Source organism: Ruegeria sp. C8 (genome assembly GCF_056537565.1).
Genome location: NZ_JBQFRV010000007.1, coordinates 1 through 57256, shown reverse-complemented (window position 1 = coordinate 57256; position 57256 = coordinate 1). Strand labels below are relative to the sequence as shown.

The 57256-nt window shown below is 60.0% G+C and carries 51 protein-coding genes and 2 pseudogenes (1 of these 53 cut by a window edge); 21 read left to right on the top strand and 32 right to left on the bottom strand.

All coding sequences use genetic code 11. The features are described from left to right. The 5 genes from ACR0KL_RS11030 to ACR0KL_RS11010 all read right to left on the bottom strand — a co-directional run. Positions 1 to 81, bottom strand: partial view of a GHMP family kinase ATP-binding protein gene (locus tag ACR0KL_RS11030; protein WP_170675906.1) — the beginning only. It extends 1050 nt beyond the left edge of the window; the window shows 81 of its 1131 coding nt (coding positions 1-81); it begins with the start codon at positions 79 to 81; the stop codon falls past the left edge of the window. Continuing rightward, positions 65 to 1231 carry a hydroxymethylglutaryl-CoA synthase gene (locus tag ACR0KL_RS11025; RefSeq protein WP_480777026.1) on the bottom strand — a complete coding sequence of 389 codons (1167 nt, stop codon included), beginning with the start codon at positions 1229 to 1231 and terminating at the stop codon, positions 65 to 67. Before ACR0KL_RS11025 ends, ACR0KL_RS11030 begins: the two co-directional genes overlap by 17 nt. Beyond that, positions 1225 to 2295 (bottom strand): type 2 isopentenyl-diphosphate Delta-isomerase, encoded by a 1071-nt coding sequence (gene fni, locus ACR0KL_RS11020; protein WP_170675907.1) that lies wholly within the window; start codon positions 2293 to 2295, stop codon positions 1225 to 1227. The genes ACR0KL_RS11025 and fni overlap by 7 nt, the downstream gene beginning before the upstream one ends. Further along, positions 2292 to 3326 (bottom strand): hydroxymethylglutaryl-CoA reductase, encoded by a 1035-nt coding sequence (locus ACR0KL_RS11015; RefSeq protein WP_170675908.1) that lies wholly within the window; start codon positions 3324 to 3326, stop codon positions 2292 to 2294. Before ACR0KL_RS11015 ends, fni begins: the two co-directional genes overlap by 4 nt. A 182-nt stretch (positions 3327 to 3508) precedes the next feature. Next, a complete protein-coding gene (locus tag ACR0KL_RS11010) occupies positions 3509 to 4267 on the bottom strand; it encodes an NAD(P)-binding domain-containing protein (RefSeq protein ID WP_170675909.1) in 759 nt (252 codons plus the stop codon). Between the two features lie 156 nt (positions 4268 to 4423). On the opposite strand from ACR0KL_RS11010, the gene ACR0KL_RS11005 reads away from it, so the two are divergent. From ACR0KL_RS11005 to ACR0KL_RS10970, 8 genes are all read left to right on the top strand, one after another. After that, on the top strand, positions 4424 to 5344 hold the full coding sequence (locus ACR0KL_RS11005; RefSeq protein ID WP_480777025.1) for a LysR family transcriptional regulator: 921 nt from the start codon (positions 4424 to 4426) through the stop codon (positions 5342 to 5344). 79 nt (positions 5345 to 5423) lie between these two features. Then, on the top strand, positions 5424 to 7508 hold the full coding sequence (locus ACR0KL_RS11000) for a hydantoinase/oxoprolinase family protein (protein WP_480777024.1): 2085 nt from the start codon (positions 5424 to 5426) through the stop codon (positions 7506 to 7508). Further along, positions 7508 to 9217, top strand: a complete 1710-nt coding sequence (locus tag ACR0KL_RS10995) for a hydantoinase B/oxoprolinase family protein (protein WP_480777023.1) — start codon at positions 7508 to 7510, stop codon at positions 9215 to 9217. The genes ACR0KL_RS11000 and ACR0KL_RS10995 overlap by 1 nt, the downstream gene beginning before the upstream one ends. Then, on the top strand, positions 9214 to 10425 hold the full coding sequence (locus ACR0KL_RS10990; RefSeq protein WP_170675913.1) for an NAD(P)/FAD-dependent oxidoreductase: 1212 nt from the start codon (positions 9214 to 9216) through the stop codon (positions 10423 to 10425). The genes ACR0KL_RS10995 and ACR0KL_RS10990 overlap by 4 nt, the downstream gene beginning before the upstream one ends. Then, positions 10425 to 11198 carry an HpcH/HpaI aldolase family protein gene (locus ACR0KL_RS10985; protein WP_170675914.1) on the top strand — a complete coding sequence of 258 codons (774 nt, stop codon included), beginning with the start codon at positions 10425 to 10427 and terminating at the stop codon, positions 11196 to 11198. Before ACR0KL_RS10990 ends, ACR0KL_RS10985 begins: the two co-directional genes overlap by 1 nt. Further along, entirely contained in the window at positions 11195 to 12409 is a 1215-nt protein-coding gene (locus ACR0KL_RS10980; protein WP_480777022.1) for a pyridoxal phosphate-dependent aminotransferase, read from the top strand. The genes ACR0KL_RS10985 and ACR0KL_RS10980 overlap by 4 nt, the downstream gene beginning before the upstream one ends. Beyond that, on the top strand, positions 12406 to 13245 hold the full coding sequence (locus ACR0KL_RS10975; protein ID WP_170675916.1) for an NAD-dependent epimerase/dehydratase family protein: 840 nt from the start codon (positions 12406 to 12408) through the stop codon (positions 13243 to 13245). Before ACR0KL_RS10980 ends, ACR0KL_RS10975 begins: the two co-directional genes overlap by 4 nt. A 72-nt stretch (positions 13246 to 13317) precedes the next feature. Then, on the top strand, positions 13318 to 15360 hold the full coding sequence (locus tag ACR0KL_RS10970) for an NADH:flavin oxidoreductase (RefSeq protein WP_170675917.1): 2043 nt from the start codon (positions 13318 to 13320) through the stop codon (positions 15358 to 15360). 67 nt (positions 15361 to 15427) lie between these two features. On the opposite strand, the pseudogene ACR0KL_RS10965 reads toward ACR0KL_RS10970, so the two are convergent. The 5 genes and pseudogenes from ACR0KL_RS10965 to ACR0KL_RS10945 all read right to left on the bottom strand — a co-directional run. After that, positions 15428 to 15903, bottom strand: a pseudogene (locus tag ACR0KL_RS10965) (trimethylamine methyltransferase family protein); the annotation flags it as partial. Then, complete coding sequence (locus ACR0KL_RS10960) at positions 15891 to 16694, bottom strand: SDR family oxidoreductase (protein ID WP_170675919.1); 804 nt, start codon at positions 16692 to 16694, stop codon at positions 15891 to 15893. The gene ACR0KL_RS10960 and the pseudogene ACR0KL_RS10965, both read right to left, overlap by 13 nt. A gap of 3 nt (positions 16695 to 16697) precedes the next feature. Next, the gene (locus tag ACR0KL_RS10955; protein ID WP_170675920.1) at positions 16698 to 17486 is read right to left on the bottom strand and encodes an SDR family oxidoreductase; all 789 of its coding nucleotides are present in this window, start codon (positions 17484 to 17486) and stop codon (positions 16698 to 16700) included. Beyond that, a complete protein-coding gene (locus ACR0KL_RS10950) occupies positions 17486 to 18547 on the bottom strand; it encodes an LLM class flavin-dependent oxidoreductase (protein ID WP_170549175.1) in 1062 nt (353 codons plus the stop codon). Before ACR0KL_RS10950 ends, ACR0KL_RS10955 begins: the two co-directional genes overlap by 1 nt. 104 nt (positions 18548 to 18651) lie before the next feature. Next, complete coding sequence (locus tag ACR0KL_RS10945) at positions 18652 to 19626, bottom strand: LysR substrate-binding domain-containing protein (RefSeq protein WP_170675921.1); 975 nt, start codon at positions 19624 to 19626, stop codon at positions 18652 to 18654. Positions 19627 to 19729: 103 nt separating this feature from the next. On the opposite strand from ACR0KL_RS10945, the gene ACR0KL_RS10940 reads away from it, so the two are divergent. Continuing rightward, positions 19730 to 20224, top strand: coding sequence for a flavin reductase family protein (locus ACR0KL_RS10940; RefSeq protein ID WP_480777021.1), 495 nt, complete (start codon positions 19730 to 19732; stop codon positions 20222 to 20224). A 79-nt stretch (positions 20225 to 20303) separates the two neighbouring features. Here ACR0KL_RS10940 and ACR0KL_RS10935 read toward each other — a convergent pair whose 3' ends face one another. The 6 genes from ACR0KL_RS10935 to ACR0KL_RS10910 form a co-directional block, all read right to left on the bottom strand. Next, positions 20304 to 21311, bottom strand: coding sequence for an Ldh family oxidoreductase (locus tag ACR0KL_RS10935; protein WP_170675923.1), 1008 nt, complete (start codon positions 21309 to 21311; stop codon positions 20304 to 20306). 50 nt (positions 21312 to 21361) lie between these two features. After that, positions 21362 to 22012 carry a DUF3726 domain-containing protein gene (locus tag ACR0KL_RS10930; protein ID WP_480777020.1) on the bottom strand — a complete coding sequence of 217 codons (651 nt, stop codon included), beginning with the start codon at positions 22010 to 22012 and terminating at the stop codon, positions 21362 to 21364. Further along, positions 22009 to 23700 (bottom strand): hypothetical protein, encoded by a 1692-nt coding sequence (locus ACR0KL_RS10925; RefSeq protein WP_480777019.1) that lies wholly within the window; start codon positions 23698 to 23700, stop codon positions 22009 to 22011. The genes ACR0KL_RS10930 and ACR0KL_RS10925 overlap by 4 nt, the downstream gene beginning before the upstream one ends. A gap of 95 nt (positions 23701 to 23795) precedes the next feature. Then, a complete protein-coding gene (locus tag ACR0KL_RS10920; protein WP_170675925.1) occupies positions 23796 to 25343 on the bottom strand; it encodes a BCCT family transporter in 1548 nt (515 codons plus the stop codon). 75 nt (positions 25344 to 25418) lie between these two features. Further along, the gene (locus ACR0KL_RS10915) at positions 25419 to 26393 is read right to left on the bottom strand and encodes a membrane dipeptidase (RefSeq protein WP_170675926.1); all 975 of its coding nucleotides are present in this window, start codon (positions 26391 to 26393) and stop codon (positions 25419 to 25421) included. Then, entirely contained in the window at positions 26393 to 27841 is a 1449-nt protein-coding gene (locus tag ACR0KL_RS10910) for an aldehyde dehydrogenase family protein (RefSeq protein WP_170675927.1), read from the bottom strand. Before ACR0KL_RS10910 ends, ACR0KL_RS10915 begins: the two co-directional genes overlap by 1 nt. A gap of 107 nt (positions 27842 to 27948) precedes the next feature. Between ACR0KL_RS10910 and ACR0KL_RS10905 the strand changes: the two genes are divergently transcribed. Then, complete coding sequence (locus ACR0KL_RS10905; RefSeq protein ID WP_170675928.1) at positions 27949 to 28845, top strand: LysR substrate-binding domain-containing protein; 897 nt, start codon at positions 27949 to 27951, stop codon at positions 28843 to 28845. Further along, positions 28842 to 29849, top strand: coding sequence for a helix-turn-helix domain-containing protein (locus ACR0KL_RS10900; RefSeq protein WP_170675929.1), 1008 nt, complete (start codon positions 28842 to 28844; stop codon positions 29847 to 29849). Before ACR0KL_RS10905 ends, ACR0KL_RS10900 begins: the two co-directional genes overlap by 4 nt. Before the next feature lie 3 nt (positions 29850 to 29852). On the opposite strand, the gene ACR0KL_RS10895 is transcribed toward ACR0KL_RS10900, so the two are convergent. From ACR0KL_RS10895 to ACR0KL_RS10880, 4 genes are read right to left on the bottom strand one after another with little or no spacing between them, the layout of a single operon-like run. Further along, a complete protein-coding gene (locus ACR0KL_RS10895; RefSeq protein ID WP_170675930.1) occupies positions 29853 to 30416 on the bottom strand; it encodes an aminomethyltransferase family protein in 564 nt (187 codons plus the stop codon). After that, the gene (locus ACR0KL_RS10890; protein WP_480777018.1) at positions 30409 to 33363 is read right to left on the bottom strand and encodes a sarcosine oxidase subunit alpha family protein; all 2955 of its coding nucleotides are present in this window, start codon (positions 33361 to 33363) and stop codon (positions 30409 to 30411) included. The genes ACR0KL_RS10895 and ACR0KL_RS10890 overlap by 8 nt, the downstream gene beginning before the upstream one ends. After that, positions 33360 to 33650 (bottom strand): sarcosine oxidase subunit delta, encoded by a 291-nt coding sequence (locus ACR0KL_RS10885; RefSeq protein ID WP_170549138.1) that lies wholly within the window; start codon positions 33648 to 33650, stop codon positions 33360 to 33362. The genes ACR0KL_RS10890 and ACR0KL_RS10885 overlap by 4 nt, the downstream gene beginning before the upstream one ends. Positions 33651 to 33663: 13 nt before the next feature. Further along, positions 33664 to 34914, bottom strand: a complete 1251-nt coding sequence (locus ACR0KL_RS10880; protein ID WP_170675932.1) for a sarcosine oxidase subunit beta family protein — start codon at positions 34912 to 34914, stop codon at positions 33664 to 33666. Between the two features lie 256 nt (positions 34915 to 35170). On the opposite strand from ACR0KL_RS10880, the gene glmS reads away from it, so the two are divergent. Genes glmS through ACR0KL_RS10855 form a run of 5 tightly spaced genes read left to right on the top strand, consistent with a single transcriptional unit; the run spans position 35171 to position 40411 of the window. Further along, positions 35171 to 35662, top strand: coding sequence for a methylaspartate mutase subunit S (gene glmS / locus ACR0KL_RS10875; protein ID WP_480777017.1), 492 nt, complete (start codon positions 35171 to 35173; stop codon positions 35660 to 35662). A gap of 17 nt (positions 35663 to 35679) precedes the next feature. Then, positions 35680 to 37146, top strand: a complete 1467-nt coding sequence (locus ACR0KL_RS10870) for a methylaspartate mutase subunit E (RefSeq protein WP_170675934.1) — start codon at positions 35680 to 35682, stop codon at positions 37144 to 37146. Between the two features lie 15 nt (positions 37147 to 37161). Next, entirely contained in the window at positions 37162 to 38409 is a 1248-nt protein-coding gene (locus ACR0KL_RS10865) for a methylaspartate ammonia-lyase (protein ID WP_480777016.1), read from the top strand. Beyond that, positions 38406 to 39563, top strand: a complete 1158-nt coding sequence (locus ACR0KL_RS10860) for a CaiB/BaiF CoA transferase family protein (RefSeq protein WP_480777015.1) — start codon at positions 38406 to 38408, stop codon at positions 39561 to 39563. Before ACR0KL_RS10865 ends, ACR0KL_RS10860 begins: the two co-directional genes overlap by 4 nt. After that, the gene (locus ACR0KL_RS10855) at positions 39560 to 40411 is read left to right on the top strand and encodes an HpcH/HpaI aldolase/citrate lyase family protein (RefSeq protein ID WP_170675937.1); all 852 of its coding nucleotides are present in this window, start codon (positions 39560 to 39562) and stop codon (positions 40409 to 40411) included. Before ACR0KL_RS10860 ends, ACR0KL_RS10855 begins: the two co-directional genes overlap by 4 nt. On the opposite strand, the gene ACR0KL_RS10850 is transcribed toward ACR0KL_RS10855, so the two are convergent. From ACR0KL_RS10850 to ACR0KL_RS10825, 6 genes are all read right to left on the bottom strand, one after another. Then, positions 40386 to 41330: a LysR family transcriptional regulator gene (locus ACR0KL_RS10850; RefSeq protein WP_170675938.1), complete on the bottom strand. Its 945-nt coding sequence runs from the start codon at positions 41328 to 41330 to the stop codon at positions 40386 to 40388. The two genes, ACR0KL_RS10855 and ACR0KL_RS10850, sit on opposite strands and share 26 nt — an antisense overlap. A 15-nt stretch (positions 41331 to 41345) precedes the next feature. Then, on the bottom strand, positions 41346 to 42941 hold the full coding sequence (locus ACR0KL_RS10845; protein ID WP_170675939.1) for a FumA C-terminus/TtdB family hydratase beta subunit: 1596 nt from the start codon (positions 42939 to 42941) through the stop codon (positions 41346 to 41348). A 268-nt stretch (positions 42942 to 43209) separates the two neighbouring features. After that, on the bottom strand, positions 43210 to 45417 hold the full coding sequence (locus ACR0KL_RS10840) for a hybrid sensor histidine kinase/response regulator (RefSeq protein WP_480777014.1): 2208 nt from the start codon (positions 45415 to 45417) through the stop codon (positions 43210 to 43212). Between the two features lie 3 nt (positions 45418 to 45420). Next, positions 45421 to 46590, bottom strand: coding sequence for an FIST N-terminal domain-containing protein (locus ACR0KL_RS10835; RefSeq protein ID WP_170675941.1), 1170 nt, complete (start codon positions 46588 to 46590; stop codon positions 45421 to 45423). Between the two features lie 52 nt (positions 46591 to 46642). After that, on the bottom strand, positions 46643 to 47320 hold the full coding sequence (locus ACR0KL_RS10830; protein WP_170378656.1) for a response regulator: 678 nt from the start codon (positions 47318 to 47320) through the stop codon (positions 46643 to 46645). A 140-nt stretch (positions 47321 to 47460) separates the two neighbouring features. Beyond that, complete coding sequence (locus tag ACR0KL_RS10825) at positions 47461 to 49227, bottom strand: PQQ-dependent methanol/ethanol family dehydrogenase (protein WP_170658879.1); 1767 nt, start codon at positions 49225 to 49227, stop codon at positions 47461 to 47463. A 176-nt stretch (positions 49228 to 49403) separates the two neighbouring features. Between ACR0KL_RS10825 and ACR0KL_RS10820 the strand changes: the two genes are divergently transcribed. After that, the gene (locus ACR0KL_RS10820; RefSeq protein WP_480777013.1) at positions 49404 to 49958 is read left to right on the top strand and encodes a hypothetical protein; all 555 of its coding nucleotides are present in this window, start codon (positions 49404 to 49406) and stop codon (positions 49956 to 49958) included. Positions 49959 to 50045: 87 nt separating this feature from the next. Here ACR0KL_RS10820 and ACR0KL_RS10815 read toward each other — a convergent pair whose 3' ends face one another. The 6 genes from ACR0KL_RS10815 to ACR0KL_RS10790 all read right to left on the bottom strand — a co-directional run bounded on the left by ACR0KL_RS10815 (position 50046) and on the right by ACR0KL_RS10790 (position 54771). After that, positions 50046 to 50585 (bottom strand): sel1 repeat family protein, encoded by a 540-nt coding sequence (locus ACR0KL_RS10815; RefSeq protein ID WP_170675943.1) that lies wholly within the window; start codon positions 50583 to 50585, stop codon positions 50046 to 50048. 75 nt (positions 50586 to 50660) lie between these two features. Beyond that, positions 50661 to 51452, bottom strand: a complete 792-nt coding sequence (locus ACR0KL_RS10810; RefSeq protein WP_480777012.1) for an ABC transporter permease — start codon at positions 51450 to 51452, stop codon at positions 50661 to 50663. Beyond that, complete coding sequence (locus ACR0KL_RS10805; RefSeq protein WP_170675945.1) at positions 51449 to 52168, bottom strand: ABC transporter ATP-binding protein; 720 nt, start codon at positions 52166 to 52168, stop codon at positions 51449 to 51451. The genes ACR0KL_RS10810 and ACR0KL_RS10805 overlap by 4 nt, the downstream gene beginning before the upstream one ends. Then, the gene (locus ACR0KL_RS10800; RefSeq protein ID WP_170675946.1) at positions 52165 to 52614 is read right to left on the bottom strand and encodes a cupredoxin domain-containing protein; all 450 of its coding nucleotides are present in this window, start codon (positions 52612 to 52614) and stop codon (positions 52165 to 52167) included. Before ACR0KL_RS10800 ends, ACR0KL_RS10805 begins: the two co-directional genes overlap by 4 nt. A 22-nt stretch (positions 52615 to 52636) precedes the next feature. After that, on the bottom strand, positions 52637 to 53599 hold the full coding sequence (locus ACR0KL_RS10795) for a YVTN family beta-propeller repeat protein (RefSeq protein WP_170675947.1): 963 nt from the start codon (positions 53597 to 53599) through the stop codon (positions 52637 to 52639). 5 nt (positions 53600 to 53604) lie between these two features. After that, positions 53605 to 54771 (bottom strand): ABC transporter substrate-binding protein, encoded by a 1167-nt coding sequence (locus ACR0KL_RS10790; RefSeq protein WP_170675948.1) that lies wholly within the window; start codon positions 54769 to 54771, stop codon positions 53605 to 53607. A gap of 156 nt (positions 54772 to 54927) precedes the next feature. Here ACR0KL_RS10790 and pedF point away from each other — a divergent pair, with 156 nt between their 5' ends. The 4 genes and pseudogenes from pedF to ACR0KL_RS10770 all read left to right on the top strand — a co-directional run. Then, entirely contained in the window at positions 54928 to 55608 is a 681-nt protein-coding gene (gene pedF, locus ACR0KL_RS10785; RefSeq protein WP_170675949.1) for a cytochrome c-550 PedF, read from the top strand. 18 nt (positions 55609 to 55626) lie between these two features. Beyond that, positions 55627 to 56523 (top strand): transporter substrate-binding domain-containing protein, encoded by an 897-nt coding sequence (locus tag ACR0KL_RS10780; RefSeq protein WP_170675950.1) that lies wholly within the window; start codon positions 55627 to 55629, stop codon positions 56521 to 56523. Between the two features lie 69 nt (positions 56524 to 56592). Continuing rightward, a complete protein-coding gene (locus ACR0KL_RS10775) occupies positions 56593 to 57132 on the top strand; it encodes an SRPBCC family protein (protein WP_170378677.1) in 540 nt (179 codons plus the stop codon). A gap of 27 nt (positions 57133 to 57159) precedes the next feature. Beyond that, positions 57160 to 57256: pseudogene (locus ACR0KL_RS10770) on the top strand ((2Fe-2S)-binding protein); the annotation flags it as partial.

Genomic DNA, 57256 nt, shown 5'->3' with positions numbered 1-57256 from the left:
GCCGTACAGAACCGAATGCTCTCCGGACAGGATCAGCTTACCGGGCGCGTGGGCCCAGACTTTATCATGCGGTGCGGTCAACGTAGATGCGCTTGTTGTCGTCAATGCTTGCCAGTCTGTAGCGCCCTTTTGCCTCATCGGGCATGGGCGTATCTGTCCCGTCCTCGCCATTCATCGGGTGCCAAAGGGCAACATATTCATTATATGAGACGGCGGTCCGGTCCTTTAGGATTTCCCGGTGGCGGGGAGCAAACAGATGATCGCGGTAGCCTTCGACCACCTTGGCATCAAAGAACTCACCGGTCGCGCCGGACCCGTAGGAAAACAGTCCCAAGGACTTGCCAGCCAGATCGCTATCGATGTTCTCCAGCGTGGACAGGATCGCAAGGTACATCGACGCGGTATAGCTGTTCCCGACCTGGCGATTGTAGATCATCCCCGGCAAAGCGGCCTGCATATCAGCCTCGGCTTTTGCCTCTTTCGCCAGACGCAGATGCGCCTTTTCGCCCATACGCGAGAATGGCAGGTGATAGCAGAACTGCGCAAACCCATCGTAGGGCAAGCCGCCATTTGCCTGATAATCGCGCCAGGACTCCACCAGCGCCCCGAGATAACGCAGCGCCGAGTACTTACCGTCAACCAAGGGTGTGCGCCGGTGGTTGGGGCGCCAAAAATCCATGATGTCTTCGGTAAAAAGGCCCGAGACAGTGCCGATCTCCAACAGTGTCGGATTGGCCGTGACCAGCATCGCAACGGCTGAGGCCCCCTGCGTCGCCTCGCCCGAGCTGTCCAGATCATAGCGCGCGATATCCGAGGCGATCACAAGCACCTTACGATCCGGCTTGCGTGCCACATGAGCGCAGGCCATTTGCAGGGCGGCGGTGGCAGAATAGCAGGCCTGCTTCAGTTCCACATTGCGCAGGTTCGACGGCAACCCGAGAAGCCGCTGCACATAGATACCCGCCGATTTCGATTGGTCGATCCCTGTTTCCGTTGCAAACAAGATGGTGTCGATCCCGTCGGCACCGTGTTGATCAATGATCGGCTTCGCGGCCTCGGCGGCCATGGTCACAACGTCTTCATCATGCCCCGGCATGGCAATCTTTTCCTGCCCGATCCCGCGTGAGAACTTGGCCGGGTCGATGCCGTGATGCTGGGCCAGAGTGTCCAGCGAAATATAGCGATGAGGCGTATAAAAGCTCATCGCGCTGATACCAGTAGAGATTACCAAAACTTTGACCTTGATCGGATCAGTGAGACATTTGCCTTCAGCTGAGATACATCGGCGCAGCCCAAAAGAAACATCGCCGTAGTAAATTCGCGACGTAACTTTTCGATTTGCCGGATGACCCGTGCGCTCGATTCCTGCGCTGCGGCCAAAAACGGCGCGGCCATTCCGCACAGATCTGCGCCCAGAATGATAGATTTGGCCATGTCCACACCGTCTCGTAAACCGCCGCTGGCGATGAGTGTTGTTGGATCGGTCTTTTTGACCAAGACGTCCCGAGTTTCAAGCAGACTTTCGACCGTCGTCAGGCCCCAATCCTGAAAAACCAGCCCCAGATCGTCCTGCTCGTCCGCGCGGCGGTGATATTCGATCCGGCTCCAGGACGTGCCACCGCGACCGGCCACATCGAAATGGCGAATGCCAGCGGCATATGCCAGCTCGACATCGGGGCCGGACAGCCCGGCACCGACCTCTTTGATCAGCACGGGCAGCGGCATGTTCGAAACGAGATCAGAGATCTTGCCAGACAGGTTGGAAAAGTCGCGATCCCCCTCGACCTGCACAGCCTCTTGCAGCGGGTTGAGGTGCAAATAAAGCCCGTCAGCCTCAAGCGCTTGAACCGCCTGAAGGCAGTGGTCTGCATCTAGCCCCGCGTTCAACTGCACCGCGCCGATATTGCCGATCAACGGTATGCTTGGCGCGGCGTCACGCAGTTGAAAACTGCCCCTCGAGGCAGGATCGGCGAATAACACACGTTGTGAGCCAACGGACATCGCCACCCCGGTTGCCTCGGCCGCCTCAGCAAGGTTGCGATTGATCCTTGCGATCTCATCACCGGTTCCACCCGTCATCGACGAAATCAGCAGCGGAAAGCTGAGCGGTTTGTCCAGAAACTGGGTGCTGGTGTCGACCGCATCCAGATCCAGCTCAGGCAAGGCGCGATGGGTCAGAGATATCGCGTCAAACCCGCTGCGCCCGCGTTCGACACTGGGGTCTTCCAGAACGGCGCGCAGATGGTCCAGTTTGCGCCCGGCCACGCTGCGGTCGGCAGGTTTGGGCTTGGTCATCGTTCCAGTTCCATATGGGTGCGCACCAGCTCTCCGGGATTGGTTTGTGCGGCCATCAAGGACAGCTCACCGCACAGCACAGCCCCGGCACAGATGCCAGCCAAGCGACGGGCGTTTTCACCCGCCTCGCGTTCCTCTTTGCAGCCCATCAGGCGCAGGCTTTCTTCGACCTGATCATTGCCTTTTCCCGCCCCAACCGAACCGACGATCAGGTTCGGCAAGGTACATGAGAAATACAGGTCTTCACCCCGCGCTTCGCAATGAACGATACCTTGGCTACCCTCAATGATATTCGCGGCGTCCTGACCGGTGGCCAAATAGAAGGCCAGCAGAATGTTTGCGAAATGCGCATTGGCGCTGCGCAGAGATCCCGCAAGGTTTCCGCCAATCAGGTTCTTTTCGAGATTGAGCGCAACCATCTGCTCGGGTGTGGTGCGCAGCATGCGCCGCAGAAGCCGGCCCGGGATTTCCACTTCGGCAATGACGTATTTGCCCCGCCCCAAAAGCCCGTTCGCAGCGGATGCCTTTTTGTCGGTACACAGGTTGCCCGAGATCGACGCGTAGGCCAAATGCGGCTGGTCATCCAAGACCCAATTCAGCACCGCCTCGGCCGCCTTGGTCACCATATTGTGACCCGAGGCATCCCCGGTGGAACACTCAATCCGAATAAACAGCAAGTTCCCAGCGATCTGGCGATTCAGCTTGATCAGGCGGGCAAAGCGGCTGGTCGAGGAGATGATCTCGGCCACCTTGTCGGTCTGCGCCTCGATCCGTTTCCAGGCTTGATGCGCAGAGGCGGCATCCTGCGCACGTACGGCGATGGAACGTGTCATCCGCTCATCAACCAGGGTGACCTGAATGCCGCCTGCGTGCCGTGAAACACCCGCACCGCGCGCGGTGGAGGGCCATAAGGGTGTCTCGAACGTCGCCAGAGGGACGCTGACCTCACCGGACACCAGATCCCCCCTGAACAGAATCGGCCCGACCCATTGGGTTGGAAGCGGGGTCACGAACGTAGATTTGGCGCGCACCTGGTTACCCTTTTCAGTTTCGGTCGACAAAAGCGTCTGATCCGATGAGGGGTATCACCAGACCAAAGGGCCAATGTCAAACCGCGAAGGCTAAACATAGCGGTCGTCGCGGCGATCCCAACGGGTAAACTCATCCCCCATCAGCGATATGATGTCATCGCGCGCACTTACAGTCTGGACAATCAGCCCTCGGACAGGCGGGCCGACAGAACCTCGATCCCTTGGACCAGATCGTCATAGGTGTTGCGATCGGCCATGTACTCTCGCAATTGCTGGTTCAGCCCGCCCGGCGTGTTTAGGGACTCGACCAGATCGGTCATCGCGTTCTCGGTCTCCATCGGCGCGGCCATGATCGACCCTCCGATCAACAGACGCAGGAATTTCTCGGCCTCATGGGCGCTGCCGGTCTTATGGCCCAGCCAGTCAATCCCAACGGCCAGCGATTTCGCTACAACCGATAGCAGGGCTTGAGCGGCCAGAAACTCGTTGAAATCACTCTCGGACTTCATGGTGATCACAGTGTTTGAACCGCCATAGAGGGCCTCAACCGTTGGCGACGCGGGAAAGACCAGAACCGGAGACCCGCCCGAGGCAATGGACGGGAACGGGATCATCAACGTCTCGAACGTGGCCGGTGCAACGAGGGCCTGAACCTGTTCCGGCGAGATACCAACCATGAACGAGACAACCCGCTGGCCTTCGCGAAACCGCAGCGCGGACAGCATCGCCTCGGCTTGCTCGGCGGTCGATCCGACAAAGACCACGTCACTGGCATCCAAAACACCCTGATTGTCAGCCACAGTCACATTGTCGAAGCGGGCCGACAGCTCGGATGAGTTGGCCCGGCTTCTTTCGCTGATAACAATGTCATGCCCATCGCTGACCAAACCTTCGGCGCAGGCCCGCGCAATTGTTCCAAACCCCAGATAGCCAAGCCTCATGTTTGCCTCCTGTTTTCCGACAAGTGGTCGAGTCGCCCCGTTGATCGCCCTATTCGCCGCCGCAGGCAAACCAATTCTCTACCGACCAGACATCAAACGGACGGGCTCTTGCCCTGAACGATTGACGATCAGTTTCTCTGATGCTCAAAAGTTTGAATGATAAAGAACCAAGTCACGCTCAAACAGCTCGAAGCCTTTACCTTCGTGGTCGATATGGGAACCTTCCGCGCCGCGGCCAACGTGCTTGCGACGACGCAGCCCAATATCTCGTCACGCATCGCCACGCTGGAAGAGGCATTAGGCACAAAGCTGCTGCATCGCGATGCAGGGTCCGTGCGTCTGACAGCGAAGGGAGAGGCGCTGTTGGAGAAAACCAGAACGGTTCTCCGCGCAACCGAAGCCCTGCTGGAAGAGGCCGATCGACAAGATCTGATTCAGGAGCGGCTGCGTCTTGGCGTCACCGAATTGGTCGCCTGCACATGGCTGCAGGACTTTCTGCGTTGCCTAAAACAGCACTATCCCAATCTGAGCGTCGAGCTTGTGGTGGACCTGTCCGGCACGATTGATGAAAAGCTGCTGGAGGGGCAGCTTGATCTTGCCGTGCAGAACGGGCCGTTCAAAACAGACCTGGACGGAACGCGGGAGCTGACCGGCGAAGACTATGTGTGGGTGGCCAATACGACACTCGCCACGGCCTTGCCCGAAGGGCGCAGCGTTGACCGGTTTTTCGCATTCTCCGTTCTGACCCATGCTCGCCACACAATTGCAGGGCACAGCCTGCACGCCATGGCGCAGGAACGCGGGCTAGACGCGCAGAAAATCGTGCATTCGAACGCTTTGTCCGCCTGCGTTCCGATGGTATCGGAAGGCCTTGGGATCGCGTTGCTGCCGCGCCCGCTGGTCCAGCGCGAGATCGACGCGGGCGCCCTGCTGGAACTTCAATCCGACTGGACAGCCGAGCCGCTGCGGTTTTTCGCCCGCTACGATCCAAAGCGGGCCGCACGTTTTGTGGAACACGCGGCGGAAATCGCCGCTCAGCTCAGGCCACACACGATAAAAAAATTTGATCAGGAGTAGAAATTAAAGCAATTTGATTTTTCGTCCCGAGCTGGGTTTTAGTCGCGTTTGACAGGTACTCTTTCAAGCGGGCACGGGCATGGCTTCACATTCTATCCGACTGGGCGTTGATATCGGCGGCACCTTTACCGATGTGGTTCTGGAAAAGGATGGACAGACATTTTCAACAAAAGTGCTTACAACCTATGCCGCGCCGGAAGACGCGATCATCGACGGGATGCAGCAGGTCTGTGCCAAGGCCGGGATCACTCCGGGTCAGATTGACCAGATCATTCACGGCACCACGCTGGCGACCAACGCGCTGATCGAACGCCGGGGGGCGAAAACGGCGCTGATCACAACGGAAGGGTTCCGCGATGTGATCGAAATGCGCACCGAAAGCCGGTTCGAGCAGTACGACCTGAACCTCAAACTGCCTGACCCGCTGCTGCCACGCCACATGCGCTTTACCGTTCCCGGCCGCGTCGATGCACGAGGCCAAGTTCTGGTTGATCTGACCCGCACCGATGTCGAAGCCGTGGTGTACAAGATTGCGCAAGCCGGGTTTGAGTCGGTGGCGGTGGGTCTGATTCACTCCTACCTCAACCCAACGCATGAGCATATGGTGCGCGAGGTTCTGGCCGAGAAACTGCCTGACGTTTCGGTTTCGATCTCGTCCGAAGTTTCGCCTCAGATGCGCGAGTATGAGCGGTTCAACACGGTAGTCGCCAACGCCTATATCAAGCCGCTGATGGCCTCATACCTGGGTCGGCTCGAGGATCAATTGCGCGCTCAAGGCGTGAAATGCCGGATCTTCCTGATGCATTCGGGTGGCGGCATCATCTCAATCCAGAATGCGGCGGAGTTCCCGGTGCGGCTGGTCGAAAGCGGCCCCGCTGGAGGTGCGGTTTTTGCGGCGCATATCGCGGCGCGCTACGGTTTGGACAAAGTGCTGAGCTTTGACATGGGCGGCACCACGGCCAAGATCTGCCTGATCAAGAACCAGACGCCCAAAACCAGCCGCGTGTTTGAGGTCGCGCGGACCTATCGGTTCAAGAAAGGCTCGGGCATGCCGATTTCGATCCCGGTGATCGACATGGTAGAGATCGGCGCGGGCGGCGGCAGCCTGGCTCATGTGGACGGGATGCGCCAGATCCGCGTGGGTCCGGAAAGCGCCGGATCCGAGCCAGGCCCGGCCTGCTACGGGCGCGGTGGCACGCGCCCCGGTGTGACGGACGCTGATCTGGTTCTCGGTAAGCTGGACCCGAACAACTTCGCCGGTGGCTCGATCGTTTTGCACCCTGACAACTCCAAATCTGCGCTGGCCAACCACATTGGCAGTACGCTGGACATGGACCCGATTGAGGCCGCCTTTGGCGTGGCCGAGGTGGTGGACGAAAACATGGCCAACGCCGCACGCGTTCACGCCGTCGAGAATGGCGAAGACCTGAGCGAGTACACTATGATCGCCTTTGGGGGCGCGGCCCCTTTGCACGCCGGGCGTCTTTGTGAAAAGCTTGGGGTCGAACGCCTGCTGGTTCCGCCGGGGGCCGGGGTCGGCTCGGCCATCGGTTTCCTGCGCGCGCCTTTCAGTTTCGAGGCCAATCGCTCGGTCTATATGAAGCTCAGCGATTTCGACGCGGGACGGATCAGACAGCTTTTGTCCGACCTGAGGGACGAAACAACGGGTTTCGTGCGGACATGCGATGCGGTCAGCCCGATCCGGACCAATTTCAAAGCTTATATGCGCTATTCCGGTCAGGGCTGGGAGATCCCGATCGAACTGACCGAAGAACAGGCGAAGAATCCCGACGCCGCCACCTATCAGGCCCGGTTCGAGGAAGGCTATACCAAGCTTTTTGGCCGCCCGGTCGCGGGCATGGACATCGAGATCACCGTCTGGTCCGTCAACGCAAGCACCCCGCCCGAAGAGGTCACGCCGATTGCCGTCACAGACGCAACAGACGCGGCTATGTCCGAAGGCACGCGACGGGTCTTTGATGCTGCATCCGGCCGTTATCTGGACGCCGATACTGTTGACCGCGCTAGCATGCAGAGCGGGCAGCGCGCGCAGGGACCTGCAATCGTGACCGAAGATGAAACAACCATCGTTGTCCCAGCCAGCCGGGACGCTATCCGCCAGCCCGATGGCTGCATAGACGTTGTGACAAAAAGAGCCGCGTGATGAGCAACGATCATTCCAAAGTCACCTATCAGGTCATGTGGAACCGACTGATCTCGGTTGTCGAGGAACAGGCGCAGGCGTTGGTTCGGACAGCGTTCTCAACCTCGGTCCGTGAGGCCGGGGACCTGTCGGCGGGGGTATATGACACGCACGGGAACATGCTGGCGCAGGCCGTGACCGGTACGCCGGGCCATGTGAACGCGATGGCAGATGCGGTCGCACATTTCATTCGCCGAATTGGCCGGCAGAACATGCATGAAGGCGACGTCTACATCACCAATGACCCGTGGGAGGGTACAGGCCACCTACATGACATCACTATGGTCACCCCATCCTTTCGCAAGGGCGCATTGGTCGGGTTCTTTGCCTGTACCGCGCATATCGTGGATATCGGCGGGCGCGGCTTCGGGGCGGATGCTCAAAGCGTCTATGAGGAAGGGCTGTACATCCCGATCATGAAGTTTGCCGACCGTGGCGATGTGGATGAAACGCTGGTGCGCCTCATTCGCGGCAATGTGCGCGAGCCGGATCAGCTTATCGGAGACATCTACGCTCTGACCACCTGTAACGAAATCGGCCACCGCCGTCTGATCGACATGATGGAGGAGTTCGACCTCGAAACCCTCGATGGGATCGCCGCATTCATCCTCGACAATTCCCGCCGAGCGACGCTGGAGCGTATCGCCGCCCTGCCTCAGAAAACCGCTGAGGGTGAAATGACGATGGACGGGTTTGATACTCCGATCACGATGAAGGTCAGGATCAGCGTCGAAGGCGACAGGATCGTGACCGATTTCAATGGCACTTCAGGGGTGGACAAGAAAGGGATCAATTGCCCGCTGGTCTATACCAAAGCCTATGCCTGCTACGCACTCAAGGTCGCGATTGCGCCCGAGATCCCCAATAACGCAGCATCATTGGCCCCGTTTGAAGTCACCGCACCTGAGAACACCATCGTGAATGCGCTGCACCCGGCTCCGGTCGCACTGCGCCATATCGTGGGCCATTTCGTGCCCGATGCGGTCTATGACGCGTTCGACAAGATCGTTCCCGGCCTTGTCCCTGCCGAAGGCGCGGGATGTTTGTGCAACTTTCAGGTTAGCCTGCGCCCCCGCACCGATGCTCCGGCCCCTAAAGGCGCCCGCCGGTCCGAGGTGCTGACCTTCAACTCGGGCGGGTCCGGCGCGCGGCCGGAACATGATGGGATGAACGCCACCGCCTTCCCCTCGGGCGTCATGACCATGCCGATTGAGGCCACCGAACACGCCGGTCCCGTCATCATCTGGCGCAAGGAACTGCGCCCCGACAGCGGCGGTGCTGGGAAAACGCGCGGCGGGTTGGGCCAGTATATGGAGGTCGGCGCGCAAGAGGGGTACGAGTTCGACATTCAGGCCATGTTCGACCGCAGCCAGCACCCCGCGCGCGGTCGCCGTGGCGGGGGAAATGGCGCGCCCACCACCATTGCCCAGGACGACGGGTCTGACATGCGGGTCAAAGGTAAACAGTTTGTACCACACGGGCGCAAAGTCGTGATGGCGTTCCCCGGCGGTGCTGGCTACGGTGACCCGTCGGAACGGTCAAAACAGATGGTGAAGCGTGATCTGGCGCTCGGCTATATTTCAGACGAAACAGCATCACGCGACTATGGCTTGACGGCATCCGAGATCTCCGAGATCCACCGTGCCGTTGCAAAAGGAGAATACGAATGAGCAACCAAAGCCCGGCCCGGCAAAGCTATGACGTGGTGATCATAGGCGGCGCGATCATGGGGGCCTCGACCGCTTGGTTCCTGTCGGACAATGCCGATTTCAATGGCTCGGTTCTGGTGATCGAACGCGACATGAGTTTCGCCTCATGTTCGACCGGGCATACAAATTCTTGTATCCGGCAGCAATTCTCGGCCGAGCTGAACGTGCGGATCAGCCAGTTTGCCGCCGACTTCGTCAAGAACCTACGCGGCTATATGGGTGGAGACGACCGGGTGCCCGAGCTTTCGATCCATTCCTTTGGCTACATGTATCTGGCCGACAACGAAGGCTTTGCCAACGTGCTGCGCGAGAACCAGAAGGTGCAGTTGGCGGCAGGTGCGGCAACACAGCTGATGAACGCGGATGAGATCAAGGCGGCCTATCCGTTCTACAGTGTCGATGACATCGTTCTGGGCTCGATCAATCTGGTTGACGAAGGCTATTTCGACGGCGCGGCCCTCGATCACTGGTGGCGGCGGCAAAGCCGCGAGCGTGGCGTCGAATGGATCCAGAACGAAGTCGTCGAGATCACCCGAAACGCCGCGGGAACTAAGGTCGAAAGCGTCACGCTCGCCTCGGGCGAAGTCATTGCGTGCGGACAGGTTGTTAACGCATCCGGCCCTCGGGCGGCCAGAACCGCGCAAATGGCGGGGATTGACGTGCCGGTTGAACCGCGGAAACGCTATTCTTGGATTTTTAAGGCCGAACAGCCGTTGGACCGCGACCTACCGCTGACCATTGATCCATCTGGCGTTCATGTGCGCGAGGTCGGGGGCGGCACGTATCAGTGCGGCGGGCATTCCGACATCGACCCGGCGGTGGATTTCGATGATTTCAACATGGACCACGCCTTCTGGGAAAACCACGTCTGGCCCGTCCTCGCCACCCGTATCCCGCAATTCGAAGCGATCAAGCTGCAAAGCGAATGGGCCGGGCATTATGCGATGAACACCTTCGATCACAATGCAATCATGGGTCCGCATACCGAGCTGTCGAACTTCATCTTCCTAAACGGGTTCTCGGGCCACGGTCTGCAGCAGTCTCCTGCGATGGGGCGTGGCACGGCCGAGTGGCTGACCTATGGCGAATACCGCGCGCTCGACATGACGCCCTTCAACTACGAACGTATCCCGGCCGGGCAACCCATCATCGAAAAGGCAGTGATCTGATGGAGCTCACACCCAACCGTTTCACCCGTGCGATCGCAAATGGCGACAAACAAGTTGGTGTTTGGGTCAGCCTGTGCAGTAACACTGCAGCCGAAGTCATAGCCACCGCAGGTTATGACTGGGCGCTGATCGACATGGAGCACAGCGCGAACGACTATCACAGCGTGTTATCGCAGCTGCAGGCTTTTGAGGCGTATCAGACCACCGCACTTGTCCGCGTCGAATGGAATGATGCGGTTGCGGTCAAACGTCTGCTTGATCTCGGCGCGCCGGGGCTTCTGTTTCCGATGATCCAATCCGTGGAAGAAGCAGAACGCGCCGTCGCGGCCACGCGCTACCCCCCGCGTGGCGTTCGTGGGATGGCCGGCGCAAGCCGCGCAACAGGTTTTGGCCGGATCAAGGACTATGTGACGCGCTGTGAAGACGAGCTGACGGTTCTGTTACAAGTGGAATCCCGCGCCGCCTTGGAACAGGCCGAGGCCATCGGCACGGTCGATGGTGTCAGCGGCATCTTCTTCGGCCCGGCGGATATTGCCGCCGATCTTGGGCATGTCGGCAATACCATGCATCCCGAGGTCTGGTCCGAAATCAGAAAAGCCGCGCAGAAACTGATCGCGCGGGGAGTGCCTGTTGGCACCTTGGTCACCGACCCGGCCTTTGCGGCCGAGCTTTTGAACGAAGGGTTCACCTTTGTTGCCAATGCCATTGATACCGGCCTTCTGGCGCGCGCGGCAGACGCGACTCTGGCCCAGACGAAAGATCACCTGAAATGAGCTTTGCCGCCTCGCGCCTTACATCCGTGAAACCCTCGGCCTCGGCTTGGGTTAGCCAGGCCGCGAAAGAGGCCCGCACGCGGGGTGAGGATGTCATTGATCTGGGCCTCGGAGAGCCCGATTTCGACACGCCCGACCACATCAAAGACGCCGCGCATCAGGCCGCTCTGGCGGGTGAGACCAAATACCCGCCCACCAACGGCACCCTGACCATGCGGCAGACCGTTGCCGACAAACTGCAGCGCGAGAACGATCTGACCTACGCACCGGATGAAGTCATCGTGTCGAACGGGGCCAAGCAGGTGCTTTTCAACGCCTTCATGGCCACGCTGGAGCCGGGCGACGAAGTTCTGCTCTGCGCGCCCTATTTTGGGCAGTACAAGGACATCGTGCTCATCCTTGGCGGTACGCCCGTCACCATCGAGTGCCCGGCTGAAGACGGTTTCCGCCTGACCCCCGACAAGCTGGCCGCCGCGATCACACCCAAGACACGCTGGCTGCTGCTGAACCAACCCTCGAACCCCTCAGGCACGGTCTATTCGGATGCTGAGATTGCGGCCCTTGGCGCGGTTCTGGAACAACACGACCGCATCCTGATCCTGTCTGATGAGATCTACGAACACATCCTGTTCGACAATCGCGTCTTCCGGTCTTTCGCAGCCCTGTGCCCGACGCTGAAAGATCGGACGCTGACGGTTAACGGGGTTTCCAAGGCCTATGCGATGACAGGGTGGCGCATCGGCTATGGCGCTGGCCCGAAAGAGCTGATCGCCGCGATGACCAAGGTACAGAGCCAGATTTCTTCGGGCGCTTGTTCGATCGCGCAGGCCGCAGCGGCGGCTGCTTTGAACGGTCCGCAGGATGAGGTACGCCGCTTCTGTGCCGCGTTCAAGGCCCGACGCGACCTCGTGGTCGAACGCATCCGCGACATTCCCGGCCTGACGCTCGACCCGCCGGGCGGGGCGTTCTACGGGCTGATCGGCTGTGAGGGCCTGATCGGGGCCACGGCGCCCGACGGTGCAACCCTGACCTCAGACGCAGACGTAACCGCCTATCTTCTCAGCGCGGCCGGTGTGGCGGCTGTTCCCGGCAGCGCCTATGAGCTGTCACCCTTTTTCCGCATTTCGACCGCCGCGTCCGAAGACGTTCTGAACACGGCCCTGAACCGCATCTCCGATGCCGTTGCCAATCTGAAAGGAGTTCGCCCATGAAGAAACTTGTCCTCACCGGCGCAGCGGGGCGGCTTGGATCATATTTGCGCGGGCCGCTATCGAAACTGTGCGACGAGCTGGTCTCCTCGGACATTGCCGACGGCGTACCCAACCTTGCGCCGAACGAAAGCTACGTGAAGGCCGATCTTGCCGATCTTGAAGCTATGACAAAGCTTATGGAAGGCGTGGATATGGTGGTTCATTTCGGTGCCATCGCGGATGAGGCCCCGATGGATGTGCTTTGGGGCCCGAACTTCTACGGCGCCTATACCGTGTGGGAGGCCGCCCATCGCAACAATCTGCGGCGGGTGATCTATGCCTCGTCGATCCACGCGGTCGGCATGCACAAAAAGACCGATTTCATCGGCATCGACGCTCCACACAGACCAGACACGTTCTATGGGCTTGCCAAGTGCTTCGCCGAAGACCTCGCCTCGCTATACTGGGACAAGCGCGGGCTCGAGGCCGTCTGCCTGCGCATCCTGTCTTGCGCGCAGGTCACGAACAGTCGCGCGGTTGGAACGTGGCTCAGCTATGATGACTTGGTGCACATGGTCGAACAGGCGATCAAAACCCCGGTCACCGGATTCAGCATCGTCTATGGTGTGTCCGACAATGACCGCGCGCCCGTCGACAACTCCAAGGCGCGGCATCTGGGTTTCCAGCCCAAGGACAATGCCGAGCAATTCGCCGATGAGATCTTTGCCAAGGACGGCCCGCTTGACCCCCTTGATCCCGCCAATATCCATCACGGCGGCCCTTTTGCAGCCGTTGATCTGGGCAGCAGCGGTATGGCGGCTCTGAACCTGAACGCAGACGATACGGCGAAGGAGTAAGCGTCAGCCCGTCTTCGCCGCCACGCGGGCCTTTCTCTCTGCATACGCCAGCTTTTCCGTGAGAGCATCGCAATGAGCAACGATCCACTTCTGCAGCCATACCAGTTGAAGCACCTCACCCTGCGCAACCGGATCATGACCACAAGTCATGAACCCGCCTATCCCGAAGACGGTATGCCCAAGGATCGCTACCGCGCCTATCATGCGGAACGCGCCAAGGCCGGTGTTGCGCTGGCGATGACGGCCGGATCGGCCTGTGTGTCCAAAGACAGCCCTCCGGCGTTCAACAACGTACTGGCCTATCGTGACGAGGTGGTGCCTTGGATCAAAAACCTTACGGATGAGCTGCACGAACATGGCTGCGCGGTGATGATCCAGCTGACCCATCTGGGCCGCCGTACCGGGTGGAGCAAGGGCGACTGGCTGCCCTCGGTCGCGCCGACGCATCATCACGAAACCGCGCATCGCTACAATCCCAAACTCATGGAGGATTGGGACATAGCGCGGGTCATTCAGGACTATGCCGATGCGGCCGAACGCATGAAGGCAGGCGGCATGGACGGGCTGGAAATCGAGTGCTACGGCCACCTGCCCGACCAGTTCTGGTCCCCGCTGACGAACGAACTTGAGGGGCCGTATGGCCCACAAACGCTGGAAAGCCGCACCCGTTTCGCACGTGAGGTTCTGGCCCGCATGCGCGACAAGGTTGGTGAAGACTTCCTTCTGGGTGTCCGGTTCTCGATGGATGAAACCAAACCAGGCGGCGTGAGCGAGGAAGAGGGGTTCCGCATCGCGCGTCTTCTCAGGGATGAGGGGCTGGTCGATTTCCTCAACGTGACGCGCGGGCGGATCGATAGCGATGCCGCGCTGTCAAAAGTGATCCCGCTGCAGGGGTCGCCCTCGGCGCCGCATCTGGATTTCGCGGGACGGATGCGAGCCGAGATCGGCCTGCCTACGTTCCACGCCGCCCGCATTCCGGATGTCGCCACCGCCCGCCACGCCGTGGCCGAAGGACGTCTGGACATGGTGGGCATGACTCGCGCCCATATGGCCGACCCGCATTTGGTGCAGAAGATCATCGAGGGGCGTGAGGATGATATCCGGCCCTGCGTCGGTGCCACCTACTGCCTTGATCGTATTTACGAAGGTGGCGAGGCACTGTGCATCCACAACGCCGCAACCGGGCGCGAGCTGACGATGCCGCATCTGATCCCCGTGGCCGAGACCCCGCGCAAGGTTGTGGTCATCGGCACCGGCCCCGGCGGGCTGGAGGCCGCGCGGGTTGCTTCCGCCCGCGGTCATGACGTGACGGTGCTCGAGGCTGCCCCGGACCCCGGCGGGCAGATACGCCTGACCGCGCAATCCCAAAGGCGGCGCGAGATGATCGGGATCATCGACTGGCGCATGGCCCAATGTGCCGCACGGGACGTGAGTTTTCATTTCAACACTTGGGTCGAGGCCGAGGACATCACGGCGCTGAACCCGGATCTGGTCATCGTGGCGACCGGCGGGCTGCCTCAGATGCGGCTGTATGAGCAGATGGAGGATCTGCCCCATGTCATCACCTCATGGGACATTCTGTCGGGTGACGTGAAAGCCTCGGGCGATGTGTTGATCTTTGACGAGGCTGGCGATCACGCTGGGCTGCAGGCCGCCGATATTGCGGCAGACACCGCGCAGGTCGAAATCATGACCCCTGACCGCAGCTTTGCCCCCGATGTGATGGGGCTGAACCTCACGCCGTATCTGACCAACCTGCAAGACAAGGACGTGACCGTAACCGTGGCGCGCCGCCTTAAAGGCGTGCGGCGGGATGGAAACCGCCTGATCGCCGAGATCGGATCGGACTACAGCGCGAAAGTGCAGGACCGGCCCTATGACCAGATCATTCTGAACTATGGCACATTGCCGAATGCCGATCTGTATTTCGACCTCAAGCCCCTGTCTTCAAATCTGGGACAGGTCGACCACGAGGCACTGATCACCGGCCAGCCGCAAAGCATTGTTTCGAACCCAAAGGGCCGGTTCCAGCTGTTCCGCATCGGAGACGCGGTCGCCGCGCGCAACACGCACGCGGCGATTTACGATGCCCTGCGCCTGTTGAAAGACCTCTAACGCAGGGCATCATCGTCAGATGGCGGTGCGGAACGGGGATATCCATTGGCTCGCAGGTGTCCCCGCCTGCCATGTGAGGGCTTGGGCAGGCCTGATTCAGGCGCGCAAAATTGATCACATCCGCCTCGGTGGTTAACGGGCGGAGGCCCTCCAGATCACGGGTGAACGGAGCGCCCTTCATGGTGCAGAACACGCTGGAGTCGCCGCCCATCGTGAACCCGGTCTGGAGCCCGCGCCCTTGAACCACGAAACGTGCAGGTGCTTTGGCGACAAGCTCCATCACCAGGACGCGGTCGATCCTCATCCGGTCGCCACCAACCTTTGTACCGGTCTTGCCCAATCGCTCAGCGCTTTGGCATCGCGGAAATCGATGCCGACCTCTTCCAGGATCGCCGTTGAGGCATCGTGGATGCGCTCCAATGCTGCCTCGTTCAGAACCTCAAGCGGCTGCAGCTTGCGCATCACCGGTGCCAGGCGGGTCTGAACCGATTTCTGAGCCTGTAGACGGGCAGCACGCCCGGCGCGGCTTTTTACACGCGACATGACACACCACCATCCACAGTGATTTCGGTACCGGTGATGTATGACGCCTCATCGCTGGCCAGGAACACAGCCGCATTGGCCACATCCCAGGGTGTGCCCACACGGCCCAGCGGAATCCGCGCCGCTCGCTGACGATCTAGCGCGTCCCAGTCAATGGCGTCTGGGTCGTCCGAGTTCTGAACGGTGATATCCCGCGCCATGGGCGTGTCTATGAACCCCGGCAGGATCGCGTTGGCGCGAATGCCATGCGGGGCCATCTCGGCCGCAAGGTTGCGCGTATAGGAAATGATCGAGCCCTTGGTGGCGTTATAGCCGATATAGGGCGTGCCCAGATAGCGCAGCCCTGCAATCGAAGAGATATTGGTCACCACCCCGGCCCCGCGATCCACGAAGTGGGGCAGAACATGTTTGGTCGGCAGGAAAACAGCCTTCATGTTCACATGAACCAGCGCATCCCAATCCTCGACCGTGCTGTCCATGGCCCCGCCGGTCTTCAGGATGCCGACGTTGTTTTTCAGAATGTCGATCTGCCCCAACGCGCTCAGGCAGTCGGTGACGGCCTGCTTGACCTGATCCTCTTGCGTGACATCCGCAGACAGGGCGATGGCTTTACCGCCGTCGGCGCGGATGATCTCGCAGGTGTCCTCGGCGGCGGGCAGATGCAGGTCCAAAGCGCAGATCGTAGCCCCTTCCTGCGCCAGCCGAATGGCCGTGGCCTTGCCATTGCCCATACCCCCATTCATCGCGCCCGCACCGGTGACCAGCGCGACCTTTCCAGACAGACGTGCCATGGGTTATTCCTCGTTCGATTGTAAAAATGCGTTCATGCCGCCATCAACCGCCAGAAGCTGACCATTGATGTAAGAGGCGCCCTTGGACATCAGAAAGGCCACTGGCGCTGCGATTTCCGCAGGGTCCGCCCAACGCGCGGCCGGGGTGCGGTTTTCGATGCGGCGGACAAAGCCCGTGTCACTGAGGATTTTCTTGTTCATCTCGGTCAGCACATAGCCCGGCGCAATGGCATTGGCGCAGATCCCATCGGCACCGAAATCCGCGGCCAGAGACCGCGTCAGCCCCGCGATGGCCGCCTTGGAGGACGCATAGTTCCCAACCCCCGGCCTCGGGTGGGTCGCAGCGATTGACGAAACCGACACGATCCGCCCCCGGTGCGGGCCGGGATTGGCCAGCATCGCCTTGCCCGCTGCCTGAGACAGCACAAATGGGGCCATAACGTGCAGCTCATAGATGCTGCGATAATCCTCGACGGTCTGGTCAAGGACAAGCCCGTGATTGGTGATCCCCGCATTGTTGATAAGCCCCCAGATGCTGCCGGCTTGGGTTGCAACCTCTTGCACCCATTGCCGACAGGCGTCGAAATCCGTCAGGTCGAAGGCGGTGGCCTGCGCATCGGCGCCCTGCCCTCTGAGCGCTTCCGCCGTGCCCTCAACGGCCTCGGCGTTCAGATCCTGCAGCCAGACCTGCGCGCCCTGATCCGCACAGGCCATGGCCATAGCCGCCCCCAACCCGCGCGCCGCACCAGTGATCAGGATCGGCTTTCCGGCCAGCGAGAACAGCCCCGCCATCAGGAGGCAAGCGCTTTCTTGTCTTCCTCAAGCGCCGCTTTTACTGCGGGCATTACCTGATCGCAAAACTGCTCGAGCGAGCGCAATGTGTTGGCAAACGGGATTGAGGCGATCTGCATGAAGACGCTCAGATGTGTGATCCCAAACTCGCGCGTCTCGGCGACGATCCGGCGGGTGACCTCTTCGACGTCACCGATGATGGCCCGCTGCATCACCTCGTCGAGGGTGGGTTCGTTGTCGAAAGGCACGATGTTCAGATCCGCGCCCTGCATCAACGGCTCGGGGCGGCGCATGTTGTTCGCCATGCGGGCATGGATCAGAACCTGCTCGGTCGCGGCGCGGGCGTCGTCTTTGTCCTCGGCGATGTAGACATAGCGCTGCACGGCAAAGGGGAAGTCGTTGCCGCTCAGCCCGTTTTCCGTGCGGGTTTCGGTGTAAAGCCGCCGCGCCGTCGACACGATCGAGTTCGGCCCGATGGCCGGAGTGGTCAGCGGCTCGGCCCCATAGTCGATCATCTTCTGACGCATTTCGGGCGCGTTGCCCACCGCCAAGGTGCGGATGCGATTCTGTACCGGTGCGATCGACAGCGCGGCATCGTTGATCTGGATATGTTCACCCTGATAGTCGATCACGCCGGAATAGACGCCCTGTTCGATACAATCCCAAATCTCAAGGCCGCGCATCAGGCGGTCATTGATCTCGAACCCGAATTTCTTGAACTCGCGCGGCTGATAGCCGGTGCCCAGACCCAGCACGAGGCGACCCTCGGTCAGCTGGTCGGTCAGGCAGATATCTTCGACCAGACGCAGAGGTTCATAGAAGGGCATCACAACAACGGCGGGGCCCACGTTGATGCGTTTGGTATGGGCGGCCATATTCGCAGCCGTCATCAGCGGAGACGGTGAGATGCAGTAGTTCGACAGGTGATGCTCGGCAAACCAGGCCACATCGAACCCCGCCTCGTCGACCATCTGCGTCATGTTGCGCATCTGGTTGAACACGTCGGCATGGGTGGACCCGTCAACGGGTTTTGTCATCAGGTTGAAAAGCGAAAATTCCATGGCCGCAGGCTCCGAGTCTATTCGGGTGAATGTGTTTCCCCCAGATTTCCTCAATCCTGCCAAACTTCCAAATGGCGATTCCTAGGCCATTGCCAAAGAAATTCTTATGCACCTGACGCCTCCTGTCGCAACCAGTGTAGAAACGCCTGAACGCGAGGCTGGTTCAAGCGGCTGTGGGGGCAAAGAAAATGATAGGCAAACGGGCCTTCCACCGCCTCGAACGGCAACGCGATCAGAGTGCCGTTGTCCAGAAAATGCTGCGCGATGACATCCCGGGCGACCCCGATCCCGCCGCCAAAAGCGATGGCGTTGAGCGTGGCGCTGGCATCGCCGAAATAGGCACCATTTTCGAACAAATCCGGGTTGCCGCCATTGCGCTCAATCACCGCACGCCATTCACTGTGGTTGGTGTCTTTGAAAAACGGGAGCCCGGCCAGGTTATCCACCCGTTTCACATCGACCAGCTGATCCTGTAGCGCGGCTGAGGCCACAAGGATATGGCGTTCACCGAACAGGCGCTCCTGATAGACATTCGGCGTGCCGCCCGGCCCCCAGCGAATGGCGACATCCGCGTCTTCCTGCCCAAAACCGGTGCAGGCCACGGTGGACAAGGTGATCAGGTCGATCTGCGGATGCGCCTCAAGAAGTCGGGTCGCACGAGTCGCAAACCAGGTCGAGCTAAAGGAGGGCAGCAGGCTGACCGTCAGCATGGTGCGCCCTGCATCTGGCGCGAGATCCTGAACGCTTTCGCTCAGGCTGTCTAACATCGCCCCGACGGAATCGGCAAACTGTTCCCCCTGCTCGGTCAGACTGATCTGGTTGTTCGACCTGCGAAACAACCGGATGCCAATGCGATCCTCCAGCAGTTTTACCTGCTGGCTAACGGCGGGTTGCGTCAGGTTCAATTCCGACGCTGCCAGGGTGAAACTTTGCAACCGCGCCGCCGCTTCGAACGCGATCAGCGTCTGCAGGGGTGGTAATCCCCGGCGCATTCGGTTGCTATCAAAACCGACAGGTTCCATCCGGGACAAGGCACCCGGACCCAATTGGTTCAATCGTGTTCTCAAAGCGCGTCGCATGGTGATCCTGCATAAGGAGGGCTTGGCCTGACGGCAAGAAATTCATTCTTGTGATAAAACCTGCCTAATGCAAGCTCTGAGCACCCCAATCCCGGAGCGTAAGATGCTGACCTCGACTGAATTCATCTCGGCCATGCGCAAAGCCCCGACACCGGTGTCTATTGTCACTACGCCGGGCGAGCATGGACCCCAGGGCGCGACCGTCAGCGCTGTCTGCTCGCTTACCGCGACTCCGCCTGCTGTGTTGATCTGTCTGAACAAAAACAGTCGCATTCTGGGCATGATCGAAGAGCATGGCGTCTATTGCGTCAACTTCGCCGCGCAAAACCACAGCGACATGGCGCTGGCTTTTGCCGGTGACCCCGCGCATGCGGAGCTTCGCAAGTTTTCCGAAGATGTCTGGGACATGGATGAACACACCCACCTGCCGGTCCTGAAGGGCGACTCGGCCATTTTCACCTGCCTGCACATCCAGACGGTTCCCTTCCGCTCTCACCGCATTCTCATCGGCAAGGTCGAGCGTGTGGAGGCCAGCGACACCCCCCCTCTGGCCTATTGGGATGGCGGGTTTCAGTGGCTGCAAGAGCCGCAGGCCTGAGGTTTCCAACACGCATGCGAAAAAGGGCGCATGCCCCAATCAGACCATGCGCCCTTTCAATCTTGTGATGCTGTGCGCGTCAGAGAAGCGCGCGTACTTTTTCCAGCAGTGCCGCGTTTACGGCAACACCTTCGGTTGCCGCCCGCTCGCGGCAGGTGCGGCGGCCGTCGCCCGGTAAGCGCGCGCCATCTTGGTCGCGGAACGAGGCAATCAGTTCGCCCAGCTTCTCATAGAATGCCCCGCCCGAGGTCGCCTGCGGATCAATCGCGATGAAGAACTGACCGGTTTTCGGCGGGCCACCCGCCGTGCCCGAAAACGGGCTGGCAACCGAACCCAGCGTCGCGTCGGTCATCGCTGCGGCCATAAGCTCGACCATCAAGGCGATACCTACGCCTTTGTAGCCGCCGGACGGCACCATGGATCCCTTGAGGCCCGCCTCGGGATCCGTGGTGGGCTGGCCGTCCGCGTCCAAAACCCAGCCTTCAGGCACGGGCTTACCTTCGCGGGCATGTTTCATGACTTCGCTTTTGGCGATGGTGCTGGCGGACTGGTCGATCAGAAGCGCCGCGTTTCCATCTGCGTCCGGAGCCGAGATCGAGAACGGGTTGGTGCCGATAACCGGCTTTGCCCCACCCGACGGCGCGATCGAGGCCGGCGCGTTGGTGAACCCGATCCCCATCAGGCCCGCCTGCGCCAACCGCTGCGTATGCACACCCAGAACACCGCAGTTATACGAGTTGTTGATGGCCAGAACCGCAACGCCCTGCTCGCGCGCCAGCGGGATCAGCTTTTCGAACCCCAGATCAATCGCGCTGTGGGCGAACCCTGTGGCCGCATCCACGGTGACAACTGCCGGGCGCGGCTGGGCAACTACGGGCTTGGCGGCCCCGTTAACCTTGCCGCATTCCACATGCTGCGCATAGATCGGGATATAGGCCAACCCGTGCGAGGCCACGCCATCCGCTTCAGTCATTGCGGTCGCAACGGCCAGAGGGCGGGCGTTTTCCTCGGATGTTCCGGCTTTGACAAGGGCGCGGAAAGCCAGATCTTCGATCTCGGCCAGGGTCAGGGTTTCGGTGGCGGTCATTCTTCTTTTCCGTTCGTAAGTATGTGCCCCTCATCGCAAGGGGCGAAGTTTCAGTCGTTGTCGCTGAGGCCCGCGCCAGCACCGCGCAGGCGGCTTTCTTCGGTCGCAGGAGCAAATGTGCGGTGGGCAAAGGCGCCAAGCCTGTTCCAGTCAGCGTCGGACACCTCGGCGCGCAGGACTGGCTCGCGGCGGCCTGTCATCTCGGCAGGTGCGCTGAAGACCATCTTGTCCGCGTGGCGGGCCTCAAGCGCCACGGGCGTGGCCTGTACGCAGATCTGCCGCCCATCCGTTGCCAGACGCGCGCCCTGCCATTCAGCCGCAACAGGCACGCCCAAACGCAATGCAGCCCCTCCCATGAAGGGCACGGCCAGCAAGGGCAGGCTGACATTCTCCATGGTGATCGAGCCGCGATCCATCAGACGCACCGCGCAGTCGCTGAGCGAAGCCCCGGCGATCAGTGGGCTCATCCGACGGGTAGGAGCATGCCAGATCTCAGCGCTCAGCGAGACGGGCGAGACGTCGATCGACGGGATACGATCGTTCATCTCCAATAGGTCCGCCAGCAATTCGGCGCCCGAAAACCCAAACGCAGCCAGCCAGCGTGTTCCCTTGGCGGCCTCTTCCGCCAGACCCCAGGACAGGCCTGCGCCGCGCGCAGCGCGTTTGCTCATAGCCTCAATTTCGTTCAGAGAGTGGCTCATGCAGCGGCCCCTTCACGTTCCGGGAAGACCCAGAAATCGGCGTTTTCAGATGTCAACTCATGCGGCAGGGGCGCATTTCCATACATGCAGATCCGCACCCAACGGTCCGAGCGGGGATCGAACTTGGTCGCCCCGAAGAAGGACAGCTTGCAGCGCAGCATGTCGATAGGCAGCACCCGGTCCGAAATCGTGTTGTCACGGATCTCAGCATAAGGAGCGCGCCCTACGATCTGAACGCGGCGCAGCACGTGACGGTGTTCGGGGTGGCGCAATAGGAAATCGGCGACTTGAGCATCATCCGACCAATGGGCCAGCGCCTGAAACAGCTGCGCGGCATCCCGACCGGGGGCCAAGGGCTGCTCGTATTCCTCGATCGGTTCCTCAAAACGTTCGCCCAGACGCGGCTCCAGCTTTTCTTCCGAGACATACCAGGCGCGCGCCTTGCTGGCGGGGGTGGCCCAATCGGTCTCAATGGCCCAGCCATAGATATCCTTGAGAAGCGCCCGCAGATCACCGATCTTCATGGCCCCGGCGATGCGGAACGTGGCGGTGTTGTCTGCCGCCATGCCTTCGGCAAAGGCATCGACCAATTCGCCGTAGGGTTCCAGCATCAGCGAGGCGATCCATTCTTGACCCTCAAGCGTCAGTGACTGCTCAGCCCAGGAATAAAGCGCGTCCCAGGGATGATCCGCGCCAAGATCCGCACTGTAGAGATACTCCTGCAACTTGGCGATATCGGCCCGCAGGGCAGCGAGTTTCTCGATTTGAATCGGGTGTTCGGACTGCCAGGTCTCAACGATCTGCATATTGCGCAACAGCACATCACGGAACACCGCGATTTCCGCATCGTTGGCCTTTTCGACCCCGCGCACGACCTGAATTGCGCCTTCGCGCGCGGCCATCCAGTTGTTGAACAGCACCGGATGGTTCAGCAAGAACGGCGCCATCCCCAGACCGGTTGAGTTTCCAATCCCCATCGACCGAGCAATCCCCGCATCCAGCTTTGCGGCCTGCGCTCCGTTAGCCGCGGCGCGGGTATCAGCCATATATTGCACCAGATCGGTCACGAACCAGCGGGTCAGGTAGACCGACAGCATCTCAACCTGGAACGGCGCGCGAAATTCCGGACGGTCTGCGATCATTTCGCGATCCGCAGCGCCCAGTTTGCCGGACCCGTAAACCGCAGTGGTCCGCATCAGGTAACCCACGGCGTCAATCTTCTCGGTCGAGGGCTGGCGACCCTCGGCCAGTTCGCTCACCACATGCTCCCACAAACGCACCGAGCGGTTGGCGCGGGACACCGAAAGCTCAGACCCTGTCACGCGCCCAGCTTCCTGAACGGGGATATTGTGCGAAAGACGCTCGATATCGGCGTCGTTGGGCACGCCGTCAAAGAGGGTGAAGGTGGCATCCCAGGCCTCGGCGATCACTCGGTCCGAGCGTTTCTCGGGCGGCAGATCATGGGCATAGGCGATCAGGGAATATGATCGCTCAGGCCCATGCGCGGTATAGACGGCATGGCCAACGCCGGTGCCGTCGATTTCGAACGCAGTTTTTTCAAACCGCCAGTTTTCCCGCGCCAGTCGTCGCGTCAGGATACGCATGAACGAAAGGCGCGACTGATGCATGGAGCCAAGACGGGCAAGGCGCATCACCATGTTCGGATCACGACGGGAAACGTCTGTCATTCGGTTGTGCCTCCTCAGGTGGTACTAATCTGGTCTTCTCCTGAAATCTTCAGGCGTGTTGGCGGGCCGGAAGGTCCGGCCCAGCCATGGATCGCTTAGCTCTCTTTGCCCTTCGCCAGCGTGATGCGCAGCGCATCCCACAGCGACGGTAGCAAGATCAGAGACACCGGAACAGCGGTCACCACGATAAAGCTCTGCAGCTTGGACACACCGCCCGATCCAACCGAGATCAGGATGATGGCCATAAGGCCCATCGCGATGCCCCAAAACACGCGCAGCGCTGCCGGCGGGTTGTTCTCGTTGCTCATGGTCGCAGAAATGACATAGCTCATCGAGTCGCCAGTGGTAGCCACAAAGATGGTCGTCAGGATCAGGAACAAGATCGAGACAACGAAGCCCATCGGCAGGTTGTTGGTGATCGCCAACAGGGCGGCGGGCAGGTTGAAGCCTTCGAACGCAGTTGCGATTGTGCCGGGGTTCTCAAGCTCCATGGCGATGCCGGTGCCACCGATGATGGTGAACCAGAAGTTGGTCACGATCGGCGCGATGATCGACAGCATGATGATGATCGACCGGATCGAACGACCGCGCGACACCCGCGCAATGAACATTGCCATCAGCGGGCCATAGCCCATGAACCAACCCCAGAAGAACACGGTCCACCAGCCCAGCCAGCCGGGTTCACCGAACAGACCGGCCTCACCACGGTACAGCGCCATCTGGAAGAAGTTGCCAACGTAAGTGCCAAAGCCCGAGAAGAACGAGCCAAAGATGAACCCGGTCGGCCCTGCGATCAGAACGAACAGCAGCAGGAAAGCCGCTAGGATCACGTTGACCTTGGACATAACCTGAATACCACGCGACAGACCCGTCATGGCCGAGATCGTGTAGATCGCAGCAAGCCCGGCAATAACGGTCGCCTGCAGGGCAAACGTATCCGAAAAGCCGAACAGATCGGCCAGACCATAGCTCACCTGCAGACCCAGGAAGCCAATGGGGCCAACTGTGCCCGCAACCACAGCGATGATCGAGGACGCATCCGCAATGAGGCCAATCGGCCCGTTGATCGCCTTGTCGCCGAACACCGGGTACAGCAGCGTGCGCGGCGCCAGCGGCATGCCCTTTTCATAGTGGTAATGCATGAGCATGACCGTGGTCAGCGACCCCAAAATGGCCCATGCGAGGAACCCCCAATGCATGAAGCTCTGGGCGATGGCCGGGTTCACGGCCTCGGCCGTTGCCCCTTCGCCACCGTAAAGCGGCGCGGGGTACAGAAAATGGGCAATCGGCTCACCTGCCGCCCAGAACACGCCGCCACCGGCCAGCAGTGTACACATGACCATCGAGCCCCACTGGAAGGTGGTGAACTCGGGCGCGGCCAGGCCGCCCATGATGGCACGCCCGCCGGGCAGTATGCACAGCAGCAGGCCGATCAGGAAGGTGGCCAGCAGCAGCACCTGCCAGTAGAGGCCAAAATAAGTGGCCGCGACATTGAAACCCCAATCCACAGCGCCAGAAAGCGCGTCCAGATCGACCAGAGCCGCGATGCAGAACAGCGCGATAAAACCGCCAGAGATCAGGAACAGCGGTTTGTTCACCCGGCTTTCCTGTACTGGGGCAGTGTTCAAAGATGCCTCAGACATCTCTCCTCCGTTAATAGTAGTCAGGCCGTTCCTATCTTGAATGCGGCCATAGCTTCGTCGTTTAGCTGACCTGTATCAGGCGAGCGGTTTGAAGTTCTCGTCAAAGAAACGGTACCAGTTGCGACCCATGATCCCGGCCACTTCGTCTTCGTTCATGCCGGTGGCGCGTAGGCCTGCCCGGATGTTGCCGAAGTCACGGTTGTCGTTGAACCAGCCCGGCATGGGCGGGAAACCGGGGGCCGAGGCTGAGCCTTCGCCATAGTCGATTTCCTTCGTCCAACGACCCACGCGCATCCATTCCACGATATTGTCGGGCTGGTCCTGACACAGGTCGGTGCCGATCCCCAGATGCTGCGCACCGTATTTCTCCGCCGTGCGCGCGATCATCTCGCAGAAGCTTTCCAACGTGCAGTCGGATTTGTCCTTCAGATGGTGCGGGTACACCGAGAAACCCAGCATGCCGCCGTTTTCCGTCACCGCCCGGATCACCGCGTCACGCTTGTTGCGCAGGGCGGGCGACCAGTCATAGGGGTTCGCATGGGTGATGGCGATGGGACGTTCCGAGATTTCAGCCGCTTCGATGGTCGAGCGATCGGCCGAGTGGCTCATGTCAATCACAAGGCCCACGCGGTTCATCTCTTTGATGACCTGCTTGCCCATGCGGGTGATGCCGGAATCCTCGGCCTCATAGCAGCCGGTCGCCAGCAGCGACTGGTTGTTATAAGTCAGCTGCATGAACCGCGCACCCAGCGTGTGCAGGATCTCGATCAGGCCGATATCGTCTTCCATCGGGCTTGGGTTCTGGAACCCGAAGAACACCGCTGTCCGACCGGTTTCCCGCGCCGTGTCGATGTCGCTGGCCCACTGCCCTTTCATGATCAGGTCCGGGTATTGCTCGAACCAGCGATTCCACTGTTCGAAATTCAACACCGTTTCACGAAAGTTCTCATGATAGGCGATGGTGACGTGGATCGCATCCACGCCTCCCTCCCGCAACTGGCGGAAGACCTTCTCCGACCAGTTCACATATTGTAGGCAGTCGATCAGCATCAGACGGGGCCTGCGCTGATATAGGCAGTTTTGACCGTGGTGTAGAACTCGGCCGCCGCCTTGCCCTGCTCACGCGGACCGTAAGAGCTGTCGCCACGACCACCGAAGGGCACGTGATAGTCGGTGCCTGCGGTGGGCAGGTTCACGGTGACAACACCGGTGCGCGCATTGCGGCGGAAATGCGTGGCGCGGGCCAGCGACTTGGTGACGATGCCCGAGGTCAGGCCAAAGTTGGTGTCGTTCACGACGCTCAGCGCTTCGTCATAGCTGCCAACCTTGATGACGCTGGTGAGCGGTGCAAACATTTCCTCGCGGTTTATCGCCATGTCGTTGGTGGTGTTCAGGAACACGCCGGGCGACATGTAGTACCCGTCATGCGGCATCTCGAGACGCGCACCGCCACAGGCCAGTTCCGCGCCCTCGGACTTGCCCAGATCGACATAGGCCAGGTTTTCGCTCAACTGCTGCTGGCTGACGACGGGGCCCATCTGAACGCCCTTTTCCAGCGCGTGGCCCACTTTCATCGCCTGCGCACCCGCAATGAGCTTTTCGACAAACACGTCATGAATGGCAGAGTGGACCACGAGCCGCGATGACGCCGTGCATTTCTGACCGGTGCCACCGAACGCACCGCCGAGAGCCAGCGTCACCGCCAGATCCAGATCGGCATCGTCCATAACGGCCAGAGCGTTCTTTGATCCCATTTCCATCTGGACTTTGGTCAGGTTCTGGATGGCGGCAGCGGCGATACCCTTACCCACCGGAACCGAGCCGGTGAAGGAAATCGCGTTGACCTTGGGGCTTTCCACCAGTCGTTGACCGATGGACCGGCCCGAACCCATGACCAGGCTGAACAGACCCTTGGGGATGTCCTGACGGTTGATGATCTCGGTCAGCGCAACTGCCGAGGCCGGGGTGATGTTGGCAGGCTTCCAGACAACCGCGTTTCCATAGCACAGCGCCGGAGCGATCTTCCACGACGCGGTCGCAGTGGGGAAGTTCCAAGGACTGATGATGGCAACAACGCCAACGGCCTCACGGCGAACATCGACCTCGATATCGGGGCGCACGGAATCCGCGTTCTCACCGATCTGACGCAGGCATTCGGCGGCGTAGTAGGTGAAGAACTGACCGGCGCGGAACACTTCGCCTTTGCCTTCGGCCAGCGGCTTACCTTCTTCGCGGCTCAACAGCGTGCCCAGTTCCTCGGCGCGGGCCATCAGCTCATTGCCGATCGCGTTCAGAACAGCCTGCTTGCGCTCCAGCCCATAGGCGGCCCACTCACGCTGAGCGGCACGCGCCTGATCCAATGTTGCCTCAAGCTGATCCGCGCTGGCCTGTGCAAACATGCCGACCAGATCGCTCAGGTCCGATGGGTTGCGGTTTTCGATCTCACCTTCACCGGTGACCCACTCACCAGCGATCAGGTTCTTTTGAATGTCAGCCATAGCCGTTTGCCCCATAGAGAATTTGCTGAGCGGGTATGGACTCTTTTGCGACAATCAATCAAACTAAAATTATTGAAGTTTACTTCAGCAAGATTGAAGCTTCCAACATGACACTCAAGATCGAAATGCTTCGCGGCTTTGTCGCGGTGGCCCGCACCGGCAACCTGACGGACGCGGCCGTTGTCCTGAAACGCACCCCTTCGGCGGTGTCGATGATGCTCAAGCAGTTTGAGACGCATCTGGGCGAACCGCTGTTTGAGACGGACCGCAAGAACAAGCTGACCGCATTGGGTGAGTTCGTGTTCGAGCAATCGCAACTGGAATTACAGCATTTCGACAATACGGTTCGGGCCATCGAAAACTTTGCCGATGCCAGTTTGGGACATGTCAGAATTGCGACAGTTCCATCGGTGGCAGGCACGATCATACCACGCGTTTTTTCCAGAAATACCAAGGCTTACGAGAAAGTGAGGGTGGAACTGCGCGACATGGATTCCAAGTCCGTCCTGCACGAGCTGTCGCGGGGGCGCATTGATATCGGCATCGCGACACTGCGCGGGAACGGCTCGGGTCTACACAGTCAGCTTCTGCTGACCGACTGGTTCGGCGTACTGCTGACACCGGACCACCCGCTGGCCAGTGACACTGGCGCAATCGAATGGGACGCGCTTGAGAATGAGCAGTTGATCGCCAACAGCCTGTCCGAAAGCATCCCCGGGCCCGAGGCGGAAAAACTGCACGCGGGCTCTCGGTTTTCGGCACATAACATCACCTCTATTCTGGGCATGGTCCGAGCCGGGATCGGGGTCACACTCCTGCCCGAGATGGCAGCAATTTCGGCCGGGCAATCCGATCTGGTGTTCCGCCCTCTGGCGGATACGACGGCCAAGCGGCAAATTCACCTCATACGCAAGGCTGATTCTGCGCTGTCGCCCGCTGCCCGGAGACTGGAAAATGACATCCTCGAAACTGTCGAGGACCTAGTGAAAGAACAACGCTCATGACAGATCAGGTCGAGAAAATTTCGCTGGGCATCCTGATCTTTCCGGGGTTCCCAATGGCATGCCTGACATCCTGTATCGAACCGCTGCGCGCGGCGAATGAGATCTCGGGGCATGAGGCGTTCAGCTGGCATGTCATTGCTGAGCAAGACCAACCGATCCAGTCCTCGGCCGGGGTCACCTTTTTCCCCGACAGCACCTTGGCCGAGGCTCAATCCCTGACGCATCTGCTATTTGCCTCAAGCCCGAACAGCGTGTTCGACAAGCCCTCAAAGGCGAATGCAGCGCTTCAGCGTCTGATGCGGAACAAGACCCGTATCGGCGCAATCAGCGGCGGTGTCTTTCCCCTTGCCCGCACCCGGCTGACCCGCGACAACCCTTTGTCGGTGCATTGGTGCTACGAGGCCGCTTTTCAGGCTGAATTTCCCGAAATCCCGATCCATGGGACAGTGATCTGCGAAGAAGGGGCCTTTAGCACGATCTCGGGCGCCTCTGCCGTTTTCGATCACATGCTGGCCTTGATCGAAAAACGCCTAGGCGGTGATGTCATGGCCGAGGTCGCCTGTTGGTTCCAGCATCCCTTCATTCGCAGCGGGACCGTCACGCAAAAGGTGCCCGCAATCTCAACCGCGCAAAGTCAGGATCTTTTGCCCAAGCAAGTCGCAAAGGCTATTCAGCACTTTGCCGAACATATCGAAAACCCCATCCAGATCAGCGAAGTCGCCGATGCCGTGGGCCTTTCGGCGCGGTCACTGGAGCGGAGCTTCAAAAAGGCCACAGGGCACAGCCCTTTGACATATTATCGGCGGATGCGGATGAACCAGGCGCGGCAATTGGTGCTGTATACGAACGACCCGATCGCCGAGGTCGCCTATATGGTCGGCTACGCCACACCCAGCGCCTTCATGCGGCACTATCGTGAGACGTTTGGGGTCACGCCGATCAGCGACCGGCGTGCCAAGAACTCGATGCGGGTGGGCAGCGACGATGTGCTGCCCTCGGGCTAGGCTTCAGGCGATGGATTTCGCGGCGGCCAACAGGCCGTGATGCAGCGACTCCGCCGAAGAGCGCGGGCCAAGAACGGCCATGTGGTCCTCGGCCAGACGCCATAGGAAGACGCCCAGATGCTCCGCCGTGGTTCGGATCGCCGCGCCCGACCCCATCATGCGGACCGGCGCGTTGCTGAGCCGTTCGAACAGATCGCACAGAGCCGCGCCCTGCACGTCGAACCGGCACCAGCCATCCGTTTGCTCGGAAACCGATGCGGTGTCACCGACGATCTGCTTCAACTCGGCGGCCAGCAATTCGTGACTGTCATGCGGGGCCATGACCATCCATTGCTCCGGCCCCATCCAGAGCGCAGCATAGGGTGCGGCCTGAGCGGATTGGCCCACCTCGGGCACGCTCAGACCGATCTTGTCGGCCAGCGCCTTTTGCACGGCACCGGCCTGATCGTTGCGGGCCGCGACCGACGCCAGCGCCTGATCCACGACCTCGGTGATCGTGATCGAACCGACCGTATCGACACGCGGCGTGTCGCCGCCCAGCGGGGTGATAGGTTTCAGTTTATGCACGAAGCTTCTCCCCTTCCGGGTCCACGAAATGAGCGCTGACGATTTCTACCATGACCTCTTGGCCTTCCAGCGGGTTCACCAGACGCAGTTTTTCACCTATCCGGTCAGAGCCACCTTTGACAAATGCCAACCCGATCGAGCTTTCCAGGATCGGCGAATAGGCGGCCGAGGTGACATAGCCCTGATCATGCGCCGCATCGACCGGCCCGGTGGCATTCATCAGATGCCCGCCCGCAGGCACGCTGTCCTTAGCATCCACCGGCTTGAGACCGACCAGAGCCAGCGCGTCCGGGGCATTCAGCCCTTCCCGACGGCTGAGCGTGTTGCCGATACAGTCCTTCTTGGTGCTGACCATACGCGCCATGCCAAGGTTCAGAGCCGTGGTCGTACCGTTCAGCTCATTGCCGGTAGCATGACCCTTTTCGATCCGCATGACGCCCAAAGCCTCAGTACCGTAGGGCACCACGTCGAACTCTTCACCCGCCTCCATCAGCGCGCGCATCAGCCCGTCGCCATAGCGTGTGGGCACCGCGATTTCATAGGCCAGCTCGCCCGAGAACGAGATCCGGAACAGTCGCGCGCGCAGGCCGCCGCAGACTGTGATCTCAGCGCAACCCATGAAGGGGAACGCCTCGTTCGAGATGTCAAAGTCAGGGTCCACGATCTTTTGCAGCAGTTTGCGGCTGTTGGGACCGGCCACGGCATATTGCGCCCAGGCCTCGGTAGTCGAGATCAGCTGCACGTCCATATCCGGGCACAGGCATTGGCGGACGAATTCCATATTGCGATAGACCAGAACCGCGTTGGCGGTGGTGGTGGTCACGACGAAATGGTCCTCGGCAAACCGCGCGGCGGTACCGTCGTCATAGGCAATGCCATCCTCGCGCAGCATCAGGCCATAGCGCACCTTGCCCACGGGCAGTTTGGCGAACGCGTTAGAGTAGACCATGTTCAGGAAAGCCGCAGCATCCGCGCCCTGCACGTCGATCTTGCCTAGCGTCGTCACATCGCACACACCGACCGAGTTTCTTGTCTTCAGCACCTCGCGGTCCACCGATTGGCGCCAATGGGTTTCGCCCTTGCGCGGGAACCATTGGGCACGTAGCCAATTGCCGACCTCGACAAACACGGCGCCCTGTTCCTCGGCCCATTTGTGGCTGGGCGTCAGGCGAGTCGGGTGGAAATCCTTGCCCACTGCACGGCCACCGAACGCACCCATCGCCACCGGCGTATAAGGCGGGCGGAAGATGGTTGTGCCAGTGTCCTGAATGGACTTGCCTGTCAGCTCGGCCATCACGGCCAGGGCACCCAGGTTCGAGGTCTTACCCTGATCGGTCGCCATGCCCAGCGTGGTATAGCGTTTGAGATGCTCGACCGAGGTGAAGTTCTCTTGGTGTGCCAGCTTGACGTCTTTGACGGTTACGTCGTTCTGATAATCCAGCCACGCGCGTTTTGCGCCTTTGACGTGCCAGAAGGGGCTAATCGAGACCGGCGCATCGGCAGCAGCGGGCAGATCAACGGGTGATGCCGTGATGCCGAGATCGCCCAGAGCTGATACCGCCGCCGCCGCACCACCTTGCAGCGCCGCTTCGGTGGTCATCTCACCCTTGGCCGCGCCTGCCACGATCTGACCGACGGGTAGGCCCTTACCCGGAACAAAGGCGTGGATATCCGCGTTCCAGACAGGGCGACCGCGCTGATGGCAGGTTAGGCCCAAGTTCGGGTTCCAGCCGCCGGACATCGCCAGCGCCTCACAATAGAGATCCGTTGTATACCCTTTCTCAGTGCGCACTTGCACCGAAGTCAGACCCAGACGGCCCGAGGTGTTGATGATCTCGGCCCCTTTGAGAACTTCGGTTCCCTCGACATCCGCAGCATCTGGGCGCGTGTCGACAATGGCCGGGACCTTAATACCCTGCGCAATTAGATCGCGTGCCGTCTGGTGCGCGTCGTCATTGTTGGCAAAAACTACAACCGATTGCGCCGGCGTTGCGGCCCAGCGGTTGGCGTAGGACCGAACCGCTCCGGCCAGCAGGATACCAGGCCGGTCGTTGTTTTCGAACGCGGTGGGGCGTTCGATGGCCCCGGTCGCGATCAGCGCGCGCTTGGAGTAGATGCGCCACAGGGTTTGGCGGGGTTTGTCAGCCGCGGGCGCGATCAGGTGATCCGCATTGCGTTCAACCGCGCCATAGATCCCATGGTCATAGGCTCCGAATACGGTTGTACGCGGCATGACCCGCACATTGTTCATCGATGCCAGCTCGGCCAGAGCCTGGTCGACCCAGGCCGCGCCGGAGATATCGGCCAAAGCGCCGGTCTCGGCAATCAGACGCCCACCCATGCGGAAATCTTCATCCGCCAGAATAACCTGAGCGCCCGCACGTCCTGCGGTCAGCGCCGCCGCCAGACCGGTCGGGCCCGCGCCGACGATCATCAGATCGCAATGCAGGAAGCCCTTGTCATAGAGATCGGGATCATCCTCACCCGTCAGGCTACCCAGACCGGCGGCCTTGCGGATGATCGGCTCATACAGCTTTTCCCAGAACGCCTTGGGCCACATGAAGGTCTTGTAGTAAAACCCTGCCGTCAGGAAGTTCGAGAACCGGTCATTGATCGCCATGAAATCGCGTTCCAACGACGGCCAGCGGTTCTGGGAATTGGCGTTCAGGCCGTCGTACAGCTCGGCCACGGTGGCGCGGGTGTTCGGCTCCTGCCGCCCACCTGAGCGAAGCTCGACGAGGGCGTTCGGCTCTTCGCTGCCCGCGGTTAGGGGGCCGCGCGGGCGATGGTATTTGAACGACCGGCCCATCAGGCGCACGCCATTGGCCAACAAGGCCGAAGCCAGCGTATCGCCCTCATAGCCCTGATAGGACTTGCCATCGAAGGTGAAGCTGAGGCTGGCGTCGCGGTTGATCAGCCCGCCATTCAGTCGATTGCTCTGAGTCATTGTGCAGCCTTCCCTGCCGCTTTGGCCACGTCACGGGCCAGTTCGACTTTCAGGATTTCATGGGTCAGCGTGTTGCGCGTGACCACCAGCCACGACCGGTCGCCTTGTTCGTGATACCAAAGCTCACGATGCTCGCCCGCCGGGTTGTCGCGCAGGTAAAGATAGTCGTGAAACGCTTGCGCCGCGTCCTCGGCCTGCCAATCGGGACGATTGATCAGCGAAGCATCGCCCAGATAGGTGAACTCCTGCGCGTCGCGCGGGCCAAGCAAGGGGTGATTGATAATCATCTGATACGCCCTCTCAGTGCAGGTTTGGTTGGGCGCCCTGCCCTTTTTCGTCGATCATGTGACCGGTCATGAACCGGTCCAGCCGGTAGGCCGTGGCGGTTTCATGCGGACGGTCGGTTTTCAGAAGATGCGCAAAGCAATAACCAGAGGCGGGCGTGGCCTTGAACCCGCCGTAACACCATCCGCCATTGAAATAGAGCCCGTCGATATGCGTCTTGTCGATAAACGGAGAGCCGTCCATCGACATATCCATGATCCCGCCCCAACTGCGTAGGAGACGCGCACGCCCAAGTGCCGGGATCAGCGCCATACCGCTTTCGATCACATCCTCGACCACGGGCAGGTTCCCGCGTTGGGCGTAAGTGTTGTACATGTCGATGTCGCCACCAAAGACCAGACCACCTTTGTCGGACTGGCTGCAGTAGAAGTGCCCCGCCCCATAGGTGATGACGCCGTCAATGAACGGCTTCAGACCCTCTGAGACGAAGGCCTGCAACACGTGGCTTTCGATCGGCAGGCGCATCCCCGCCTTCTCCATCACGCGGCTGGAACTGCCCGCAACAGAGACACCGACCTTTTTGGCCCCAATGAAGCCGCGGGTGGTATCGACCCCCAGAACCTTGCCATTTTCAATGCGGAAACCCGTCACCTCGCAGTTCTGAATGATATCCACGCCGCGCATGTCCGCGCCGCGCGCGTATCCCCACGCCACCGCGTCGTGGCGCACGGTGCCGCCGCGACGGTGCAGCAGGCCGCCTTTGATCGGGAACCTGGCGTCAGCGAAATTCAGGAACGGATACATGGCCCGGACGCCTGCGGTATCCAGCAGCTCGGCGTCGGATCCATTCAGGATCATCGCATTGCCCCGCCGCCGCGCCGCATCCCGCTGTGCGTCGGTGTGGACCAGGTTCAGAATACCGCGCTGGCTGACCATGGCGTTATAGTTGAAGTCCTGTTCGAGGTTTTCCCACAGCTTCAGCGAGAACTCGTAGAACGGCTCATTCCCGTCCAGTAGGTAGTTCGAGCGGATGATCGTCGTGTTCCGACCCACATTACCGCCGCCGATCCAGCCTTTTTCCAGCACCGCGACGCGCGCGGCACCAAATTCCTTGGCCAGATAGTAAGCTGTGGCCAGTCCGTGGCCGCCACCACCCACGATCACATAGTCATAAGCATCAGCAGGCTCTGGGTCGCGCCATTGCGGACCCCAGCCCTTGTGGCCGGTCACGGCCTCTTTGAAAAGTCGCAGCGCCGAGAATCGCATGTAGGCTCCTATTCGTTGCAGCTTACTTTATGCACCCAGGTCGCCCCCGTTTTCAGTGTCGATTTCGGACAGAAGCTATCTCAGATGCGACAGATGCCATCAGAGTGTCGCCGTTTTGGCGTTTCAAGCTCTAACAGCGGCCTGATGCACATTAGGTAATTTTTACTTATCTATTTTTTATTGTTCATCATTATTGTTTACCCTTTTTAGAATCACGGCTACGACACCCCAAAGCGCGACACAGGAGGAGCGAGACATGTTCGACGCCAGCACCACGCATAAAGTTGTTTTGGGAGTGATCGGCGCAGATTGCCACGCCGTAGGCAACAAGATCCTCGACAGCCTGCTGACCCGGGCCGGGATCGAGGTCGTGAACCTTGGGGTCATGGTCAGCCAAGCTGAATTCGTCGCCGCGGCCCTTGCTGAAAAAGCCGGTGCGATCCTTGTCTCATCCATCTACGGGCACGGTGAGATCGACTGCCAGGGCCTGCGCGACCGGTGCGAGGCTGCTGGGATCGGGAACATCCTGCTATACGTCGGTGGCAACCTCGTAATCGGCAAACAGGATTTCGCGACCGTAGTCACCCGTTTCAAAGAGATGGGCTATGACCGCGTCTTCCCAGCCTCAGCCAATATCGACGAGGTCGTGGCACTGCTGAAAAACGACATCGACATGAACCGTCTTCCGAATATCGGGCACAACTCGGGCGCTTTCGCACCAGAGTTCGCCGATTGGGCCGCAATCTAGCAAAGGCAGATGGTGACATGACCGGCACGCCAGAAATCACGAATTCCAAGCTGCCCGATTCCGTTTTCGACGCCGAGCGTGAGGGCGTTCTGCAATCCTGGCACACTGGTGCCGGGGTGGATTTTGACGCGGGCCTTGCCCGTCAGCATGCGCTGCCCTCGGAAAAGCGGTTCTCGGCAGCCTTGGCGGATGCGGATGAAACCGGCAAGACTCTGCTGCAACCCCGTGCGGGCGTTGCGCTGCAGCGCGAACACACCGCGCTGATGGAGGGGCTGGCCCCCTATTGCGATGTGCTGCCCACCACCATCGACGCCTATTCCCGTCACAACCGCTATGAAGAAGCGCAGAATGGCATCGACCGGTCCCGCGCGGCAGGCACTTCGCTGCTGAACGGGTTCCCAGCGGTCAACCATGGTGTGGAAGGCTGTACAAGACTGGTCGACGCCGTTTCAAGACCCATTCAGGTGCGGCACGGCACACCGGATGCACGCCTGCTGGCTGAGGTCACGCTCAGCTCGGGTTTTTCGTCCTACGAGGGCGGCGGAATTTCTTATAACGTCCCTTACGCAAAGAACATTCCGCTAGAGCAGTCGATCCGCCATTGGCAATATTGCGACCGCCTGGTGGGCCGGTTCGAAGAACACGGTATCCGCATCAACCGCGAACCCTTCGGCCCTTTGACCGGGACCCTGGTACCGCCTTTCGTATCGCATGTGGTCGCGATCATCGAAGGCTTGCTGGCGCTGGAACAAGGTGTGCGTTGTATCACGCTGGGTTATGGTCAGGCGGGCAATCTGGTGCAGGACGTCGCTGCACTGCGGTCGCTACGGCGGCTTGGGCATCACTATTTCCAGAACGCCGGCTATGACGACTACCAACTGACCACCGTGTTTCACCAGTGGATGGGCGGCTTCCCCGAGGATGAGGCCAAGGCGACCGCCGTGATCTGTTTGGGCGCATTGGCCGCGAAACAGGCGCGGGCCACCAAGATCATCGTGAAAACACCGCATGAGGCCAGCGGCATCCCCTCGCTTGAGGCGAACCAGGCTGGGCTCAAGGCAACCCGCCAGATGGTCAACATGATCGCGGATCAGAACCGCAATGACGGCAACGAAATCCTGACCGAGGTCGAGGTGATAGAGGCCGAGGTTCACGCCGTCATGCGCGCCGTCCTAAAACTGGGCAAGGGCGACATCGCACGCGGCGCCGTTCTGGCCTTTGAGAGCGGCGTCATGGATATCCCCTTCGCCCCCGCCATCGGGAACGCGGGCAAACTGACACCGGTCCGAGACAACCACGGCGCGCTGCGGATTTTTGAGACCGGAAATGTACCGCTACCCAAGGACGTCATGGCCTTCCACCGGGACCGCATCGCGGAACGCGCCCGGTCCGAGGGGCGCGAGGTGTCCTTTGACATGGTGGTCGACGACGTCCGCGCCATCTCGGCCAGCAAACTCATCGGCCGGCCTTCGGTCGCCGCCTAACGCACAGAGATAGTCATGAAGATCAAGAACGTTGTTTTCGCGCCGGGGCTGGCCTCGTATTATTTCGACGACCAGGCGGCGATCAAACAGGGGGCCAAGCAGGACGGGTTCGTCTATTGCGGGCAGGCCCTGACCGACGGCTTCGCCCGCGTCCGGCAATATGGGGAAAGTGTCTCGATCCTTTTGGAGCTGGAAAACGGCCAGATCGCCGAGGGCGACTGCGCGGCCGTGCAATATTCCGGAGCCGCCGGACGCGATCCGTTGTTTCTGGCTTCCTCTGTCATTCCGTTCCTGCAGGAACATCTGACGCCACAGCTGATTGGGCATGATGTGCGAAACTTCCGCGAAAGCGCGGAATTCTTCGACAAGCTTGTCGTCGACGGCCAGCCTCTGCACACCGCCGTGCGCTATGGCCTGTCGCAGGCTTTGTTGTCGGCGGCGTCGATTGCCAAAGGCAAGATGAAATTCGAAGTCATCTGCGACGAATGGGGGCTTGAGGCCATCGCGGCCCCTCTGCGCCTGTTTGGGCAGAGCGGCGACAACCGCTATGAGGCCGTGGACAAGATGGTGCTGAAACAGGTCGACGCCCTACCTCATGGCCTGATCAACAACATCCCCCAGAAACTGGGCCAGACTGGCGGGAAACTGGCCGAATACGTCACATGGCTGTCGCGCCGCATTCAAGCTCTGCGCACGGATGAGAGCTATCATCCGGTACTGCATATCGACGTCTACGGTACGGTGGGCATGATCTTTGACAATGACGCGGTGAAGATTGCCAACTATCTGGCAACGCTGGAACAGCGCGCCGCCCCTTTTGATCTGTATATCGAAGGGCCTGCCGATGCGGGTTCAAAAGATGGGCAGATCACCCTGCTGCGCGACATCCGGGCGTCTCTGCAGGCGCTTGGCAGCAACGTGAAAATCGTGGCTGACGAATGGTGCAACACTTATCAGGACGTTGTCGATTTCGTCGATGCCGATTGCTGTGACATGGTTCAGATCAAGACCCCTGATCTGGGATCGCTGCACAATACGGTCGACGCGGTGCTCTACTGCAAAGCCAATGGTGTCGCGGCGTATCAGGGCGGCACCTGTAACGAGACCGATATCTCGGCCCACGCCTGCCTGCATGCCGCCATGGCCACCCGGCCCGACCGCGTGCTGGTCAAACCCGGCATGGGCTTTGACGAAGGCATGACCATCGTCGCCAACGAAATGCACCGCACCCTTGCGCTTTTGAACACACGAGCTGCCGCATGACCGATACCCAACTCAAACCTTATGAAGGCCTGCTGGTCGTATCTTTGGAACAGGCCGTCGCTGCCCCCCTCGCGTCGTGCCACTTTGCCCAGGGCGGCGCGCGCGTCATCAAGATCGAGCGCGATACTGGCGATTTCGCCCGCAAATACGATGGCGCGGTGAAAGGCTCGGCGTCCTATTTCGTCTGGGCCAATCACGGCAAGGAAAGCCTGTGTCTGGATATAAAACACCCCGAGGATGCCGCCCTGCTGCACCGTATTCTGGACGAGGCGGACGTGTTCATCCAGAACCTCGCCCCCGGCGCCATTGCCCGCGCCGGGTTTGGTGAGGATGTCTTGCGCAAACGCAACCCGCGCCTGATCACCTGCGATATCAGCGGATATGGTGAGGATGGACGGTACAGCGACATGAAGGCCTATGACTTTCTGGTGCAATGCGAAAGCGGGCTGGTCTCGGTCAACGGCGCGCCCGGACATCCCGGCCGGATTGGTGTTTCGGTCTGCGATATCGGTGCCAGCATGAACGCGATCATCGGCATACAGAAGGCTCTGATCGCGCGCAGCATCAGCGGCAAGGGCAGCGCGGTGAAGCTGTCCCTGTTCGACACGGCCGCCGATTGGATGACCGTGCCTTTGATGCATACGGTTTATGCGGGCAAAGCGCCTCAGCCGGTTGGCCTGCATCACCCGTCCATCACGCCTTATGGTGGGTTTACCACCAAGGATGATGAGGTTCTGGCGATCTCGATCCAGAACGAACGCGAGTGGAAACGCCTCTGCGCCGATGTCATCGGACAGCCCGATCTGGCAACCGATCCCCGGTTCTGCGACGCCGCCCAACGGGTCGCCAACCGCGCCGAACTGGATGCCATCGTCGCTGAGTTCTTTGACGGTCACAGTCGGTCTGAGCTGGAAGGCAAGCTGTTCGCGGCAGCCATCGCCTATGGGGCCGTGAACTCGGTCAGCACCTTTGCCGAACACCCGCAGCTGCGCCGTACGCCGGTCACGCTGGAAAACGGGGACGAGGCGCATCTGGTCGCGGCCCCCGTGCGCCACAGCTTTGATCCGGAAAAACCGCGCTTTGGCCGTGTGCCCGCGCTTGGCGAACATACCGATACCATTCGGTCCGAATTCGCCGAGACCGCAGCCGCATGATCCGGTCCTACCTGTTCACTCCGGCGCACCGGCCTGAGCTAGTCGCCCGCGCGCATGAACGGGGCGCGGATGCGATCCTGCTGGACCTTGAGGACAGCGTCCCGCGCGACCGCAAACAGGCCGCACGGGACGGGTTGGCAGAGGCGGTCTCTGTGCTGACCGCCCGTGATGTGTCGGTTATGATACGGGTCAATACCGATCTGGGCGAATGCGTCCGCGATCTTGAGGCTGCCATCCTGCCCGGCGTCGACGCGATCATGCTGCCCAAGGTCATCGGGGCCGACCATCTGCATCTGGTGGCGGACTATCTGTCGATGCTGGAGCGACAGGCCAAACTGCCCGAGGGTCAGATCAAACTGATTGCCTTGATCGAAACAGCCCAAGGGCTGATGAACGCCGCGAGCATCGCAAAAGCAACCCCTCGGCTGACCGCGCTTGCATTCGGGACTGAGGATTTCTCGACCGATTGCGGCCATGCGCCTTCAATCGAGGCGCTGAAAGGCCCGGCGCAGTCCTTGATCCATGCAGCCAAGGCGGGTAGCCTAAAGGCCATCGGCCTACCGGGCAGCATTGCCGAGATCCACGATATGGACAGTTTCCGCGCCTGCGTCGATCTTGGCCGCGCGATTGGCTTCGACGCCGTCCTGTGCATCCATCCGCGTCAGGTCGAAATCGTTAACGCGGTCTTCAACCCCAGCGCGTCCGAGATCGAACAGGCAACCCGCGTGGTCGAGGCGTTTGATCAGGCCACGCAGCAGGGGCTGGGCGCTGTCATGCTAGATGGCAAAATGATCGACCCGCCCATCGTGGCGCGGGCGCAATCTATGTTGCAATCCCGGCGTCTTTGAAGAAATCCTCCATAAAGGCCGGGCCTTTCTGATCGACGAAATCCCGAAAGGACCGCGCCGCCGGACGCAGGGGTTTGTTGCGCATATGCAGAACGAACCAGTCGCGATATTCCGGCATGCCTTCGACATTCAGGATCTTGAGCTTTCCGGCCATCGCCTCCAGCGCGATCGTGTGAGCCGAGATGAAGGCCAGCCCCATATTCGCCATGACCGCCTGTTTGATATTGGCATTACTGTCCATTTCCTGCGCCTTGGGCTGCGGCAGGCCCGAGTCCGAGAAAAAGAACTCATGCACCATGCGCGTGCCCGACCCCCGTTCGCGGACGATGAACTGATGGTGCGGCAAGTCCGAGCGTCGGATTCGTCTGGAGCGCACCAGCGGATGATCCGGGTGGCCGATCAAAACATAGGGATGTTTCGCGAATTGATGCGCCGTTGTCTCTATCCGGCGCGGCGGGCGACCCATGAGCGCAAGGTCGATCTGATCGGTATCCAGCATCTCAATCACGCTGCGCCGGTTGGCGATTTTGAACTGTAGATCGCATTCCGGGTGTTCCTGCTGAAACTGCGCCAGCAGATGTGGGCCGAAATTGCGCGCAGTGGTCACCATGGCCACCCGAACCCGGTGGTCCAGCTTGCCCTGCATGATCTGCACAACATCGACCGCCTCGGCCAGCGTTTCGGTCATGCGTTCGGCATAGGGCACCAAGGCCGTTGCAACCTCGGTCGGGATTACTGAGCGGCCGGATTTCTCGAACAGCGGCGCGCCGAATTCCTCGCTCAACCGGCTCATCTGCATCGACACCGCAGGCGGGGTCAGTGACAGGCGCTCAGCCGCACGCACAAAGCTGCGCGTCTCGATCGCTACCAGAAATATCTGCAACTGGCGCAGGGTGATCTTGTCGGAAGTTGGCGGCATTGCGGCTCCTGTGCGCTAGAAGGCTGGTTTGCGGGTAAAGAAGTCTCCTCCTTTGTCGTCAATAATCACAAATGCCGGGAAATCCACGACTTTTATGCGAAAGACGGCCTCCATCCCGAAGTCGGGGAAATCCAGCGTTTCGATGTTTTTGATGACGTCCTTGCCCAGAACTGCCGCCGCCCCGCCGACCGAGCCCAGAAAGAACCCGCCATGCTCCTTGCAGCTTTGTACGACCGAGGGCGCACGATTGCCCTTGGCGATCATCACACGGGACGCGCCCAGCGCTTGCAGTTCCGGCACATAAGGGTCCATCCGCGCGGCTGTGGTTGGCCCGAACGAGCCTGAGGCATACCCTTCGGGCGTCTTGGCCGGGCCCGCGTAGTAGACTGGGTGATCGCGGATGTAGTCCGGCAACTCCTGACCCTCTCGGATCATCCGGGCCAGTTCGGCATGCACCAGATCGCGCGCGACAATCATGGTGCCCGACAGCAGAACCGGGCTTGAAACGGACAGCTTGGACAATTCGGCACAGATACCATCCATCGGCTGGTCCAGGTTGATCCGGGTTGCGGATTGCGCCGCGACATCCTGCGCGGGCAGGAACCGAGCCGGATCATGTTCCAACTGCTCAACCCAGATCCCATCCCGGTCGATTCGCCCCTTGATCTGGCGATCCGCCGAACAGCTGACACCCATACCAACCGGCAGGCTTCCTCCGTGGCGCGGCAGGCGAATGACGCGCACGTCATGGCAGAAATATTTTCCGCCAAACTGGGCACCCAGCGACATGTTGCGGGTCAGCTCCAATATCTGCGCCTCAAGCTCCTGATCGCGAAAGGCGCGCCCATCGGGGCTACCGGTCGTGGGTAGATCATCCAATTCCTTGGCCGAGGCCTTCTTGACCGTTTTCAGACAGTGTTCAGCCGAAAGCCCCCCAATGACAATCGCCAGATGGTATGGCGGGCAAGCCGTCGTACCCAAAGTCCGTATCTTTTCGTCGAAGAATGCCAGTATCCGCTCGGGTTCCAGCAGTCGCCTTGTTTCCTGATACAGAAACGTCTTGTTGGCCGAGCCACCTCCTTTGGCCATGAACAGGAACTCCAGAGCATCCCCGCTGAGGGCCTCGATGTCGATCTGCGCGGGCAGGTTGGTACCGGTGTTATGTTCGCGGTACATGCTGAGCGGGGCCATTTGCGAAAAACGCAGGTTACGCGTTTCCCAGGTGTCCATGACCCCCTGCTCGACCGCCGCATGCAGATCGCCCTGGACCAGAACGTTCTGGCCTTTCTTACCGTGAATAACGGCCGTTCCAGTGTCCTGACAGCTCGGGAATTCTCGCTCGGCAGAGATCACCGCGTTCTTTAGCAGTTCCAGCGCCACGTAGTGATCGTTGGCCGAAGCATCCGTGTCATCGAGAATCTCGCGTAGCTGGGCAAGATGGCTGGGGCGCAACAGATGCGAGACATCCGCAAAGGCGGTTGAGGTCAAATTGCTGATAGCCTCGGACGACACCCGCAGGAAAGTTTCATCATCGAACTTGGCGGTTTCCAGCCCTTCATTGCCAAGATGGCGATAGCAGGTCGTACCGATTGTTTTCGTTGTCTGGGTCATGGCGCGCACCCTAGTGAGATACTCATAAACACTCAATGGTTCTTAACTTAAATGCGATTTTATTCACCAAAAATTACCAAAAGAGAATCGCGCCAGAATACTCCATTTCGGCAAACACCAATTCACACCACGCAATGCATCACTCCCCATGATCGAACCGGCACCGCATTCGGCGACCCAACTGTCCTTCATTCAGCGCGGGTCGATCTTCAGCACCATCAACGTCAAGATTCAGCTATCACGGTCCGCGAGCAGACCCGTGCAGGGATCAAAGCGAAATCAAGCTGACCAACTGGTATCTAAGCTCTTTGGCGTCGATGGGTTTGTGTATTAACTCCAACCCGTTCGCCTTGCACTCTTCCGCTGTTTCAGGAGAGCGGTTGGCCGAGATGATGCAGGCGGGCACATCGCTGAATTCCGCACTGATCCGACGCACCGCCTCAGTCCCGGTTTTTCCGCTATCCAGCTGGTAGTCCGCGACGATCGCATCGGGTGTGATACCGATCTCGCGCAGCAGGTCCACGGCCTGATCCTCACTGCTACATTCCAGCACATGAACGCCCCAGGACTCGAGCGTTAGCATCAGTGCATTTCTGAGATTTGCGTCATTTTCAATCAGCAAAACGATCATATCCGCCAGTTGACCCGTTTTCCTGTCGGCAGCAGCGGGACGGCCTTCACTGAACTGCCCTTGGTCCTGCACCACAGGGATTTCGACGGAAAACACCGTGCCTTTTCCCAACTCGGAGCGCAGATGAATCGGGTGGTTGAGCAACCCGCAGGCGCGCTCGACGATGGCGAGACCAAGACCCATACCTTCGGCGGCGCTTGCGTCGGATTGCACCCGCTTGAATTCCTGAAAAACCATGTCGCGCTGATCGGCGGCGATGCCTATTCCAGTATCCAGTACCTCGATCGACACGCGGGTTTTGCGACGCTTCACCCCGACCAAAACCCTGCCGGTATCAGTATAGCGGATTGCGTTGGACAGGAGGTTCTGGAGGATGCGCCGCAAGTAGCTGGCATCACTGGCCACAAGCGCGCTGGTCGGCACCACCCGCAATTCCAATCCTTTGGCCTGTGCAACCGGGCGGAAAGCGTCTTCCATCTGTTTGAACATGTCACCCACCGATACGGTCGAGAGGTGGACTGTCGCGCTGCCGGAATCCAATTTCGAAATATCCAGTAGAGCCTCAAGGATATGCTCCACGCTGTTGAGCGCACTTTCCGCCTTTGTGGCCACATCATGCGTTTCCGCCTGATCCAACCCGTTTTTCAGCGAAGCCACATAAAGCTTGGCGGCGGACAGAGGTTGCAGCAGATCATGACTGGCGGCGGCAACAAATCGGGATTTTGACGCATTTGCCCGTTCCGCCTCACCCAGCGCGTCGGCCAGTTCAACGGTGCGCGCTTCAACCCGCTTTTCCAGCAATTCCTTGGCGTCCTGAAGCGCCTGCGCCGATTTTCGTTCTGCCGTCACATCGGTAAATGAAATCACATAGCCCTTGTCGGGCATTTCCTGCGCAAAGACAGACAGGATTTTCGACCGCCCCCGATGCAACAGAAACCGCAAGGGACGCCGGGAGGTGTGCCGCTTAGTCCAGTCGGACAAATCACCCCAGCTCATCCCCGGTTGGAAACTCATATTCGAACCGAGCCGGTCATAGAGCGTTTCAAACTGCGTGCCCATCTGGAATTGCCCGACCGGAATCGCCAGAAGCTCGCTGGCCCGGTTGTTCCAGCCAATCAATCGGTGCTTGTTGTCGAAGATACAAACGCCCTGGTCGATATGTTCCAGCGTGGCGCGGATCAGGCGCGATTTGTCATCCAAGATGCGGTCGCGCTCCAGCCGCTCGACCCGCATGATATCGGTCACATCCGTCTGCAGGATAACAGTGCCTGCATCTTTCGTGCGATGCTCCGAGACCTGCATCCAGCGATTACCGCTCAGGCCCACATTGAACACCACATGGTCATCCGCATGACGCGTCAGCCGAAGTTCGGCCCAGTCCACAGGCGTAACCCCTTCCGGCAGCAACAGAGAGCTCGATCGGCTGACAAGCTCGACATATTCGGTAAAACGCAGACCTGGTTTCAGCCGGCCCTGGATATCGGGCATGTGCAACCCGAAGCGACTGTTGCACAGCACCAGTTTTTCATCGCGCCCAAACAGGGCAAAGCCATCCTTCACCGCCTCGATCGCGTTCGCCAAATTGGCCCGAGCAGCTTCGGTCTCCTCATTGGCCTTGGCCAATTGCGCGTTGGACGCGTTCAGCAGGTCCAGAGCGCGCTCCAGATCATCAGTGCGGGTGCGGATCTCTTGTTCCAACACAGCGGCGCGCTGGAATTGCGCATAAGCAGCACCCGAGGCATCGGTAGATTCCTCGACCCGGCGCATCAGCGCCTCGACGATCCTCAGCAGTTTTTCATTCTGGCGCTCGATCGGATCCAGCGGGTCGGTCAGATGCTCGATCATCCGCTAGTCGTCCTTGGGCGGATAGATCGCCACCCCGGTCATCGTCTGATTGACGTGGATCGAGTTGAACTGCTCACCATAGGTCGAGAACCCGACCACATGATTGTCCGACAGAATGCGCGAGATTTCGTGCGTCTTCTGTTTCTCCTGCGCCTCGAGCCGCCGCAGGATACAGTCGCAGGCCAGGATCGTATCGGGTTTTTGCTTCTCGTTCAGCGCTGCGATCTCTTCCCGCAGATGCACCGCCATGTCTCGCGGTTCGGCCAGGGTCAGAACCAGCCCCTCATCAATGGCTGAAAAGAACACCAGATCGCCATTGCCCGCGACCTGCTGAATGGCCCGCACATGGTGCTGACCTCCGATCTGGACGACGACCGGATGGGCCGCGAAGGTAAAGGGGGTCAGCTGTTCGGGGTCTTTGCCAAGGATGCGCGCATATTCCCGCGCTGCGGGTTCCGCGTTGATTTCCTGAACGATGCGGTTGACCGGGTCGGCTTTGGTCACGACCATGCGATGCGCGGCCGGAACAAGGTGATCGGTCTTGAACACCTTGATCGGGCAAGAGGTTCGCACTTGCACCAAAATGGCCGCGTTCTCCAACGCCTGTGATCCATGCAGAACATAGGTGTGGCCGAACTCGGTCCCGTCGCCGGCTGACCCACCGAACAAAGGCACCGGCCCCAACCCCATCGCCAACTCGGATGTCAGTTCGTCTTCTTTCGTGGACAGCCCGTCGATCATCAGGAATGTGAATTCGTTTTCCCAAGCGGGAAAGCTGCGCGTCATTGCCGTTCGGTTGTGGATCATTTCGGCAATGATGTCTTGCGCGCTAAAAACATCCAGATCCGGTACCAGAATGGTGCGCGTTTCAAAATGTGAGCGCGGCAAGGCAAGCGCGACGATTTGATCCTCGTTATAGCCACCTTCGGCAAGCTCTCCGGCGGTGGTGCATCCGACCACCATCGTGGGCGCAAATTCCTGTTCAGCCTCGGCGATCACCGCCTTAGGATCGGCATTGGGGCTGACAAACAGAATAACAAGCGCCATGGGGTCATCCCCCAGCGACTTGGACAGTTCCCTGACTGCGTTGTCGGCGCTGCATTCCGCAAATGCCGTCTTTACGATGCCTGGCTTGACGGACTGGGCGCTGGCCCATCCGAATGCTTGGTTCATCGCGACTCCTCCCTAAAGCCCGACGATTGCTGAGAGGTTAGAGTATCTGACCCTATTCTTGCAATACGCTGGCAAAGGATGCTTTCTTGGCAATCAGAACCGCCTGAGTGCGGCTTTGAACGCCAAGTTTCCGCATGATTGCAGTGACATGCGCCTTAACCGTGGTTTCGGCAATCGACAGGTCATAAGCGATCTGCTTGTTCAACTTGCCCTCGCAGATCAGTTGCAGGATGCGGCCCTGTTGATTGGTCAACGCGGCAAGCCGATTGACCGCATCGCTATGTTCATCCTCTTCCTCATCTTCGATCAGAACGCAGCCATCGGGGACAAAGATTCCCCCCGCATGCACCGTCTCGAACGCGGTGCGGAACACATCGCGCTGGCTGTGCTTGGGCACATATCCCGATGCTCCTGCCTTGATCACCTGGCTGATCACACGGTTGTCGGTCAGCGAGGACACAACAATCACCGGCGCATCCGCCGCGGATTTCAAGCGCACCAGACCATCCAGGCCATCCACATCCGGCAGGTTCAGGTCCAGCATCACCGCATCCGGTTTCAGCCCTTTGGCCACCAGTTCCATAGCGTTTTCCAAACGGTCTGCGGTGTGAATTTCGCCGATCTCGGCCACGCTGCGCAGGGTCATCGACAAGGCGTCGCAGAACAACGGATGATCGTCGACAATCAGAACATTCTCAAAGTCGGTCTGTCTGGCGGGTTCTGCAAGCATCAAGGTCGCCTTTGCATTGAAACTCTCTTTGCTCTGAGTCTAGCAACACCGTCAGCATACGCCTACTGGCGGAAGGTCGTAGACCAAAGAAAACGCGCGCCCGGATTCCGAGCGCGCGATCTTTGGGGTCAGAACCCGCCTCAGTTCGCCGAGGCCAGCTCTTTCGGTAGGCGGAATGTCCACAAGGTACCGCCCTGGTTCAGATAGTTGACCTTCTTGGCCACTTCACCGCCCCACAGCGGAACCGCGCCGCCCCAGCCGGAGATAATCGAGACATATTGCTCGCCATCCTGTTCCCAGGTCACAGGTTGACCGACGATGCCGGAACCGGTCTGGAACGACCACAGTTTCTCACCGGTTTCGTCATCCAGCGCGATAAACTCGCCTTCGGGGGTACCGAAGAACACCAGGCCACCAGCTGTGGTCATCACGCCCGACCACAGCGGAGCGTCGTTCTTATATTCCCACTTCCACTCGCCGGTATCGGGGTCGATGGCCTTGAGCGAGCCGATGTGATCTTCGTAGTTCGGCTTGATGGTAAAGCCAGCGCCAAGATAGGCGGCACCTTTCTTGTAGGTGATCGGCTCGTTCCAGATATCCATGCCCCATTCGTTCGATGGCACATAGAAATTGCCGGTGTTCTGCGAGAACGACATTGGCATCCAGTTCTTGCCGCCCAGGAAGGACGGCGAGGCAAAGATGACCTCACCCTTGTTGCCATCAGCCGCAGCGGCCGGATCACCGGGGCGATTGTTTTCGACAAAGATCGGACGTCCGGTCTCATCAATTCCGTCGGCCCATGTGATGTCCTTGACGAAAGGTGTCGCCGAGACGAACCCACCATCCTCACGGTTCAGAACGTAGAAGTACCCGTTCCGGTCGGCAGTGGCGTAGCGCTGGTTGCCCTCGCGGTCGGTATAAGCGACCACTTCGTTCACACCGTCATAGTCCCAGCCTTCACGCGGGGTGGTCTGGAAATGCCACTTGATCTCGCCGGTCTTGGGGTCGATCCCGATGCGGCTGGCGGCATAGAGGTTGTCGCCCTTGTTGCCTTCGGTGGGGGTGCCCGCATTGCGCAGCCAGCTGTTCCACGGGGCCGGATTGCCTGCGCCGAAGACCAGCGTATCGGTGTCAGCATCGTAAGAGCCGCCCAGCCAGGTCGCGCCGCCGCCGGTTTTCCACATGTCACCGGGCCAGGTTGCGTTCAGCTCACCTGTCATGGTACTTTCTTCGCCATTCAGCGTGCCCATGTGGCCTTCGATCACGGGGCGTTCCCAAACCAGATCGCCGGTATTGACGTCCCGGGCCTGAACCGCGCCAACGATGCCGAACTCACCGCCCGAGTTGCCGGTAATGACAAGGCCATCAACGATCAGCGGGGCAGCCGTATAGGAATATCCTGCCTTGTAGTCAGCAATCTTGTCGCGCCAGACCACATCGCCCGTGTCCTTGTTCAGCGCCACGATCCGCGCGTCCAGCGTGCCGAAAATTACCTTGTCGCCATAGATGGCAGCACCCCGGTTGACCACGTCACAGCAGGGCAGAATGCCTTCGGGAAGGCGGGCATCGTATTGCCAGACCTCTTTGCCGGTCTCCAGATCAATCGCGTAAAGGCGTGAATACGACCCGGTGATATACATCATCCCGTCATAGATCAGCGGCTGGGTTTCCTGCCCGCGCTGCTTCTCTCCGCCAAGACTGAAGGCCCAGGCCGGAAGCAGGTTCTTGACGTTGTCCTTGTTCAGCATGTCCAGCGGGCTGTAGCGCTGCAAATGCCGTCCCATACCATTGGTCACAACCTGAGTGGTGATCGTTTGGTCGTTGGCCAGATCGTCTTCGGTAACTTCTGCATAGGCTGCGCCGGTTGCGACAATGCTCGCAGCGGCGGCCATGATAAACCGGTTCATCGGTATCCTCCCTAGACTTATGTCTTTCCTCCACGCCGAATCTCCGACGCGTCGGGATTGTTGGCGAGAGTATTATTCGCAGGCGGGCACCGGTGTTGGAATTGCACATTGGTCGTAGGGCGCAAACGGTCGATTTCAACTAGGTTGGGCCATCTTTTTTGACGCGCGAGGCGATGATGCGGCGGCTTTTCACTTGGTTAATACCTACGGCTTTGATCTGCACGCAGCCTGCGCTGGCCGATCCTCTGTCGGGGCAGAAGGCCATTTCTCTGATCGACGGAGACGGCAACAAGCTGTTGATCGGAAACGTGTCTTTCGAACCACGCGGAGACACCGCAGCCTATCAGATCAACCTGAGAGCAGGCCCCTTCGCGGACCATTTCCTGTCCATGCGCCCGTTTCGCTGTCTTGAGGGGGCGGACAAACACTGGTGCCATGTCCCCTACCCTTATCCTCTGCGGCGCGAGGTCTCCGACGACGATCTGACCGATCTGGAATACGACTTGTTGTTTATCCACAAGGGCGCCACCGAATACGGCATTGATATGTGGAACGGGGTCTACTACCGCCTGCAGCGCGATGGCGACCGCCTGATCGGACAGTTGCACGAAATGGATATGGGCATCCTATCGGCCCCACCCGAAGACGGAGATCTGAGGCCCGTATCCGAGGCAGACATCCACGAGGCCGATCCCGACAGCCACTGGTTACCGCAGGTTGTGATCGACTGATCAGAGGTTTGGCCTCGACTTGCGAAACGCCGCACCATCTGGCACCCGCGCCTTTTACCAGTGCCTGGCTACGTCAGCGCACTCAGCTCAAAACAAAGGCGCGTATTTCCACTCATCTGCGTCCGGCGTGACCTCATTCGGATCATAGCCAGAATCTTGCAGACGTTTGGCGATTTTCAGGCCGTCTCGGGCGGCTTCATCGACATAGGCGCGGCCTAGCTCGGGGTCTTGCGCCACCCCGTGGCCGCGCAGCAGGTTGAGGCCGTAGTTGAACTTGCCCACCGGATCGCCCAGATCAGCGGCGCGTTTGTCCCAGGCGGCGGCGGCATCGGGGTCATAGTCTCCGCCCAGCCCGTTATTGTCCAGCTGCCCCATCCATGTCATCGCGCCGGTATACCCGGCATTGGCGCAGCTTTCGAACAGCTTGCGCGCCATCTCGTGACGGCCGGACTTGGTGATGTAGTAGCCGGTCGCGCAGGTCGTCATATCGGTGACGCCATTGTCAATATTGCTCATGACGCGGCCAAAGCCCGTGTCCTGCGGGTTGAGCGTGCCGTACTCATCCTCGACCGTCTGGGCCGAAGCGGCTGTGCTTAGAAACAACAATGCAATCGCGATACGGATCATGAAAGAACCCTCCGTTTGAAAGGCATACTAGCGCATCGGGCGGCGCATTTCACCTCTGCCATGGTCGTAGACGGTTTAGCGACCGTGGCGTTTGATCCCACGGGCCGGGTCATAGCCCCACAGCGCGAGGCCCAGAAAGGCCAGACCGGCAAGGAAGGTCCAACCAAGAGCCGGGCCGTTGAACTGACCATAGAGCGCAAAGCGGATCAGTTCGACCGCGTGGGTAAAGGGGTTGAGCGCGCAGATATCACGCAACAGGGCCGAGCTTTCGGCCATCTTCCACAGCGGATAGAGCGCCGAGGACAGGAAGAACATCGGGAAGATGACAAAGTTCATCACCCCCGCAAAATTCTCAAGCTGCTTGATGGCCGAGGACAAAGCCAGACCTAGCGCCCCCAGCATCAGCCCGGCAATGATCAGTGCGGGAAGGACACACAGATATCCGTACCAGGGCATATCAATGCCGTAGATCGCGGCCACCGCCAAAAAGGTATAGACCTGCAGAATCGAGATCGTGGTGCTGGCCAGCAGGCGGCAGAACAACAGCCACCATCGCGGCAGAGGGCTGGTCAGCAGCAACCGCATCGATCCCATCTCACGGTCATAAACAAGGCTGAGGGAGCTTTGCATTCCATTGAACAGCATGATCATGCCGCACAGGCCCGGCACGATGTATATCTCATAGGTGATATAGGTCTGATAGGGCGGCGTGATTGACAGGCCCAAGGCCGCGCGGAACCCGGCGGCGAAGACGATCAGCCAGACCAGTGGGCGCACCAAAGCGGCGATGAACCGGCTGCGCTGTAGGACAAATCGCAGCGCCTCGCGGATCAGGATCGCGCGCAGGGCGATCAGCGCACCGGTCATGCGGAGGCTCCGGTCATCGACAGAAACACCTGTTGCAGGGGTTGGTCACCCGTGATGTCGCGGCAGGTGCCTTGTTTCAGCATCTTGCCTCGATGCAGAATGGCAAGCTGATCGTCCGGGGTGATCTCATCGGTCAGATGGGTGGCCCATAACACGGTCAGCCCATCTTGCGACGACAGATCATGCACATGTTTGGTGATGGCACTGCGGGCGGCGGCATCCAGCCCCACTGTCGGTTCGTCCAGCAACAGGACCGAGGGCGAATGGATCAGGCAACGCGCGATCTCCAGCCGTCTGCGATGGCCACCATTCAGATCGCGGGTGCGTTCGCTTGCGCGCTCGGCCATATCCAGACGTTCCAAAGCGGCGGCGATGCGGCTCTCGGCTGTGCGACCTGACAGGCCATGCAAAGCGGCGAAGTAGCTGAGGTTGCGATGAACAGTGAGGTCCAGATCCAGCGTCGGCTGCTGAAACACGACCCCGATCTGCGCCAAGGCCTGACGGGGCTGTTTCGAGATATCGAACCCCGCCACCTCAATCACCCCCTGCGCGGTGGTGAACAGGCGGGTCAACAAGGAAAACAGCGTCGATTTCCCCGCGCCATTAGGCCCCAGCAACGCGCAAAACGCGCCCTGCGGGACGTGAAAGCTCACGTCATCAAGGGCGCGTTTGTCGCCATAGGCGTAGCTGACATTGCGGACCGAAAGCCCTGTCACTTAATGGTAATCTCCAGCCGCTGCGTTTCGCCGGTGCTGCCCGGTACTTTCAGATAGTAGCTGCCCGGCTTGATCGCGACAAAGCCTATTTCCATCTCGCCCGCCTCGTCAAACTCAACGGAATCGACACCCAGAGGTCTGATTTCCAACCCTTCGACAACGATCTCATCCACCCAGATCGCGCGGAAGAACTCAGGCCCGACCAGAGCCAGTTCCTGACTGCCGTCGCCCTGAATTTCGAACTCATAATAGGTGCCGGATTTCAGCTCCCACGGGGCCTCGGCCAAGGGGACACCGGCGGAGAGAATGATCGGAGGCAGGTCTTCCTTGTTCTTGGCCGACAGGATACCGGCCAGACCAAAGCCGTCGTCATCATCATCGTCGGCCAAAGCCGCAGCGGGCAAAGCCATAGCCAACATCGCGGCCGCGCATATCAGTCGCTTCATCTCTTAAGTCTCCTCAATCGTGTCAGTTGGTCGGACGGAAGGCCGCGCCCCAGGGGAAACGCCCAACCTTGATCGTCTTGATCGGTTCGCGCTTGGCCACATCAATCACGGTCACATCGCCAGACACGCCATTGGTGGTAAACAGCAGCGACTTGTCGGCGTTGAAATCCATGTGCCAGACGCGGCGACCCACGAGGATGTAATCCTCAACCTCATAGGTTTCGGCATTCACCGCCGCCACATGGTTCGACGGTCCCAGCGCGACAAAGGCTGTCTCATCGCCGTTGGACAGCTCAAAACCCACGGGTTGCACCCGGTCGGGGTGGACGCCTTCGACCTCGAACTCGATCTTGGCCTTTTCGGTCTGGGTTTCCACGTCGAACACGGTGATGGTGCCGCCGATTTCTGAGCTGACCCACAGCTCGGTCCCGTCCTTCAGGAACTCGGCATGGCGCGGGCGGGAATCGACCAGAGTATTGGCGAACAGCTCTTGTGTCTCGGTGTCGATCCAATGGGCCATATTGGTGGTTTCGGACGTGGTGATGGCAATCTTGCCATCGGGCGACACGGCCATCCCTTCGGGTTCGATCCCCACGTCGATCTGCGCAATCACCGTGCGCGATTCCGTATCCACCACCGTGGTGATCGCGTCATCCTCGTTGGCGATGTAGAGATGCTTGTCATTTGGGTGCAGCACAAACTGTTCGGGGTCCTCGCCCGAGGGCAGGTCATGGAGAATCTCGCCCGTTTCGGGGTCCATTACCTGAACCGAGTCACTGTCGGACGCGCAGATATACAGAACTGAGTAGTCCTTGGAAAACGTGATCCCGCGTGGGCGCTCGCCGGTCTCAATGGTGCGGATCACCTCAAGCGTTTCGATGTCGATCACGCTGAGCGTGTCGTCCTTTTCATTGCTGATCCAGATTTCATCCGCAATGGCCGGAGCGCAGAGCGCGGTCGCTGCCAGAAGTGCTGCTAGTCTCATCGCTGTTACTCCTTAAATGCCTGACACTGGCTTTCGGCTTCATCAATGCCCAGCGTGTCCAGTTCGGTGCGTTGATGCAAAAACCCCTCGAGCGGAGCCATCGCCACCACGGCGCGATCCGTGACCAGAGGGATGGGTTGCCGCAACTGGCCGTTCCAGGCACGGAAATTCATCGCGCGGCCTTTGAAGCCCGCCAGTTCGAAATCATCCGACAGGATATAGTCGCGCAGAACCACTGGATCATCTGATTGAGTACGCGTCACCGCCTCGCCCAACGCCCGGTAGGCCGCCCATGCGGCGTAATCCTTGGGGCGCATCGCCCGCCCTGCCTGATCTGCAAACCGGTTCTGCATCTGCACGGCGCCCCATTGTTCGACCACGCGCGACCAAGTGACGGGCTGCAAGCCCTCTGACCCAGCAACGGGGCGCGGCTCCCATGTGTTGAAGGGGATGTAGCGGCCGAAATCGTCCAGCTCATCAGCGACTAGCAGCACGTCATAATCGCCGAAGTCCTGCGTAAACAGTGGCACCTCTTGCGCTGCGTTGCGCCGAAGATCGGCATCGAAAACCCATGTCTTTTCCGCTTGTAGCTTCAGCCGGAACTTTTGCAGCGAGTATTTCAGCGCCTCGACGAAGGCATGATCCCCCGGATGCTCACCCGCGATCAGGACGATCTCATCCCACCGGCGTTTGACGAGGAACTGCGCCAGAGCGTCTGTGCGCATCACGTCCGATGGCAAGGTGTGCAACAGGTTGACGCGGCACTCGGCCTCGCGCAGCGATAGATCGGGGGCCGAGGCGTTAATCAGCACCGCACTCGCCGCCTCGGGCAGATCGGCGACCTCAAGCTGCGCTTGCGCAGGCGCATCCAGAATGACGAAGGGACTATTGGCCAAGGCCTGCCGCGCGGCTTGCGCCCAGTCACCACCTTCGGGCACCATGGTCACCGTCAAATCATATTTGTGCCCCAGAAACTTAGCCGTTGTCAGATTGTCTGCCAGACCCAGTTCGGCCCCCGCCATGCCCAGATCTTCGGGAATTGGATCTAGGTTGGACAGCACGGGAGGGCGCTCAACCTCTTGCTGCAGGTAGGTCACTGAAATCGCGACCTCGGCCTGCGCAGCGCCAGATGCAAGCGCCAAGGCTGCAAGAACAAAAGAAAATCTGAACATTCTGCGCCTCCTCCCCGGGCCTAAAAGTAAAAGCCGGTCGAAAATGGGAAAGCCATTCGACCTTAGTCGCAGATTTTGCTCATCTGCAACCAAGGTCGAATGTCGCGATGTATTTGCCTGCGCTATGACCGGGGAAAGCTTCAATAGGAGGATGAGATGCGTCTTGGTTTTTACAGCGCGGCGCTTGCGGCAACGGTGACAGCGGGGATGGCGCTGGCACATGGTGATGTCGCGCCCCAGCCGGTAAATACGGATGCCCTTCCCGACGTGAGCGAGGAATGGCTGATCGAGAACCCCTATCGCGATCAGGGCGAAGAGGTCTGGCAGGCTGCAATCGAAATCGGCGATTCCGGCTACAACCAGAACTGCGCACGCTGCCACGGTCTGGGCGTTGTATCTGGGGGCCTGGCCCCCGACCTGCGCTACCTCGAGGCCGAAGAATACGGCGACGAATGGTATATCGAACGCTTCCGCGAGGGCTATACCCAGAACGGTATCACCAAGATGCCCGCCTTTGGTGATCTGTTGGGCCAAAAAGCCGCCTGGGCCATCCGCACCTATATCGAAACCCGCCCCGATGACGGCGCGTTGGACGATCATTCGGACCGGTTGAAGGAAATCCGCGACGAGCTGGCTGCTATGGCAGAAGGTGCGGAAGGGGACACAGCCGCCTTGCAAACCGAACTGACCGAGATCGCGGGCACAATCGAAACCGGCTCGGGCGCGCCTGTGGCCGACTCGGTGGCCCTGCGTGCTGCGGTGCTGATCTCGGGCGAGGCCCCGGATTTCGCACAAGCGGCGGAGCAGCTGACTATCGGATTGTCTGCCGCGCAATAGAACGGCAGACTGGGGCACATGATCGGACGCCATTTCATTTTCTCCCTGTTGGTCGCCGCCCTATACGCCGGGTCGGCTCTGGCCAGGTGTGAAGACCATGTGCCCCAACCCAAACCCCAGAATGCCAGTCGCGATATCGTCGGCGCGGACCTCGATACCATTGTCGAACGCGGCTATATCGAATTCGCGGCCTATGAAGACTTCGCGCCCTGGTCCTTTGAGAAGGACGGCAAAATACAGGGCGTGGACATCGAAATCGGCAAGCTGATCGCACAGGATCTGGGGGTCGAGCCCCGGTTCAATCTGGTCGCAGCCGGTGAAAACCTAGAGGCCGATCTGCGCAACTGGGTCTGGAAAGGTCCGCTGATCAATGGGCGCGTGGCCAATGTCATGCTGCACATTCCCTATGACAGCGAGTTTGCCTGCCGGGTCGAACAGGTGGTGTTCACCGGCCAGTATCATGACGAGGAAATCGCCATCGCCTTTCGCCGCGATGCCTATTCCGAAGACCCTCCGGTTCCGGCCTATTTCCGTTTTGACACCGTCGCGGTCGAAAACGATTCGATTGCCGATTTCTACCTGTCGTCTTTTCCCGGCGGGCAATTGTCGCAGAATGTCAGCCGGTTCCCAACCGCAGGTCAGGCAATGGAGGCTTTGGCCGCAGGTGAAACGATGGCCGCGATGGGCCCCCGCGCCCAGCTTGAGGCTGGCCTGACCCCCGAACTGGATATCCACACCCCTCCGCTGCCCGGCTTTGCCGTCAGCACCTGGACCAGCGGCGTGGCCGTGCATTTTGCCTATCGCGGCCTCAGCTATGCGGTCGATGACGCGATCTATGCGGCGCTTCAGGATGGCCGCATCGCCAAAATCTTCGCGGATTACGGGCTGACGCATACCCCTCCGGAACTGCGCTGACTACGCCCAAGGTCGCATATGCTTTGTGGCCCCGACGCCCTAGGTTGGAAAAAACTCTGGAGGAGTGACATGGAGTTACATGACAGCCGCACAATAGCCGCGTCCCGGTCCGAGGTTTGGAATGCCCTGCTGTCGGCAGATGTTTTGCGCGAATGCGTCCCTGGCTGCCAGGAGATGACCGGCACAGCCGAGGACGGGTTCGATGCCACCGTGGTGCAGAAAGTCGGCCCCGTCAAAGCCACGTTCAAAGGGAAAGTGACCCTGTCCGACATGATTTCCGGCGAAAGCCTGAAATTGTCGGGCGAAGGCAAGGGCGGCGCTGCCGGTTTTGCCAAGGGCGCAGCAGATGTCACGCTGTCCGATGTCCCCGAAGGCACCTTGCTGACCTACAATGTTGATGCACGCGTGGGCGGCAAGCTGGCCCAACTGGGCGGGCGTGTCGTGGACGGTTTCGCCAAAAAAATGGCGGATCAGTTCTTTCAGAATTTCCAAAGTGCGGTCGAGGTCGAGCCTGAGGCCCCCGCCGACGAAGCGGCAGCTGAACCCGAACAACAAGCGGAAGAGGCAACCGAAAAGAAAGGCTGGCTCAAGCGCGTTTTGGGCGGTTGAGCTACAGATTTAAGGGAGGAAAATGTGATGAAAATATCGCTGACTGTGAATGGCATGTCTGTGAGCGGTGAAGTTGAGGGTCGGACGTTATTGTCTGGTTTTTTGCGGGATCATTTGTCTTTGA

Excerpts from the sequence above, each read along its gene's own strand:
- fni (WP_170675907.1), bottom strand. The coding sequence starts at position 2,295 with ATGACCAAGCCCAAACCTGCCGACCGCAGCGTGGCCGGGCGCAAACTG.
- ACR0KL_RS11010 (WP_170675909.1), bottom strand. The coding sequence starts at position 4,267 with ATGAGGCTTGGCTATCTGGGGTTTGGAACAATTGCGCGGGCCTGCGCC.
- ACR0KL_RS11005 (WP_480777025.1), top strand. The coding sequence starts at position 4,424 with ATGATAAAGAACCAAGTCACGCTCAAACAGCTCGAAGCCTTTACCTTC.
- ACR0KL_RS11000 (WP_480777024.1), top strand. The coding sequence starts at position 5,424 with ATGGCTTCACATTCTATCCGACTGGGCGTTGATATCGGCGGCACCTTT.
- ACR0KL_RS10995 (WP_480777023.1), top strand. The coding sequence starts at position 7,508 with ATGAGCAACGATCATTCCAAAGTCACCTATCAGGTCATGTGGAACCGA.
- ACR0KL_RS10990 (WP_170675913.1), top strand. The coding sequence starts at position 9,214 with ATGAGCAACCAAAGCCCGGCCCGGCAAAGCTATGACGTGGTGATCATA.
- ACR0KL_RS10985 (WP_170675914.1), top strand. The coding sequence starts at position 10,425 with ATGGAGCTCACACCCAACCGTTTCACCCGTGCGATCGCAAATGGCGAC.
- ACR0KL_RS10980 (WP_480777022.1), top strand. The coding sequence starts at position 11,195 with ATGAGCTTTGCCGCCTCGCGCCTTACATCCGTGAAACCCTCGGCCTCG.
- ACR0KL_RS10975 (WP_170675916.1), top strand. The coding sequence starts at position 12,406 with ATGAAGAAACTTGTCCTCACCGGCGCAGCGGGGCGGCTTGGATCATAT.
- ACR0KL_RS10970 (WP_170675917.1), top strand. The coding sequence starts at position 13,318 with ATGAGCAACGATCCACTTCTGCAGCCATACCAGTTGAAGCACCTCACC.
- ACR0KL_RS10960 (WP_170675919.1), bottom strand. The coding sequence starts at position 16,694 with ATGGCACGTCTGTCTGGAAAGGTCGCGCTGGTCACCGGTGCGGGCGCG.
- ACR0KL_RS10955 (WP_170675920.1), bottom strand. The coding sequence starts at position 17,486 with ATGGCGGGGCTGTTCTCGCTGGCCGGAAAGCCGATCCTGATCACTGGT.
- ACR0KL_RS10950 (WP_170549175.1), bottom strand. The coding sequence starts at position 18,547 with ATGGAATTTTCGCTTTTCAACCTGATGACAAAACCCGTTGACGGGTCC.
- ACR0KL_RS10945 (WP_170675921.1), bottom strand. The coding sequence starts at position 19,626 with ATGCGACGCGCTTTGAGAACACGATTGAACCAATTGGGTCCGGGTGCC.
- ACR0KL_RS10940 (WP_480777021.1), top strand. The coding sequence starts at position 19,730 with ATGCTGACCTCGACTGAATTCATCTCGGCCATGCGCAAAGCCCCGACA.
- ACR0KL_RS10935 (WP_170675923.1), bottom strand. The coding sequence starts at position 21,311 with ATGACCGCCACCGAAACCCTGACCCTGGCCGAGATCGAAGATCTGGCT.
- ACR0KL_RS10930 (WP_480777020.1), bottom strand. The coding sequence starts at position 22,012 with ATGAGCCACTCTCTGAACGAAATTGAGGCTATGAGCAAACGCGCTGCG.
- ACR0KL_RS10925 (WP_480777019.1), bottom strand. The coding sequence starts at position 23,700 with ATGACAGACGTTTCCCGTCGTGATCCGAACATGGTGATGCGCCTTGCC.
- ACR0KL_RS10920 (WP_170675925.1), bottom strand. The coding sequence starts at position 25,343 with ATGTCTGAGGCATCTTTGAACACTGCCCCAGTACAGGAAAGCCGGGTG.
- ACR0KL_RS10915 (WP_170675926.1), bottom strand. The coding sequence starts at position 26,393 with ATGCTGATCGACTGCCTACAATATGTGAACTGGTCGGAGAAGGTCTTC.
- ACR0KL_RS10910 (WP_170675927.1), bottom strand. The coding sequence starts at position 27,841 with ATGGCTGACATTCAAAAGAACCTGATCGCTGGTGAGTGGGTCACCGGT.
- ACR0KL_RS10905 (WP_170675928.1), top strand. The coding sequence starts at position 27,949 with ATGACACTCAAGATCGAAATGCTTCGCGGCTTTGTCGCGGTGGCCCGC.
- ACR0KL_RS10900 (WP_170675929.1), top strand. The coding sequence starts at position 28,842 with ATGACAGATCAGGTCGAGAAAATTTCGCTGGGCATCCTGATCTTTCCG.
- ACR0KL_RS10890 (WP_480777018.1), bottom strand. The coding sequence starts at position 33,363 with ATGACTCAGAGCAATCGACTGAATGGCGGGCTGATCAACCGCGACGCC.
- ACR0KL_RS10885 (WP_170549138.1), bottom strand. The coding sequence starts at position 33,650 with ATGATTATCAATCACCCCTTGCTTGGCCCGCGCGACGCGCAGGAGTTC.
- ACR0KL_RS10880 (WP_170675932.1), bottom strand. The coding sequence starts at position 34,914 with ATGCGATTCTCGGCGCTGCGACTTTTCAAAGAGGCCGTGACCGGCCAC.
- glmS (WP_480777017.1), top strand. The coding sequence starts at position 35,171 with ATGTTCGACGCCAGCACCACGCATAAAGTTGTTTTGGGAGTGATCGGC.
- ACR0KL_RS10870 (WP_170675934.1), top strand. The coding sequence starts at position 35,680 with ATGACCGGCACGCCAGAAATCACGAATTCCAAGCTGCCCGATTCCGTT.
- ACR0KL_RS10865 (WP_480777016.1), top strand. The coding sequence starts at position 37,162 with ATGAAGATCAAGAACGTTGTTTTCGCGCCGGGGCTGGCCTCGTATTAT.
- ACR0KL_RS10860 (WP_480777015.1), top strand. The coding sequence starts at position 38,406 with ATGACCGATACCCAACTCAAACCTTATGAAGGCCTGCTGGTCGTATCT.
- ACR0KL_RS10855 (WP_170675937.1), top strand. The coding sequence starts at position 39,560 with ATGATCCGGTCCTACCTGTTCACTCCGGCGCACCGGCCTGAGCTAGTC.
- ACR0KL_RS10850 (WP_170675938.1), bottom strand. The coding sequence starts at position 41,330 with ATGCCGCCAACTTCCGACAAGATCACCCTGCGCCAGTTGCAGATATTT.
- ACR0KL_RS10845 (WP_170675939.1), bottom strand. The coding sequence starts at position 42,941 with ATGACCCAGACAACGAAAACAATCGGTACGACCTGCTATCGCCATCTT.
- ACR0KL_RS10840 (WP_480777014.1), bottom strand. The coding sequence starts at position 45,417 with ATGATCGAGCATCTGACCGACCCGCTGGATCCGATCGAGCGCCAGAAT.
- ACR0KL_RS10835 (WP_170675941.1), bottom strand. The coding sequence starts at position 46,590 with ATGAACCAAGCATTCGGATGGGCCAGCGCCCAGTCCGTCAAGCCAGGC.
- ACR0KL_RS10830 (WP_170378656.1), bottom strand. The coding sequence starts at position 47,320 with ATGCTTGCAGAACCCGCCAGACAGACCGACTTTGAGAATGTTCTGATT.
- ACR0KL_RS10825 (WP_170658879.1), bottom strand. The coding sequence starts at position 49,227 with ATGAACCGGTTTATCATGGCCGCCGCTGCGAGCATTGTCGCAACCGGC.
- ACR0KL_RS10820 (WP_480777013.1), top strand. The coding sequence starts at position 49,404 with ATGCGGCGGCTTTTCACTTGGTTAATACCTACGGCTTTGATCTGCACG.
- ACR0KL_RS10815 (WP_170675943.1), bottom strand. The coding sequence starts at position 50,585 with ATGATCCGTATCGCGATTGCATTGTTGTTTCTAAGCACAGCCGCTTCG.
- ACR0KL_RS10810 (WP_480777012.1), bottom strand. The coding sequence starts at position 51,452 with ATGACCGGTGCGCTGATCGCCCTGCGCGCGATCCTGATCCGCGAGGCG.
- ACR0KL_RS10800 (WP_170675946.1), bottom strand. The coding sequence starts at position 52,614 with ATGAAGCGACTGATATGCGCGGCCGCGATGTTGGCTATGGCTTTGCCC.
- ACR0KL_RS10795 (WP_170675947.1), bottom strand. The coding sequence starts at position 53,599 with ATGAGACTAGCAGCACTTCTGGCAGCGACCGCGCTCTGCGCTCCGGCC.
- ACR0KL_RS10790 (WP_170675948.1), bottom strand. The coding sequence starts at position 54,771 with ATGTTCAGATTTTCTTTTGTTCTTGCAGCCTTGGCGCTTGCATCTGGC.
- pedF (WP_170675949.1), top strand. The coding sequence starts at position 54,928 with ATGCGTCTTGGTTTTTACAGCGCGGCGCTTGCGGCAACGGTGACAGCG.
- ACR0KL_RS10780 (WP_170675950.1), top strand. The coding sequence starts at position 55,627 with ATGATCGGACGCCATTTCATTTTCTCCCTGTTGGTCGCCGCCCTATAC.
- ACR0KL_RS10775 (WP_170378677.1), top strand. The coding sequence starts at position 56,593 with ATGGAGTTACATGACAGCCGCACAATAGCCGCGTCCCGGTCCGAGGTT.